The sequence below is a fragment of the Salmonella sp. SAL04202 genome (assembly GCF_046550775.1).
GTDB classification, from domain to species: domain Bacteria; phylum Pseudomonadota; class Gammaproteobacteria; order Enterobacterales; family Enterobacteriaceae; genus Salmonella; species Salmonella enterica.
On record NZ_JBGDXK010000003.1, the window covers coordinates 457507 to 515177 of the forward strand.

Here is a 57671-nt window from a genome sequence, read left to right on the forward strand (position 1 = left end):
CGTAGCTGACCTGTTGGCTATCTGGCGACTGATTGTAACCGGCGTTGAGATTGGCATAAGTGCCTTTGTAGCTGGCGTTTACCCCGCCGGAATCACCGTCTTGTGTGCTGTGGCTCTGCTGTAACGACCAGTTCAGGTTTCTGTCACGCAGCGCGGTGCCGCTAAGGGTGGTGCTGTTCACCGTGGCATCGTGCTTACGCGTGTTCAGCATATAGCTGGCGTATAGCCTGGAATCGAACACCGTAAACGGAACGTGCAGCGACAACGTGAACAGCCGATCGTTCTGGTTATAACGATCGTCGTCGTTATCATCATCGTCATTGTCCGATCGGTACTGGTAGGTGTTTTTGTTATAGCTGTAGCTCAGCGTATAGCTCACCGGACCCCAGCTATTGTTGTAACTGGCGCTCAGAGATTCCATCTGCTGCGCGCTGTGCCAGTAATCTTCTTTGACCCAACTTAGCGTTAAGGAACCGAGCGTATCGCTAATTTGCTGGTTGACCGAAGCTTCGAAACGATTATGGCGCTTGCCGTAGTTATCATAAAAATCGTCGTCCGGGTTGATCACCTCGCTCAGCGAATTGTAGTTTTCGCTGGCGTAACGATAGCCGGCCAGCGAAAACGTGGTGCCCGTACTGACGACGCCCTTGCTGTAGCGGACGCGCCAGGATTGCCCGATTTCTTTGCGGCCATCGTCAAATTTGGCGTGCGACCAGATGCCGTCCAGGGAAATGGCCCCCAGCATCTGCATATTTTGCCCGACGCCGAAGGCGACGGACTGGTATTTATCGCCGGCAATCTGGCTGCCGCCGTACAGGGTGATGCCCCACGGCAGGCCGTACAGCAGGGTCGCCTGGCCGAAGTCGTCCAGCGTGTGGTTGTTATAATCGCGATATTTACCCACGGTCACGCTGTATTTTGCCCGTCCGGTGCGCTGCAGAATCGGCAGCGAAGAGTAGGGCACGATAAAATGCTGTTCGCTGCCGTCGGCTTCTTTTACCGTTACGTCATAGTCGCCGTTGCTGCCGGTGGGAAACATATCGTTGATTTCAAATTCGCCCGGCGAAACGGCGGTCTGATAGGCGATATAGCCGTTTTGCCGCACGATAACCTGCGCGTTTGAGCGGGCGATGCCGCGAATCGTCGGGGCGTAACCACGCTGGCTGTTGGGCTGCATTTGATCGTCAGAGGTAAGCTGGAGGCCGCGAAAAGGTACGCTGTCGAACACGTCGGATGGCGTATTGCTGTCTCCGGCGGTGAACTGGCTTTTCAGCGCGATAATGTCGCGCTGTAAATAGTTATAAACGCTGTTCCAGCTACCGCTCTCGCCGTTATTTGAACTCCAGTTACTGTAGTTGCGAAAACGCCACGGCCCGAGGTTAAAACCCGGCTGGAGAGCGAGATACTTCGATTCCGCATCGTCGGAATCCTCGCTGGAACCGTACTCTTTATAGCCGCTGAAGCTGTAGTTCAGCATCAGCGCGGTAATCCCCTCCTGCCACTTTTCCGGCGGCACGTAGCCGCGCGCGTTGTTGGCGATGTAGAGTTGCGGGATGCTTACTGATAATGCCTGTCGCTGAAAATCAAACTGCTGGCTGGCGCCGGGGATAACGTTGAGATCGACGCAGCCTTTTTCACTCTCCAGGGTTGGAAAAAGGTCGGTTTTGACGCCGTTATCTTTTAGTTCCTGGAGCCGTAAACAGCCCTGTAATGCCTGTTGACCGTCACTGAGCGTCGTGAGTTGAAAATCAACGTTTCGCGCGCCGATTTCTGTTTTATTGATATTGATAGTGACGTAATAGGTGCCAGGCAGCTGGCTTTTGTCGTTATCAAATGTCGACAGATCGACGCTTGTGCGACTCGCCTGCCCATGGTTTTCAATAAATGCCGGATTGAAATAGTCGCGCGCCCATGCAACGTGTGCGAACGTGCTGCCCAGCGCGATACACACAGCGCAGCGCGATAAATAAAATACCCGGTGTTGCCTTTTGCGCATCGGCACTCTCATCCCTGTCACTCTTCTCAAGGCGTTTGTTTATGTTCGGGGCCAGTACCGCCAAAATCGTTGATGATAGACCAGACAATCGGGCCGCTGGCGGCGGCAGGCAGCGTGTACTGCGCGTTGCCGAAAGGCGCCACATAGCGCGGGGCTTTCACTTTTTGACTGCCAACGGAAAGGGTGGCGAAGTTCATATAATAGGGCGTGGGGTTCTTCACGGTGAGCGTGCGACCCTGACGCGACCACGTTAACCGATCGGCAACTTCTTCTGGTTTTTGGGTTAACGCTTTTGGCCGGTAAATCAGCTTAAATTCCGCTTTAACGGCCAGCATGAGCGTGTTGTGTTTATTGTCCGGATTGCTGCTGGGAATCGATTTAATATCCAGCCAGTACAGCGACTCGCGATCTTCCGGCAAATTGCCGCCGGTACGGATAATTCGCAGTACGTTCTTTTGCCCGCCATTAAGGCGAAAAAGCGGCGGGGTGACCATAAACGGCGCATCGCCGCTCGCCCCTGTTTCGCTGATCGATTGCGCCCAGGACTGAATTAAATAGGGAACGTTGTCGCTATTGCTTATCGATATGGACGCATCTTTGGCATCGCCGTGAAAAATAACCCGCGTTGTGCCGATGTTTATCCCTGCGGCATGCGCCAGCGAACCGCACAACAGGCAACAAAGCAACCCTGCTTTAGCCAATGAATTCATTGATGACCTCAATAAACAAAGGGGCCAGCCGACGCTGGCCACCAGGATCAGTTATATTGCAGATAGAATGTTGCGGTTGCATCGACCGTTCCCGACTTAACGGGAACCGCGGTGGAGATATAGCGGGCGGTGAAAGGCATTGAGAGTGACGTCACCCCCTCTGCTGTAGGGAGGTTGACTGGGGCAGACCATGCCTGAAGATCGTTAAAGGTCATAGTGGTGCCAGCGTTATCAAGAATCTGCACGCCAATATTCTCAGCATCAGCGTCATTTTTCAGGATGGTCGCATCGGTTCCGTCGAGCGTACCTTCAAAGCGCGCCTGTACACTGCTGTAGATGTTTGCGTCGCAGTTTTCGAGATCGATGGTGAAGCCTTTATCCCCTGCCGTCTGCCCTGCGGCAGTAAAAAGAGAGGCAAATTCGTCCTGTAATGTCACCTCTACTGAATCCGTTGTTACCGTACAGGCGTTTTGCTTAATGAGGCCGGTGATATGTACGGTGCCGTCTTTGGCGGTGTCTGCCAGCGCGGCGGGGGAGAGGGTGATGGCAGCCAGTGCCACAGTGAGTGTTTTTAAGGTGAGTTTCATTATCTTTGATCCTTTAAGATATTATAAATATTGACATAGTAACAATATCTATAGTGTGGGAAGTTATTGTTCTTTTTATTGCCGAATGAGTAAATATAATGTCCGATGATTTTTGCGGCGCGAAGAAAAATTCAGAATACATAAATATGAAATATCTATAATATATATTTAATCAATTATTTTGGTGAGTGTTTGTTTAATTGAATCGCCGTGATTACCCTTTAATAGGCCAGATTCTATGAAGGCTGCTAACAATTTTAAAAATAATGCAAAATTTTTTGAATAAAAAATGATCGTAGTCATAGTGTGTTGTCGGCCAAAAAAACATGCTGACATCATGCAGGATTGGAGCTCAATGGAGGAGAAGTTATGCTGGGATGGGTCATTTCCTGTCATGACGATCGGGCGCAGGAAATGCTCGAAGGTCTTGAAAAGAAGTATGGGCCGTTGGCGCAGTGTCGGGCGGTCAATTTCTGGCGTGGGCTAAGCGTAAATATGCTCAGCCGCATGATGTGTGACGCCCTCCATGCCACCGACTCCGGTGAAGGCGTGATATTTTTAACCGACATTTCCGGCGCGGCGCCTTATCGTGTCGCGTCGCTGATGAGCCATAAACATTCTCAATGTGAAGTTATTTCAGGTGTCAGCTATTCATTGATGGAAGAAATGATTCCATGGCGAGAGTCAATGAGCAGTTCAGCATTTCGCGACCAGATTGTCGCGCTTGGCGCGCCGGATGTCACCAGTCTCTGGCATCAGCAGCAGAAAAATCCGCCTTTTGTATTGCTGCATGATTCGTATGAGTTTTGATCAATACCATTGACGACGCTTTTGCTACAATGACGGCGTTTTTTCGCCTCGGTTATGATATATGGTTATGCGCGTTGTTCTTATCTTGCTGTTCTTTTTCGCCGGTAATGTGTTGGCTGCCTTGCCCGCTCGTTATATGCAAACGACGAAAGATGCCGCCATCTGGTCGCAGATTGGCGACAAAATGGTGACCGTAGGGAATATCCGCGCCGGACAAATTCTTTCCGTAACGCCTGTTGCGGCTGATTATTATGCCTTTAAATTCGGCTTCGGTGTGGGGTTTATCGATAAAGGCCATCTGGAATCCGTGCAGGGAAAACAAAAAGTGGAAGATGGCCTGGGCGATCTTAACAAGCCGCTCAGCAATCAGAATCTGGTGACCTGGAAGGACACGCCGGTGTATAACGCGCCGGACATCAGTAGCGCCCCGTTTGGCGTATTGGTGGATAATTTGCGTTACCCCATTATTAGCAAGCTGCAAGGCCGGCTACATCAAACCTGGTATCAGATCCGTATTGGCGACAGGCTGGCTTATGTCAGCGCCATGGATGCGCAGGAAGACAACGGCATTCCGATTTTGACCTATCATCACATCTTACGTGATGAAGAGAATACCCGTTTTCGCCATACGTCCACCACGACTTCGGTTCGGGCATTCAGCAACCAAATGACCTGGCTTCGCGATCGCGGCTATGCCACGTTGACGATGTACCAACTGGAGGATTACATCCATAACCGCGCGAATTTCCCGGCGCGCGCGGTGGTTATCACCTTTGACGATGGCCTTAAATCGGTGAGTCGCTATGCGTATCCGGTATTAAAGCAGTACGGTATGAAAGCGACGGCATTTATTATCTCATCGCGTATTAAGCGCCATCCGCAAACATGGAATCCCAGATCGCTGCAATTTATGAGCGTGTCCGAATTGTGCAAGATAAGCGACGTTTTTGATTTTCAGTCGCATACCCACTTTTTACACCGGGTAGATGGGCATCGTCGCCCGATTTTATATAGCCGCAGCTACCATAATATTCTGTTTGATTTTGAACGCTCGCGGCGGGCACTCGCACAGTTTACTCCGCACGTATTTTATCTTTCTTATCCCTTTGGCGGTTATAACGCGACCGCGATCAAAGCAGCAAAAGACGCCGGTTTCCATCTGGCGGTCACCACGGTGAGAGGGAAGGTGAAGCCGGGAGATAATCCGATGCTGCTCAAAAGGCTGTATATTCTGCGCACGGATTCGCTGGAAACCATGTCGCGGCTGATCAGCAACCAGCCGCAGGGATAAGGACTATCAGGCAACCTGTACCGGAATAGCTTTCGCGGTGCGCTTCATTTCGTTGTCGCCTTCAAAATAGGCCACTTTCGGACGCCATGTACGCGCTTCTTCATCAGACATGGTGACGAAGCTGGCGATAATCACAATGTCGCCAACTTCAGCGCAGTGCGCCGCCGCACCGTTCACCGAGATGATTCTGGAGCCGCGTTCAGCCGCAATCGCATAGGTTGAGAAACGTTTCCCATTGGTCACGTTCCAGATATCAATCGCTTCGTTTTCCAGAATACCGGAGGCATCAAGGAAATCCTGGTCAATGGCACAGGAACCTTCGTAGTGCAGGTCCGCCTGCGTGACTTTTACGCGGTGGAGCTTGCCTTGCAGCATGGTGCGAATCATAACTTCTTTACCCTGTCGTTTAGCTTGGCTAAGCAGGCGCTTGTGGCCTGCTTTGGAAATTCTCAGGCAGTATTGCCCGATTTTTAACCCCTGTCTACTGGGCTAATGTAACGCTTTGATTATCGATCAGACGCGCCTGACCCAGCCAGGCGGCGGCCAGAATCACTGCGCGTTTGCTGGTTTCCGTCAGCTCCTGCAGCGTGTCGGCATCACGGATTTGAATGTCGTCGGCACGGAAGCCTTTTTCATTCAGTTCCTGTTCGGCAATGGCAATAATCTCTTGCAGCTCACGATTACCCGCGATCAGTTTTTCAGCGATGCTATTCATCACGTTGTGTAGACCCGGCGCAATTTTGCGCTGCTCTGCGGTCAGATAACCGTTACGTGAGCTGAGCGCCAGACCGTCTTTGGCGCGAATAATCGGCACGCCGACGATCTCAATGTCATAACTCATATCCGCCACCATTTTGCGGATCAGCGCCAGTTGCTGGAAATCCTTCTCGCCAAAGCAGGCGATATCCGGCTGGATCAGGTTGAACAGCTTGCTGACGATAGTCGAGACGCCGCGGAAGTGGCCCGGACGGCTGGCGCCTTCCAGCATGGTAGAGAGGCCGGGAACATCAACGTACGTCTGGCCTTCCAGCCCCTGCGGGTAGATTTCCTCAACGGCTGGCGCAAAGACATAATCGACTTTGCGTTTGTTCAGCTTTTCACAATCTTCCTGCAGCGTGCGCGGATAACGCACCAGATCGTCCGGCCGGTCAAACTGCATCGGGTTGACGAAAATGCTGACGATCACCACATCAGCCCGGGCTTTTGCCTCATCGACCAGCTTCATATGGCCGTCGTGCAGGTTGCCCATGGTGGGAACCAGTGCGACGCGTTTACCTTCCTGACGCAGACGACGAATATGCTGGCGCAGCAGCGGCAGGGTTTCAATGATTAGCACAACAAAACTCCTTGAGTTGCTTGATGATCCTGCCCGATGGCGCTGCGCTTATCAGGCCTACATCCGTTGAGGATCTGTAGGCCGGATAAGACGCGTCGCGTCGCCATCCGGCACGGTCAGAAAAATTAGTGAAAGCTGTGTTCTTCGCCCGGATAAACGCCGGACTCCACTTCAGCCATATACTGCCGTACGGCGGCGCGCATGTCGCCCGCCTCGGCAAGGAAATTTTTCGCGAATTTGGGAATATGGCCGCCGGTGATGCCAAACGCATCGTGCATCACCAGGATCTGACCGTCGGTGACGTTGCCCGCGCCGATGCCGATCACCGGAATCGACAGCGCTTCCGTGACGCGCTTCGCCAGCTCAACCGGCACGCACTCCAGCACCAGCAGTTGAGCGCCAGCCGCTTCTAAAGCCAGCGCGTCATCCAGCAGCACTTGTCCGGCATCGCCGCGGCCCTGAATTTTATAGCCGCCGAAGATATTCACCGACTGTGGCGTTAGCCCCAGATGACCACAAACCGGCACGGCGCGTTCGGTGAGCATTTTCACCGTATCAACCAGCCAGGCGCCGCCTTCAATTTTGACCATATTGGCCCCCGCACGCATCACGATAGCCGCGTTTTCACATGCCTGTTCCGGGGTGGCGTAAGCCATAAACGGCAGGTCGGAGAGCAATAGACAGTTGGGCGCGCCACGTCGCACGGCACGAGTGTGGTAAGCGATATCTTCCACGGTGACAGGCAGAGTGGAGTCATGCCCCTGAATCGTCATGCCCAGCGAGTCGCCAACCAGCATCACATTGATACCTTCGTCGGCAAATAACTTAGCGAAGCTGTAGTCGTAGGCGGTAATTGTCGCGAAGCGTTTTTTCTCTTGCTTGCATTTCTGCAGCAGTGAAATGGTGGTGGGTTTCATAACGTTTCCTGATGGTAAAAGTTATATTTCCCGGCATTCTAACAGTCATATTCAGGGGGGCAATTGATTTAAGCAATCGTTTGGCGCTAAAGCAGTAAACGCTAAAGGGGAGGCGATGTTTTACCAGTGGGCGGGTTTTGCAGCACCAAGATGGGTGAGATGCTGATGCAGGCTGATACCATCCGGAAAGATCAGATCAGGAGCGATTTCGAATAACGGCCACAGCATAAAACCGCGGTTTTTCATGTCGTAGTGCGGCACGGTCAGACGGTCGGTGTTAATGACTTCATCGCCAAACAGCATAATGTCGAGATCCAGCGTGCGCGGCCCCCAGCGTTCGGCCTTGCGCACCCGGCCCTGTTGCAGCTCAATGCGCTGGGTATGGTTAAGCAATTCTTCGGGGGCGAGAGCGGTATCCAGCGCCACCGCAGCGTTCAGGTAATCGGGCTGATCCTGTGGGCCAAGCGGCGGCGTGCGGTAAAACGAAGACACCGTGACGATACGGCTATCGGGAATGTCGGCGATAGCCTTCAGGGCGGCATTGACCTGCTCCAGCGGAGAGGCCAGATTACTGCCAAGCGCGATATACGCGATCGTCATACGGTGCCCTCGCGGCGCGGCGCGCGTTTGCGCGGACGTGAACGGCGGCGGCGTGGAGCAGGATCGTCGTCCAGCTCGTTGAGCATCCCTTTTTGTTCCGGCGGCGCGGAAGCCTGAAACTCGGCCCACCACTGCGCCAGACGTTGCAGTTCAGTATTATTTTCCACCTGAGCGCGCAGCTCCAGTAAATCAAACGCGGCGCGGAATTTGGGATGTTCCATCAGTTTCCAGGCGCGTTTGCCCTGACGTCGCGACATCCGTAACTGAAGCTGCCAAATATCACGGGTAAGTGTGGTAAGGCGTTTCGGGATCGCCAGTGAACGGCAGGCTTCATCCAGCACGTCATTCATGGCCAGCGCGAAAGCGTCGTAATAGGCCAGACCGCTCTCCTGAGCGATTTTTTGCGCCATCTCCAGCAGCGGATACCAGAACATGGCGGCAAACAAAAATGCCGGATTAACGCGCATCTCGTTACGGATGCGGTTATCCGTATTCTTCAACACCTGCGCAATGATGCGTTCCATTGCGCTGTCGCCGTTTTCGGTGAAATAACGCGTAATGGTAGGAAACAACGGCTGGAAGAGGTTGTATTCCCGCAGTTGTTGATAGGTTTCAAAACCGTTCCCCGCCTGCAGCAGCTTCAGCGACTCTTCGAACAGGCGCGCGGGAGGAATGTCGTTTAGCAAGGTAGCCAGACGCGGGATTGGCTCAGCCGTTTCAGGGCTGATACGCATATTGAGCTTCGCAGCGAAACGCACGGCGCGCAGCATTCGAACCGGATCTTCGCGGTAGCGCGTTTCCGGATTGCCGATCAGGCGAATCACGCCTTCTTGCAGATCCTGCATTCCGCCGACGTAATCGCGCACGGTAAAATCCGCTACGCTGTAGTAAAGGCTGTTGATGGTGAAATCGCGGCGCTGGGCATCTTCTTCGATAGAGCCGAAGATATTATCGCGCAGCAGCATACCGTTTTGCCCACGCTGGGAGGTCGTACGGTCGCTTTCACTGCCTTCATGATGACCACGAAACGTTGCCACTTCGATAATTTCCGGGCCAAACATCACGTGAGCCAGGCGGAAACGACGCCCCACCAGACGGCAATTGCGGAATAATTTCCGTACCTGATCCGGTGTTGCGTTGGTGGTCACGTCGAAATCCTTCGGCTTTTTGCCGAGCAGGAGATCGCGGACGCCGCCGCCGACCAGGTAGGCTTCATAGCCCGCTTTGTTCAGCCTGTACAGTACCTTGAGGGCATTTTCACTGATATCTTTGCGGGAGATAGCGTGCTGTTCACGCGGGATAATCGTCATATGTGGACGGGCGACGGCTTGTTCTGCCTCGCTCTCCTCGCGGCTTAACACCTTACGGCAAAAATTAGCGACTCGGGTAAAAATAGCGCACCTCGGTAGTGTCATACATTAATAAGATCAACTTACTCTATGTCTTTCGCATTACGGCAGCCGGGCGTAAGAGAGCAACGCGACCTGGGCTGTAAGCATCATTAACGCCGCAGCAATGCGAAAGACGATGAGCAAAAATAGCGGCTAATCATAGCTCAGCGAGACGCATTTGAGAATGCCGGATTTACATTAGCCGATGTGGGTACGGCTGTAAGCCTCCAGTGCGTCACCGCAAAGCGCAGCAACTCCTCAACAGACATCTCCTGCCACGCTACGACGTCGCGTTGGCCTAAAAAGCGCAATGCCTGGACCAGTACCGGGCGCGGATCGCCTGTCGCAAGCGCAGGGGCATGATTTTGCTTGGAAAGTTTAGCGCCTTGTTCGTTGAGCGCCAGCGGAAGGTGCACGTAACCAGGCGCACGCCAGCCAAACTGTTTATACAGAGAAAGTTGTCGGACAGTGGGTTCGATTAAATCTGCGCCGCGGACGATCTCCGTCACCCCCTGAAAATGATCGTCGACCACCACGGCCAGATTATAAGCAAACAGTCCGTCGCGGCGGTGGATAATAAAATCTTCGCTCGCCAGCTGTGGGTCAGCCTGGATGTCGCCGCGCAAGGCATCATGGAAACGCATCACCGGATGCTGCTGTTTAATTCTGACGGCGGCATTCTCCGGCCCGTGGCATAACGTCCGGCAATGGCCGTCGTAAATACCGCCCAGACGTTGAATGCGCGAGCGGGGGCAAGTGCAGTAGTAGCTCAGTCCCTGCTCGTGAAGCCAGGCCAGCGCCTCGCGATAAGCCTCATGACGCTGTGATTGCCATAAGACCTCGCCATCCCAGTGCAGGCCGTAATGTTCCAGCTGGCGCAGAATGGTCGCTGCGGCACCGGGAACTTCACGTGGGGGGTCGATATCCTCGATGCGAACGCGCCAAATTCCGCGTTGCGCACGGGCTTGTAGATAGCTGCCGAGGGCGGCGATTAACGAGCCGAAATGCAGTTCGCCGGATGGCGACGGCGCGAAACGGCCAATATAGTGTGAGTCAGTCATGCTGCGGGCAATAAAGAATAAGGCGGGAAAACTCCCGCCTGTCATAAATAGGGTAGAAACGAACGGGATTAACCCGCCATCTGTTTTTCGCGAATTTCAGCCAGCGTTTTGCAGTCGATGCACAGATCGGCTGTTGGACGCGCTTCCAGGCGGCGGATACCAATCTCCACCCCGCAGGACTCGCAATAACCGAAGTCTTCATCTTCCACTTTCTTCAGCGTCTTCTCGATCTTTTTGATCAGTTTGCGCTCACGGTCACGATTACGTAACTCCAGGCTAAACTCCTCTTCCTGCGCGGCGCGATCGACCGGATCGGGGAAGTTGGCGGCTTCGTCCTGCATGTGCGTCACAGTGCGATCGACTTCATCCCGGAGTTGATTACGCCATGCTTCAAGAATACGCTTGAAGTGCGATAGCTGGGCTTCGTTCATATACTCTTCGCCCGGTTTCTCCTGGTACGGCTCCACCCCAGCGATGGCGAGAATACTCAGGGACGATGTTTTACGGTTTTGCCCTTCTTGCATGTTGCTTCTCCTTAACACGCACTATCGATCCCCATGTTCGGGGGAAAATCAGGTCGCTATAAATAGCAGATGCTTTTCCGGATAGCAATTATCTAAACGTAACACTTGACAACCCTGTGAGGAAAAGCGTATTTACGCACGCGGCCAGAATACTTAATAATCAGGCTGTTATTCCACTACAACGTTATGGGTACTGGTTCGTTCAGTTCCATTTTTTGGGCTGAAAGTTCTGCTTTATAAGCTAAAACTTCCACTCCTTTATTCTGAGCCTCGCTCAATAGCTGCGCGTATTTTATATCGATATGACGTGCGGGGGAAAAACGTGTAATGGCGGAGTGCAGCACCGCGAACACCACCACCGCGCGATGACCTGCCGCCGCAACGCCCATCAACTCCCGAAGATGTTTTTGCCCTCGTTCGGTGATGGCGTCGGGAAAATAACCGTTTTCTTTTTCCGCTAACGTGACCGATTTCACTTCAATATAGCAGTCCGGGCGGAAATCTGCCTGTAACATAAAATCTATACGGCTGCGCTCGGCGCCATATTTGACTTCACTTTTCAGAATATTGTACCCCGCCAGCGCCGGCAGGCGATTCTCCTGAATCGCTTCTTTCGTTAGCTGGTTCGCCCGCAGCGTATTCACGCAAATGAATGCGCCGAATTGCGTTTCAGTCAATTCCCAGGTATGCGGATATTTGCGTTTAGTATTTTCTGATGTCGAATACCAGACGGTATCGCCTGGCGTGGCGCAGCCGGTCATCGCGCCGGTATTAGGACAGTGCAGCGTAAGCGTCGTACCGTCAGGGGTGATCACATCGGCTAAAAAACGTTTATAGCGCTGAATCAGCGTAGCGCGTTGTAAAGGGGGGGAGAATATCATCGACATTCCTTCATTATTATTCGCCCAGCGTCCAGCGCTGCAGCTCGGCATAGCGGGTACGGCCTTGCCCATACGAAGAGGCGTAAAGCGCAAACGACGTGACCGGAAATGACCAGCAAAAGCCCGGCGGCGGGATAGCCACCGCATGGCTGGCGTCGCGCAGCAGCGTAATATGCGGGTGAAAAGGCTGCGGGCTTTGATAACAACCGCTGCGGGCGGCCTGCGCGCGCAGCATATTAGCCAACTGCAACAACCCGCGCGGCGGCTGGCGCATCCCCAGCCACACCACGCGCGAACGCAGCCACTGACCGGCGTCATCCAGATGTAGCGTAAAGCCCGGCTGGCGAATTCGTCCGGCCAGTTGCGCAAGCGCGCGCTGCTTATCGTTACTGACGTCGCCTAAAAAGGCCAGCGTCAGGTGCAGGTTCGCCGCTGCCACGGGGCGTCCGTCTTCAGACGCAAAATGGGCGGCGCGCCAGGCGATAATTTGCGCGCGCGCGTCGTCGGGTAAGTCAATCGCAAAAAACAGCCGTTTTGGCTCAGACATAGGGATACTCGGTTATGGATTAACACGATGCTACAATGCGGCGCAAAGAAAGTTAACCCCGTGGAGCCGTTTGTGACGTCATTGCCCGTTGCCGCCGTATTGCCTGAATTGTTGACAGCCCTAAAAACCGCGCCGCAGGTTTTGTTGTCCGCGCCTACCGGGGCGGGGAAATCCACCTGGCTGCCGTTGCAACTCCTGCAACAAGGTCCGGTTGCTGGAAAAATCCTCCTGCTTGAACCGCGTCGTCTGGCGGCGCGTAATGTCGCCCAGCGTCTGGCGGAAGCGTTGAATGAAAAGCCTGGCGAAACGGTAGGTTACCGGATGCGCGCGCAAAGCTGCGTGGGGCCGCGTACCCGGCTGGAAGTGGTGACCGAAGGCGTATTGACCAGAATGATTCAGCGTGATCCCGAATTACGCGGCGTGGGGCTGGTGATACTGGATGAATTTCATGAGCGCAGTTTACAGGCGGATTTAGCGTTGGCGCTGTTGCTGGATATCCAGCAAGGGCTCCGTGACGATCTCAGGCTGTTAATCATGTCAGCGACGCTGGATAACGACAGGCTTTGTCAGCGACTGCCTGATGCGCCGACGATCGTCTCGGAGGGGCGCGCGTTTCCCGTGGAGCGACGTTATCAGCCGCTCGCGGCGCATTTGCGTTTTGATGAAGCCGTCGCGATGGCGACAGCGGAACTGTTGCGCAATGAAAACGGTTCGCTGCTGCTATTTTTACCCGGCGTAGGCGAAATACAGCGCGTTCATGAACATCTGGCGTCGCGGGTAGGCAGCGATGTCCTGCTTTGTCCGCTGTATGGCGCATTGTCTCTGGAGGCGCAACGCAAAGCGATTGTTCCGGCACCCGCCGGGATGCGTAAAGTGGTGTTGGCGACTAACATTGCCGAAACCAGTTTGACGATTGAAGGGATTCGTCTGGTTGTCGATAGCGCTCAGGAGCGCGTGGCGCGATTCGACGCGCGAACGGGACTGACGCGGCTGGTTACGCAGCGTATCAGTCAGGCGTCAATGACGCAGCGCGCGGGGCGCGCCGGACGACTGGCGCCGGGAATCTGTTTACATCTGCTGGCAAAAGAACAGGCGGAGCGGGCGGCGGCGCAAAGCGATCCGGAAATCTTACACAGCGACCTCTCCGGTTTGTTGATGGAGGTGTTGCAGTGGGGATGTCACGATCCGGCATCGCTTTTCTGGCTGGACAGGCCGCCGGAGGTGAATCTTCAGGCCGCCCGCCGTTTATTATTGATGTTAGGCGCGCTGGAGGGCGAGCGGTTAAGCGCGCGGGGCCGGAAAATGGCGGCAATGGGTAACGATCCGCGCCTGGCGGCGATGTTAGTCAACGCCGACGAGGGCGACAGCGCCGCCACCGCCGCCATGCTCGCGGCCATCCTTGAGGACCCGCCGCGCGGCGGCGGTACGGATTTAAGCGTGCTATTTTCGCGGCGACAGCCGGGCTGGCAGCAGCGTAGCCAGCAGCTTTTAAAACGGCTGCAGGTGCGTAATGGCGAGCCGGATAGCGCGCTTATTATGCCGCTGTTGGCCAGAGCGTTTAGCGACCGCATCGCGCGGCGTCGTGGTCAGGAAGGGCGCTATCAGTTAGCCAATGGTATGGGCGCGATGTTAGATGCGGATGACGCGTTGGGACGTCATGAATGGCTGATCGCGCCGCTGTTGCTGCAAGGTAGCGCCTCGCCGGACGCCCGAATATTGTTGGCGCAGCCGCTGGATATTGCCTCGCTGATTCAGGCGTGTCCTGATTTACTGCGCCAGTCTGACACGGTTGAATGGGACGAAGCGCAGGGAACGTTGAAAGCGTGGCGCAGAATGCGTATTGGACAGTTGACGGTTAGTGTTCAGCCACTGGCGAAACCGTCTGAAGAGGAGCTTCATCAGGCGATGCTGAACGGCATCCGCGATAGAGGTCTGGCCGTCCTTAACTGGACGCCGGAAGCGGAGCAGTTCCGTCTGCGTCTACACTGTGCGGCGAAATGGCTGCCGGAATATGACTGGCCTGCCGTGGATGAGGCGTCGCTGCTGGCGACTCTGGAAAACTGGTTGCTGCCGCACATGACAGGCGTACAGTCGTTACGGAGTCTGAAATCTCTGAATGTGACTCAGGCGTTACGGGGACTGCTTGACTATGCCATGCTGCAACGTCTGGATAGTGAACTGCCTGGGCATTACACTGTGCCGACGGGAAGCCGAATAACGATTCGTTATCATGAAGATAACCCGCCCGCACTGGCGGTCAGAATGCAGGAAATGTTTGGCGAAGCGAAGACCCCAACCATCGCTCAGGGCCGCGTGCCGCTGGTGCTGGAACTGCTTTCGCCTGCGCAGCGACCGCTACAGATTACGCGCGATTTAAGCGCTTTCTGGCAGGGGGCGTATCGCGAAGTGCAAAAAGAGATGAAGGGCCGTTACCCCAAACATGTCTGGCCGGACGATCCGGCGAATACGGCCCCAACGCGGCGCACGAAGAAGTATTCGTGACGTGTTATACGTTGCCTCCAGGCCGGATAAGGCGTTAATCGCCATCCGGCAAAAGAGTAAATTGAGAGATTTCTTCTTCTGTCGTCTGGCGGAAGAATAGAGAATCGGGCCTTTGCGCCTGTATGTTGCGGAGAAAAAGCATGGCGGGGAATGACCGCGAGCCGATTGGACGTAAGGGGAAACCGTCACGTCCTGTGAAACAAAAGGTGAGCCGTCGTCGGCAGCATGACGACGATTATGATGATGACTATGAGGATGAAGAACCGATGCCGCGTAAAGGTAAGGGCAAAGGGCGTAAGCCTCGTGGCAAGCGCGGCTGGCTGTGGCTATTGCTAAAACTGTTTATCGTTTTTGTGGTGCTGTTCGCCATTTATGGCGTCTATCTGGATCAAAAAATCCGCAGCCGTATTGATGGCAAGGTCTGGCAGCTTCCGGCGGCGGTATATGGCCGGATGGTGAACCTTGAGCCAGACATGCCTGTCAGCAAAAACGAGATGGTGAAATTGCTGGAAGCGACGCAGTATCGTCTGGTGACGAAGATGACCCGTCCCGGCGAATTTACCGTGCAGGCCAATAGCATTGAGATGATCCGTCGTCCGTTTGACTTCCCGGACAGCAAAGAAGGGCAGGTGCGCGCGCGGCTGACGTTCAGTGACGGGCGTCTGGAAACCATCGTCAATCTGGATAACAACCGCCAGTTTGGCTTCTTCCGCCTCGATCCGCGGCTTATCACCATGCTTTCTTCGCCAAATGGCGAGCAGCGTTTATTCGTCCCGCGCAGCGGTTTCCCGGATCTGCTGGTCGATACGCTGTTGGCGACGGAAGACCGTCATTTCTATGAGCATGATGGCATTAGTCTTTACTCTATCGGGCGTGCGGTACTGGCCAACCTGACGGCGGGACGTACGGTGCAGGGGGCCAGTACGCTAACCCAGCAGCTGGTGAAGAACCTGTTCCTCTCCAGCGAAAGATCATACTGGCGTAAAGCGAATGAAGCCTACATGGCGCTGATCATGGATGCCCGTTACAGTAAAGATCGTATTCTTGAGCTGTACATGAACGAGGTCTACCTCGGTCAAAGCGGGGACAATGAAATTCGCGGTTTTCCTCTGGCGAGCCTGTATTACTTTGGTCGTCCGGTAGAGGAGCTGAGCCTCGATCAGCAGGCGTTACTGGTTGGGATGGTAAAAGGGGCGTCGATTTATAACCCGTGGCGCAACCCGAAACTGGCGCTGGAGCGTCGTAACCTGGTGCTACGCCTGTTACAGCAGCAGAAAATCATCGATCAGGAACTCTATGACATGCTGAGCGCGCGTCCGCTTGGCGTACAGCCGCGCGGCGGCGTTATTTCACCGCAGCCAGCGTTTATGCAGATGGTTCGTCAGGAACTGCAGGCGAAGCTGGGGGATAAAATTAAAGATCTCTCCGGCGTGAAGATCTTCACCACCTTTGACTCCGTGGCGCAGGATGCCGCAGAAAAAGCCGTTGTCGAAGGCATTCCGGCGTTGAAGAAGCAGCGTAAATTGAGCGATCTGGAAACCGCGATGGTGGTGGTGGATCGCTTTAGCGGCGAGGTGCGCGCGATGGTTGGCGGGGCGGAGCCGCAGTATGCCGGCTATAACCGTGCCATGCAGGCGCGCCGTTCCATCGGGTCGCTGGCGAAACCGGCGACCTATCTGACCGCGTTAAGTCAGCCGAACTTATACCGTCTGAACACCTGGATTGCCGATGCGCCGATTTCTCTGCGCCAGCCGAATGGTCAGGTCTGGTCGCCGCAGAACGACGATCGTCGCTACAGCGAAAGCGGGAAAGTGATGCTGGTGGATGCGTTAACTCGCTCAATGAACGTACCGACGGTCAATCTGGGGATGGCGTTAGGTTTACCGGCGGTAACCGATACCTGGACGAAGCTCGGCGTGCCGAAAGATCAGCTCAATCCGGTTCCGGCGATGCTGTTAGGGGCGCTGAACCTGACGCCGATCGAAGTGGCGCAAGCGTTCCAGACTATCGCCAGCGGCGGAAATCGCGCGCCGTTATCAGCGCTGCGTTCGGTTATTGCGGAAGATGGTAAGGTGCTGTACCAAAGTTATCCGCAAGCTGAACGCGCCGTACCGGCACAGGCGGCTTACCTGACGCTCTGGACAATGCAGCAGGTCGTCCAGCGTGGTACGGGGCGTCAGCTTGGCGCGAAATATCCGGGTCTGCATCTGGCGGGTAAAACCGGGACGACAAACAACAATGTCGATACCTGGTTTGCCGGTATCGACGGCAGCCAGGTGACTATCACCTGGGTAGGCCGTGATAACAACCAGCCGACGAAATTGTACGGCGCCAGCGGCGCGATGGCGATTTACCAGCGCTATCTGGCGAACCAGACGCCGACGCCTTTAGTTCTGACGCCGCCGGAAGATGTGGTGGATATGGGCGTTGATTACGACGGTAATTTTGTCTGTAGCGGCGGTATGCGCACTCTGCCGGTCTGGACGGACGATCCAAATACGCTGTGCCAGCAGGGCGAGATGATGCAGCAGCAACAGCAGCCGTCAGGCAATCCGTTCGATCAGTCGTCTCAGCCGCAGCAGCCTGCGCAGCAACAGCCGCCGAAAGAAGAGAAGAGCGACGGCGTTGCCGGCTGGATTAAGGAGATGTTCGGCGGCAATTAATCACGGTAATAGTGCCGGGTGGCGCTGTGCTTACCCGGTCTACACCGTTACGACTCCATTATGTGCGACGTAGGCCGAATAAGACGCTTACGTCGCCATCCGGCAAATCCTCCATAAATAACATTTCAGTCTAATTTATTAACCCTTCCTTTTCATCTGGTTATTTCTTAACCCCTTAGTTTTCGTAGGGCCGCGTATCGCTTGCCATTGCGACGATATTTCGCCTATCATGCTGCGGTTATAATAATAATTATCGTTTACGTTATCATTCACTTTCATCAGAGATATACCAATGGCGCGTCTTAAAACTGCTCAGCCAAACTCCTCACTGCGTAAAATCGCAGTTGTAGTAGCCACAGCGGTTAGCGGCATGTCTGTCTATGCACAGGCGGCGGTTCAACCGAAAGAAGAAACCATTACCGTAACCGCAGCGCCTGCCGCGCAGGAAAGTGCCTGGGGACCGGCGGCAACCATCGCCGCGAAGCGTTCCGCCACTACCACCAAAACTGATACACCTATCGAAAAAACGCCACAGTCGGTTTCGGTGGTCACTAACGAAGAGATGCAGATGCATCAATTCCAGTCAGTAAAAGAAGCGTTGGGTTACACGCCGGGCGTAACGGTAAGCAGTCGCGGCGCTTCCAATACCTATGACTTCGTGATTATCCGTGGCTTCTCTTCCGTCGGCCTGAGCCAGAATAACTATCTGGATGGCCTGAAATTGCAGGGTAACTTCTACAACGATGCGGTTATTGATCCCTACATGCTTGAGCGTGTTGAGTTGATGCGTGGCCCAACGTCCGTTCTCTACGGTAAGAGCAACCCGGGCGGTATCATTTCGATGGTTAGCAAGCGGCCGACTACTGAGCCGCTGAAAGAAATTCAATTCAAAATGGGGACGGACAATTTGTTCCAGACCGGTTTTGATTTTAGTGATTCCCTGGATGACAACGGTGAGTTCTCATATCGTCTGACAGGGCTGGCGCGTTCGACAAATGAGCAGCAAAAGAGTTCTGAGTCGCAGCGCTATGCGATTGCGCCCTCTTTTACCTGGCGTCCTGATGAGAAAACGAATTTTACGTTCCTTTCTTATTTCCAGAACGAACCAGAGACCGGCTACTACGGCTGGCTGCCGAAAGAGGGAACGGTTGAACCGTTACCGAATGGTAAACGTCTGCCAACGGATTTCAACGAAGGGGCGTCAAACAACACCTATTCTCGTAACGAGAAAATGGTGGGATACAGTTTCGAGCATGGCTTCAACGACACTTTTACCGTGCGCCAGAATTTACGTTTTGTCGAAATGAAAACCGCGCAAAAAAGCGTCTATGGCACGGGGATTGCGGCGGACGGCCATACGCTTAACCGCGGTACTATCGTTGACAACGAGCGTTTACAGAATTTCAGCGTAGATACACAACTGGAAAGTAAATTCGCAACCGGCGATATTGATCATACGTTGCTGACGGGTGTCGATTTCATGCGTATGCGTAATGATATTAACGCGACGTTTGGTAGCGCGCCGTCAATCGATCTCTATAACAATTACCATCCTGAATACTTTGCTTTCGGCGGCGCTGAGCCGTACCAGATGAACGAAAGTAAACAAACAGGCCTTTATGTTCAGGATCAGGCGGAATGGAATAAGTGGGTATTTACTCTCGGCGGCCGTTATGACTGGTCTAAACAAGCGACAACGGTGCGTCAGAATTCCACTACGCCGACAGAAGGATATATTGAACGTAATGACCACCAGTTCACCTGGCGCGGTGGCGTAAACTACGTATTCGATAATGGAATTTCACCTTACTTCAGCTATAGCCAATCTTTCGAGCCAAGCGCCTTCGATTTGTGGAGCACCCCACGCGTTTCTTACAAGCCGTCAAAAGGCGAGCAATATGAAGCAGGGGTGAAATATGTACCGAAAGACATGCCGGTTGTTGTTACGGGTGCCGTTTATCAGCTGACCAAAACCAATAACCTGACCGCCGATCCAACCAACCCATTAGCGCAGGTGCCGGCAGGCGAAATTCGTGCGCGAGGTGTAGAGCTGGAAGCCAAAGCAGCATTGACGGCTAATATCAATATGACGGCGTCTTACACTTATACTGATGCTGAATACACGAAAGACACTAACCTGAAAGGGAATACGCCAGAGCAGGTGCCTGAACACATGGCGTCGTTGTGGGGCGATTACACCTTCAACGATGGTCCGTTGTCAGGTTTAACGCTGGGAACAGGCGGTCGTTTTATTGGTTCCAGTTACGGCGATCCGGCCAATAGCTTCAAGGTAGGCAGCGCAGCGGTGATGGATGCGGTCGTCAAGTACGATTTGGCGCGTTTTGGTATGGCGGGCTCCAGCATTGCGGTTAACGTTAATAATCTGCTCGACCGCGAATACGTCGCCAGCTGCTTCCAGACCTACGGCTGTTTCTGGGGCGCAGAACGTCAGGTCGTTGCAACGGCAACCTTCCGTTTCTAATTTCTCTTTGGGCACGGCTTGCCGTGCCCGTTTTACAAGTTGGCTGCGATGCAGGAAAACCACATTCATTCCGATACCACCTTTGCGCTGCGAAGCGTCGCCTTTCGTGTGCCGGGCCGCACGCTTTTACACCCCCTCTCGTTAACGTTTCCCGCAGGTCGAGTCACCGGACTTATTGGCCATAATGGTTCCGGTAAATCCACGCTGTTAAAAATGCTGGGCCGCCATCAGCTGCCTTCCGAAGGGGATATTCTGCTCGACAATCAGCCGCTGGCGAGCTGGAGCAGCAAGGCGTTTGCCCGAAAAGTTGCCTATCTGCCTCAACAATTGCCGCAGGCGGAAGGAATGACGGTGCGCGAACTGGTGGCGATTGGCCGCTATCCGTGGCACGGCGCGTTGGGACGCTTTGGCGTCGCGGACCGGGAAAAAGTAGACGAGGCGATTACGCTGGTCGGCTTAAAACCGCTGGCGCATCGTCTGGTAGACAGCCTTTCCGGCGGCGAGCGCCAGCGCGCGTGGATTGCCATGCTGGTCGCGCAGGACAGCCGTTGTCTGCTGCTGGATGAGCCGACGTCAGCGCTGGATATCGCCCATCAGGTTGACGTGCTGGCGCTGGTGCATCGCTTAAGCCAGCAGCGTGGGCTGACGGTGGTTGCGGTGCTGCACGATATCAACATGGCGGCCCGCTACTGTGATTATTTAGTCGCGCTACGCGGCGGTGAAATGATTGCGCAAGGAACGCCTGCGGAACTGATGCGCAGTGAAACGCTGGAACAGATTTACGGCATCCCGATGGGTATCCTTCCGCATCCGGCGGGAGCGGCACCTGTGAGTTTTGTGTATTAATGCGTGATTTATATCCTCTGACTCGCCGCCGTTTATTAACGGCGATGGCGCTCTCGCCGCTGCTGTGGCAAATGAATACGGCGCAGGCTGCCGCTATCGATCCCCGCCGGATTGTGGCGCTGGAGTGGCTGCCGGTTGAGCTGCTGCTGGCGCTCGGTATTACGCCTTATGGCGTGGCGGACGTGCCAAATTATAAGCTGTGGGTTAGCGAACCGCCGTTGCCGGATTCGGTGATTGATGTGGGTCTTCGCACTGAACCCAATCTCGAACTACTGACGGAGATGAAGCCGTCGTTTATGGTCTGGTCGGCAGGTTACGGTCCCTCGCCGGAAAAACTGGCGCGGATCGCGCCGGGGCGCGGGTTCGATTTTAGCGACGGCAAAAAGCCGCTGGCGGTAGCCCGACGCTCGCTGGTTGAACTGGCGCAGACGCTGAATCTGGAAGCTGCGGCAGAAAAACATCTGGCGCAATACGATCGCTTCATCGCCAGCCAGAAGCCGCATTTTATCCGCCGCGGGGGGCGTCCGTTACTGATGACGACGCTTATCGATCCGCGGCATATGCTGGTGCTCGGCCCGAATTGCCTGTTCCAGGAGGTGCTGGACGAGTATGGCATCGTCAATGCCTGGCAGGGTGAAACCAACTTTTGGGGCAGTACGGCGGTCAGCATCGATCGGCTGGCGATGTATAAAGAAGCGGATGTGATCTGCTTCGATCACGGGAATAGCACCGATATGAACGCGCTGATGGCAACGCCGCTGTGGCAGGCCATGCCGTTTGTCCGCGCCGGGCGTTTTCATCGGGTGCCCGCCGTTTGGTTCTATGGCGCGACCCTCTCCACGATGCATTTTGTCCGCATCCTGAATAACGTGTTGGGAGGCAAAGCGTGAGCAGAAAACGTGAAATGCCGGATGGCGGCGCGAAAAACGCCTTATCCGACCTACGGTTCGGGCGCTTTGTAGGCCGGATAAGGCGAAGCCGCCATCCGGCGTTGCTGTTATTGGCGCTGTTTGTTGCCGCCTGCTGGCTGACATGGGTTAACTTCTCTGTTGCGCTACCGCGCAGCCAGTGGCAACAGGCTATCTGGTCACCGGATATCGACATCATTGAGCAGATGATTTTTCATTACAGCCTGCTGCCAAGACTGGCGATTTCGCTACTGGTGGGCGCGGGACTTGGGCTGGTAGGCGTCCTGTTCCAGCAAGTATTACGTAACCCGCTGGCGGAACCGACCACGCTGGGTGTGGCGACCGGCGCGCAATTGGGGATCACGGTGACTACGCTTTGGGCGATTCCCGGCGCGCTGGCCACGCAGTTTGCCGCCCTGACGGGAGCCTGCATTGTCGGCGCGCTGGTGTTCGGCGTGGCGTGGGGCAAACGCCTGTCGCCGGTAACCCTAATCCTCGCCGGGCTGGTGGTTAGCCTCTATTGTGGCGCAATCAACCAGTTACTGGTGATTTTCCACCACGATCAGTTGCAAAGCATGTTTTTATGGAGCACCGGAACGCTGACGCAAACCGACTGGAGCGGCGTGCAGCGTCTGTGGCCGCAGTTGCTGGGCGGTGTGATGCTCACATTATTGTTGTTACGCCCGATGACGCTGATGGGGCTGGATGACGGCGTTGCGCGTAATCTGGGTCTGGCGCTGTCGTTAGCGCGTCTGGCGGCGCTGTCGCTGGCGATTGTGTTGAGCGCGCTGCTGGTCAACGCGGTGGGCATTATCGGTTTTATCGGCCTGTTTGCGCCGCTGCTGGCGAAAATGCTTGGCGCAAGACGTCTGCTGGCGCGCCTGATGCTGGCGCCGCTCATTGGGGCGCTTATTTTGTGGCTATCCGATCAGATTATCCTTTGGCTCACCCGCGTATGGATGGAGGTCTCCACCGGTTCAGTGACGGCGTTAATCGGCGCGCCGCTGCTCCTGTGGCTGCTGCCGCGGCTTAAAAGCATGAGCGCGCCGGATATGAACGCCAGCGATCGTGTGGCGGCGGAGCGTCGGCATGTCCTCGCTTTTGCCGTTGCCGGTGGCGCGCTCTTGCTGCTGGCAACATGGGTCGCGCTCTCTTTTGGTCGCGACGCGCACGGCTGGACGTGGGCGAGCGGAACGCTGCTTGAGGAACTGATGCCGTGGCGCTGGCCGCGGATACTGGCGGCGTTAATGGCGGGCGTCATGCTAGCGGTGGCGGGCTGCATTATTCAGCGTCTGACCGGTAATCCAATGGCCAGTCCGGAAGTGCTGGGGATCAGTTCCGGAGCCGCGTTTGGCGTGGTGTTGATGCTGTTTTTGGTGCCGGGGAATGCTTTCGGTTGGCTACTACCTGCCGGAAGCCTGGGCGCGGCGGCGACACTGCTGATTATTATGATAGCCGCCGGGCGCGGCGGTTTCTCGCCGCAACGGATGTTGCTGGCGGGGATGGCGCTTAGCACCGCGTTTACCATGCTGCTAATGATGCTCCAGGCGAGCGGCGACCCGCGGATGGCGGAAGTGTTGACCTGGATCGCAGGATCTACCTATAACGCCACTGGCGGGCAGGTTACGCGAACCGCGATCGTGATGGTAATTTTGCTGGCCATTGTGCCGTTGTGTCGCCGCTGGTTAACGATTTTGCCTCTGGGCGGCGATGCTGCGCGCGCGGTGGGCATGGCGCTTACGCCGTCGCGTATCGCGCTGCTGGCGCTGGCGGCTTGTTTGACGGCAACCGCGACGATGACCATTGGGCCGCTGAGTTTCGTTGGACTGATGGCGCCGCATATTGCGCGGATGCTCGGTTTTCGCCGGACGATGCCGCATATGGTCATCTCGGCGCTGGCAGGGGGCGTTTTACTGGTCTTTGCCGACTGGTGCGGCAGGATGGCGCTATTTCCGTATCAGATCCCGGCGGGACTGCTTTCAAGCTTTATTGGCGCGCCGTACTTTATCTATTTGCTACGTAAACAGAGCCGGTAAAAAAGCTGTGCCACATTTATGTCGGGTGGCAGCCATGCTCAACCCGACCTACAAATTACACAATATCAATATGTTGTGGCAATATTTTGTAGACCTAAAAATAGCTGAACGCTATCAGCGTGCGAAAGCTGTCCTGTCACGTTTTATCGAGGGAACTCTGCTTGTATGTTCAGCAAGAAGCAGGTGTTATTTCTGTATCGATAAGTCATGTGCTATTTCAGTGGCGCGCCACTGTCTCCTGAACAGGGTGACTAATTTCAACATATCCAGGCCCGAAACGTTGATGATAAATTGCGGCATGATCTATCCAATAATAAGAATTACCGGTTTCGGTATTAAGCCTTTTTAAATATTAAGATGTGGATGCCGCATCTTTAATGCATCTCGTAAATCAATTTTAATTTAATAATAAGTTTTCATTATAAAACTTCGATAATAAAATATTGTTTTTTTATCGAAGTAATAAAAAACAACTCTATTAAAATAAATTAATTGCCACGAGTAAACAAAAAAAATGTAACTTAGCATTTTTTGATTTTTTTAATGGAATTTATACCAAAAATGAATCTTATGCATCATTGCTATACACTCAGTACTGTAATTCTGATCTTTTTTTATTCATTTTGACATGTTTATTGTTTTTTTGGCTCTCCCGTCTTGCTTGTTTTGTTTGTTTTTTGAACGGTAAAAAATATTTATTATTTAATGCTGATGATCCTTTAAATAAAAAACACTTGTCTTTGGGTTTTTAATGGAAAATACTTTGCCGCGCCTAAGGGATGTTATTTATTAACGTGTTGTTTGCTTCTTTTGAATGTTGCATCGGGAATTTCATAACTCGTCATATAATATATATCTACCCATATAAACATGGGGTATTGAGTATAGCTCCGTGTGAATAGCGTAAAAATACTCACCAACTTTTAATAAGGATGAAAAATGAATACAGCAGTAAAAGCTGCGGTTGCTGCCGCACTGGTTATGGGTGTTTCCAGCTTTGCCAATGCTGCGGGCAGTAATACTGGTACGGTGACTTTTACCGGTACTATTGAAGATTCACCGTGTTCAATCGTGGTTGGCGACGAACACCAGACCGTTAACCTGGGCCATATCGGTACCGGTTCTCTGATGGGCGGTAAAGAATCTTCAAAAGTCGATTTCCATATCGGTCTGGAAAACTGCGCATTCACCACTGAGAAAGAAGCGTCTACCGTTTTCTCTGCCATCGGTAACGAATCCAGCGCTAATCCGGGCAGCGTTGCGCTGATGCGCATCGGCGGCGGCGAAATGGCGGGTTCCAGCATTGTTATCGGCAACCACCTGGGTTCCGCGATCAAATTGGGCGACGCTTACAGCGAAAACCTGACGATGAACGGCAGCGTTGCGGCGGCGAAACAGACTCTTAACTTCAAAGCCTGGGTGAAAGGCGATTCCGCTGCCACCACTATCGATACCGGCGAATTCAGCAGCACCGTAAACTTCACGATCAGCTATCTGTAAGTGAAATATCATCCTGCGGCAGTCTGCCGCAGGATAATGCTCAAAGTAAAAAAATAGATTATATATTTCAGGGATAGATTGTCTGATGGCTCACTATAAAAAATTTCGTCTGAGCACGCTTGCGGCCGTGGTGGGTATTGTTCTGGCTGTCGGTCCGGAAAATAGCTACGCGGAAGCGCCCATTCAATTTAATACCCGATTTCTTGATGTTAAAGATGATGCCAGCCTGGATCTCTCCCGTTTTTCCCGTAAAGGCTACATTATGCCGGGGAGCTATCATCTCCAGGTGCTGGTCAATCAGAGTCAAATTGCCCAGGATAATATTATTACGTATTCCGTTGATAATAACGATCCTGATAACACATATCCCTGTTTATCGCCTGAACTGGTATCGCTGCTGGGGTTAAAACCTGAAATAGCAGATAAAATGATCTGGATAAATGCCGGTCAGTGTCTGCAACCAGATCAACTGGAAGGGATGGAAACCCAAACGGATTTAAGCCAGTCAACGCTGACGGTGATTATTCCTCAGGCCTATCTGGAATACAGCGATGAAGAGTGGGATCCACCTTCCCGCTGGGATGAAGGGATTCCCGGCGTGTTATTTGACTACAACGTTAACAGCCAGTGGCGACATGCTGAACATGATGACGGCGATGAATATGACATCAGCGGCAACGGCACGGTGGGCGCCAACCTCGGCGCGTGGCGTTTGCGCGCGGACTGGCAGGCTAACTATCGTCACGAAAATGACAGCGAAGATAAAGACAACTTTGGCTCCAGTTCCGAACAGAACTGGGACTGGAACCGCTATTACGCCTGGCGGGCGATCCCGCAGCTCCGGGCGCAGCTAACGCTGGGCGAAGGATCGCTGGAATCCGATATTTTCGACGGCTTTAACTATGTTGGCGGCAGCCTTATTACCGACGATCAGATGTTACCGCCTAATCTGCGCGGCTACGCCCCGGATATATCAGGCGTGGCGCGCACCAACGCCAAAGTCACCGTGACCCAGCGCGGGCGGGTGATTTATGAGTCGCAGGTCCCGGCAGGGCCGTTTCGCATTCAGGATATTAATGAAACGGTATCCGGCGATCTACACGTCAAAATTGAAGAACAAAGCGGTCAGGTGCAGGAATATGACGTCAGCACCGCCTCCATTCCGTTTCTGACCCGTCCCGGCCAGGTGCGCTACAAGTTAGCAGCCGGGCGACCGCAGGACTGGGATCACAATATGGAAGGCGGCTTTTTCACTTCAGCCGAAGCCTCCTGGGGGATCGCTAACGGCTGGTCGCTGTACGGCGGCGCCATCGGCGAGCAGGATTATCAGGCGCTGGCGTTAGGGCTGGGGCGCGATCTGGCGCTGCTGGGCGCGTTTTCCCTCGATGTCACCCATTCCCGTGCGACGCTGCCAGAGGGTAGCGCCTACGGCGACGGCACCATTCAGGGTAACTCGTTCCGTGCCAGCTACGCTAAAGATTTTGATGATATAGACAGCCGTCTGACGTTTGCTGGTTATCGCTTTTCCGAAGAAAACTACATGACGATGGACGAGTTTATCGATACGCATAATGACGATAACGATCGTCAGCGTACCGGCCACGATAAAGAGATGTATACCCTGACGTACAGCCAGAACTTTTCGGCAATAAACGTCAACGCCTATATCAACTACACCCATCGCACCTACTGGAATCAACCCAACCAGGACAGCTATAACCTGACGCTGTCGCACTATTTCGATGTCGGCGAGGTGCGCGGGATCAGTCTGTCGGTGAACGGTTTTCGCAACGAATATGACAATGAGCGTGATGACGGCGTGTACGTCTCGCTCAGTATTCCGTGGGGCAACAACCGCACGCTGAGCTACAACGGCTCCTTTAGCGATGACAACAACAGCAATCAGGTCGGCTATTACGAGCGCATTGACGATCGCAATAACTACCAGATCAACGCTGGCCGCGCGGATAACGGCGCGACTCTCGACGGCTACTACCGTCATCAAGCGAGCTATGCCGACATTGACGTCAGTGCGAACTATCAGGAAGGTGACTATACCTCCGGTGGGCTGAACATCCAGGGCGGCGCGACGCTGACTGCTAAAGGCGGGGCGCTGCACCGCACCAGCGTCAACGGCGGCTCGCGGCTGCTGGTGGATGTCGGTGATGAAGCGAACGTACCCATCTCCGGCTACAGCACGCCGGTATATACCAACGCGTTTGGTAAAGCCGTCATTGTCGACGTCAACGACTACTACCGCAACCAGGTGAAAATCGACATTACCCAGTTGCCGGAAGACGCGGAAGCAATCCTTTCCATCGCTCAGGCGACCCTGACGGAAGGGGCGATCGGTTATCGCCGCATGGAGGTGCTCAGCGGTAAAAAAGCCATGGCCAGTATCCGCTTGCGCGATGGCGGCACGCCGCCCTTCGGCGCAGAGGTTTACAACAGTCGCCAGCAACAGTTAGGGATCGTAGGTGAAGACGGCAGCGTTTATCTGATCGGCATTAACCCCGGCGAGCGGTTGCAGGTGACATGGGAAGGTAAAACGCAGTGTGAAGCGGCGTTGCCCGATCCGCTGCCGGGCGATCTGTTTAGCGGCCTGTTGCTGCCGTGCATCGGCGACGCTTCATCACCTGAGGCAACGCAGCCCGAAGAGAAACCATTACTCCAGCTTCATACGCAGCGGCGGACGTCTTCAACGCAACCCGAAGCGCTCTCTTCTCGTTATCCAACACATTGATTCAGGAAATCGCATTCATGATGCCATTAAAACGTTATAACCTGGCCGCTGTTTTGCTGCTTTTGCTGGGCGGCTACGGTAGCGCCCAGGCCGCCATCGCGCCCGATCGCACCCGCCTGGTATTTCGCGGCGAAGATAAATCGATAAGCGTCGATCTGAAAAACGCCAACAGCAAACTGCCCTATCTGGCGCAGTCCTGGGTGGAAGATGAGAAGGGCGTCAAAATCACCTCGCCTTTAATCGTCGTCCCACCGGTCCAGCGCATTGAGCCGTCGGCAATCGGACAGGTCAAAATTCAGGGGATGCCGGCGCTGGCGTCGCTCCCCCAGGATCGGGAAACCCTTTTTTATTACAACGTGCGCGAAATTCCGCCGCAAAGCGACAAGCCCAACACGCTGCAAATCGCCCTGCAAACGCGCATCAAAGTTTTTTACCGCCCGCAGGCGCTATCGAAAATCGATATGCAGCATCCCTGGCAATACAAGATCACCCTTCAGCGTCAGGGCAATGGCTATCAGGTGAGCAATCCGACCGGTTACTACGTGGTGTTAAGCAATGCCAGCAACCGCATAGATGGCACACCGGCCAGAGGCTTTAGCCCATTAGTGATTGCACCAAAAAGCAACGTGACGCTGGGAGGGGACGCCAGTGAATTAGGTCGCTCGCCTGTGCTGACTTACGTCAACGATTATGGCGCGCGGTTACCGCTGATTTTTAACTGTACTGACAACAGTTGTGCGGTAGATGAAGCAAAAAGCAGAAAGTCGTAACCGACAAGGAGACGCAAGATGAGGCAATGGCGGTTACGGCTGGGCACGGTAACGTGTGCGGCCATGCTGAGTGCGGTCAGTATGCCGCTGGCAGCGGAAAGTAAGACGGTCAACATGACGCTGACGATAGTCGTTAATGCCGCGCCGCCCTGTACTGTGACCGGCGGTGAGGTGGAATTTGGCAATGTGTTGACGACGAAAGTGGATGGGGTGAATTACCGGCAGGCGGTGGGCTATCGCCTGAGCTGCAACGGCAGAGTGAGCGATTACCTGAAGTTACAGATTCAGGGGAATGCGGTGACTATCAATGGCGAGTCGGTATTGCAAACCGATGTCGATGGATTGGGTATCCGGCTGCAAACCGCCACGGATGGCGCGCTGATTTCCCCCGGCAATACGCAATGGTTGTCATTTCAATACAGCGGTGGCAGCGGTCCGGCCATTGAGGCAATTCCCGTCAAAAATAATGGCGTAACGTTAACAGGCGGCGCGTTTAACGCAGGCGCCACGCTGGTGGTGGATTACCAATGAAAAAAATGGCTTTGATAGTGTTAATAAGCAGCAGTTTTGCCGCGCAGTCGGCTGAGAACCTTAAGTTTCACGGCACATTAATTTCTCCGCCGAATTGTACGATTAACAATGATCAGACGATCGACGTTGAGTTCGGTAACCTGCTGATTAATAAAATAGATGGTACGCGTTACGCGCAGAATGTTCCGTATGAGATCACCTGTGATTCAACGGTGCGCGATGAGGCGATGGCGATGACCCTGACGCTAAGCGGTTCCGTGAGTGATTTTAATCCGGCGGCGGTGAACACCAGCGTGGCGGGACTGGGGATTGAACTCAGGCAGAACGACCAACCCTTTACGTTGGGGTCCACCATTACGGTGAATGAACAATCGATACCTGTTCTGAAAGCCATACCGGTTAAAAAGAGCGGCATCGCGTTGAAAGAAGGCGGCTTCGATGCGACGGCAACATTACAGGTGGATTATCAGTAATGGCTAAAAGACAGGCGTTATTACACGGCGTGGCCTGCATCCTCTGTGGGGCGCTGATATTGCCGGTCTCAGCGGCAGATAACCTGCATTTTTCCGGTAGCCTGGTGGCCAGTCCTTGCACGCTCACGATGCAGGGGACGGGGATTGCCGAAGTCGATTTTTCGTCGCTTGACAGTTCTGATTTCACTCCCGACGGCCAGTCTGCTCGTAAGCCTTTGGTGTTTGAACTAACGGATTGCGATTCGGCGCTGAGTAACGGGGTGCAGGTGACGTTCACTGGAACCGAAGCGACCGGAATGCGCGGTATCCTGGCCATCGATAGCCATTCAGGTGCTTTTGGGATCGGGATTGGTATTGAAACGCTATCCGGCGTTCCCGTGGGCATTAATAACGAAAGCGGTGCGGTATTTACGCTGGTGACGGGGAATAACGCGCTAAACCTGAATGCCTGGGTACAACGCCTTCCTGGCGAGGACCTGGTTCCGGGAACGTTCTTCGCAAGCGCACTAGTTACCTTTGAGTATTTATGATGAGAAGCATACGGATTTTATTTTTGTTGTTGGTTGCCGTTTATTGTAGTTCGGTAGTGGCTAAACCCATGCTGAAAGCGACGTTTCCAAGTACCACGATGTATTATGGTATTGGCCCTAATAGCGACAAATCTATTGTGGTGGAGGTGACGATAGCGACTCCGGAGGGAGTGTACTATGGCTCCTGGAACCTGGGGGGACATCGTAAAGGTGATACGCTACCCGCCAACTCCTGGTCTGGGCCAGAACCTGCGCCGAAGGTTGTATTGAAGGATTTTGATAACACTGTTTCGCGATCTGCGTGCAAGAATCTTCCCTCGAACTGGAGGGGGTGTGGTTCTTTTACCCTGGAGATTACGGTACAAAGCGATGATTATGGTTGCCCCTGGCTGGCGTCGAGCCATATCGTTGCTACCGCTTTTATCACTAACGAAACGTATTCTCCGCCGGATACGCGTAGCTCGGTTTGCCCGAAAGTTCCCGTTGATACCTTTGATATCTCCTGGGATGCGAACGTTTCGAAACAGAAAACAACCCTCATGCTTGATGCCACCGGTGGCACGGTGAATCGCACGTTACATACCTATTTGATGGAGGGGGGGAAACTTTGCGATGGCAGCAAATTTGACGACCGTGGCGCTTATTGCCGTTTTGTCTCATCGGGTATTACGCTCAATGTGCTGGGCTGCGACCAGTCGAGCGTCACGACCAGCGCCGTTGATCATCCGATAACCGATGTTGAACTTCATGACATTAATGTGGCGGTGAACACCAGCAACATTGGCTCCGGGCAGTTCACGTCGACCTGTAGCTTTCAGTATATTATTGATGAGCTTTAGGTTGTCTGGTGCGGTTCAGGCTAACCTGCGATGAACCAAAAAAAAGCCGGGTGGCGGCTTCGCCTTACCCGGCCTACGTTGTTTCTGGACGTTCTCTTTTACAGTTTCGCAAACACCCGACGCGCGGCGTCGATGGTGTTATTGATATCTTCTTCACTGTGCGCCACGGACATAAAGCCTGCTTCGAACGCGGACGGCGCCAGATATACGCCTTCCTCCAGCATCAGGTGGAAGAAACGCTTAAAGCGTTCCACGTCGCACGCCATCACGTCCTGATAGCAGGTTACGCTCTCAGCGTCGGTGAAGAAAATCCCGAACATGCCGCCGACATGGTTAACCACCAGCGGAATATTCGCTTCTTCGGCAGCTTCCAGCAAACCTTCCGCCAGACGGGTGGTGAGCTCATCCAGCGTTTCATGAATGCCGGGCTGGGCGACTTCATTCAGGCAGGCGAAACCGGCCGCCATCGCAATCGGGTTGCCGGAAAGGGTGCCCGCCTGGTAAACCGGGCCCGTCGGCGCCAGCGCATCCATTACATCGCGACGACCGCCAAACGCGCCTACCGGCATCCCGCCGCCGATGATTTTACCCAGACAGGTCAGGTCAGGCACGACGCCGTAGTAATCCTGGGCTCCGGCCAGCGCTACGCGAAAACCGGTCATCACTTCGTCGATAATCAGCAGCGCGCCGAACTCATCGCACAAGGCGCGCAGGCCGGGCAGGAATTCCGGCAGCGGCGGGACGCAGTTCATATTGCCCGCTACGGGTTCGACGATGATACAGGCGATTTCCTGCGGATATTGTTCAAACGCCGCGCGCACTGACGCCAGATTGTTATAAGTGCAGGTCAGCGTATGTTTCGCGAAATCTGCCGGCACGCCCGGCGAGTTCGGCTGACCAAGCGTCAGCGCGCCAGAACCGGCTTTGACCAGCAGGCAGTCTGCGTGGCCGTGGTAGCAGCCTTCGAATTTGATAATCTTATCGCGGCCAGTAAAACCACGCGCCAGGCGAATCGCGCTCATGGTCGCTTCGGTGCCGGAGTTCACCATGCGCACCATGTCCATGGTCGGCACCAGGTTGGTGACCAGTTCCGCCATTTTTACTTCCATTTCGGTTGGCGCGCCGAAGCTTAAACCGCGCTCCGCAGCTTCGATCACCGCATTGCGGATAGCCGGATGGTTATGCCCCAGTACCATTGGTCCCCAGGAACCGACATAGTCGATATATGCTTTGCCATCGACATCGTACAGATACGCGCCGTCCGCTTTTTCGATAAACAGCGGGGTGCCGCCCACGCCAGTGAAGGCGCGAACAGGGGAGTTCACGCCGCCGGGGATCAGCTCGCGGGCCGCGCTATAGAGATTTTCAGACTTACTCATGGAAAGATTCCTGGTTCGTAGAAAAAGTGAATACCCGCTATTCTAAGTTATTCAGAGAAGGTTATGAAAGTTTTACGCATTTGAAACAATACGATTTGCAGGGGATTTTCGCGGCGTTGGCGAGTAGAATGCCGACTTTAGATTTGTATTACCAATTAATGATCTTCTGATGAAAACAGACACTTCCACCTTTTTAGCTCAGCAAATTGTGCGTTTACGGCGCAGAGATCAGATTCGCCGGTTAATGCAGCGGGATAAAACGCCGCTGGCCATCCTGTTAATGGCGGCCGTTGTCGGCACGCTTACCGGACTGGTTGGCGTCGCCTTTGAAAAGGCGGTTTCCTGGGTACAAAACATGCGCATTGGCGCGCTGGTTCAGGTCGCGGACCATGCGTTTTTGCTTTGGCCGCTGGCCTTTATCCTTTCGGCGTTACTGGCGATGGTCGGCTACTTTTTGGTGCGAAAATTTGCGCCGGAAGCCGGCGGCTCGGGTATCCCGGAAATTGAAGGCGCGCTGGAGGAGTTACGTCCGGTGCGCTGGTGGCGCGTGTTGCCGGTGAAGTTTATCGGCGGGATGGGAACGTTGGGCGCAGGAATGGTATTAGGGCGCGAAGGGCCAACGGTGCAAATCGGGGGCAACCTGGGGCGCATGGTGCTGGATGTTTTTCGTATGCGCAGCGCCGAAGCGCGGCATACGTTGCTGGCGACCGGCGCGGCGGCGGGGCTCTCTGCGGCGTTTAACGCGCCGCTGGCGGGTATCCTGTTCATTATTGAAGAGATGCGCCCGCAGTTTCGCTACAACCTGATTTCGATTAAAGCGGTGTTTACCGGCGTCATCATGTCGAGCATTGTGTTCCGCATATTTAACGGCGAAGCGCCGATTATTGAAGTCGGCAAACTGTCTGATGCGCCGGTTAACACACTGTGGTTATACCTTATCCTCGGCATTATTTTTGGCTGCGTCGGGCCGGTATTTAATTCGTTGGTGCTGCGTACCCAGGATATGTTTCAGCGCTTTCATGGCGGCGAAATTAAAAAATGGGTGCTTATGGGCGGCGCGATCGGCGGCCTGTGCGGTATTCTGGGGTTGATTGAGCCGGAAGCGGCAGGCGGCGGATTTAACCTTATTCCTATCGCCGCGGCAGGTAATTTTAGCGTCGGGCTACTGCTGTTCATCTTTATTGCCCGGGTGGTCACGACGCTGCTTTGCTTTTCTTCCGGCGCGCCGGGGGGCATTTTCGCCCCGATGCTGGCGCTGGGAACGCTGCTTGGTACGGCCTTCGGTATGGCGGCGGCAGTGCTTTTCCCGCAGTATCACCTGGAGGCCGGTACCTTTGCGATTGCCGGGATGGGGGCGCTGATGGCGGCGTCGGTGCGCGCCCCGCTGACGGGGATTGTGCTGGTGCTGGAGATGACCGATAACTACCAGCTCATTTTGCCAATGATTATCACCTGTCTTGGCGCGACACTATTAGCCCAGTTTTTGGGCGGGAAACCGTTATACTCAACCATCCTGGCGCGCACTCTGGCGAAGCAGGATGCGGAACAGGCGGCGAAAAACCAGAATGCGCCTGCGGGCGAGAATACTTGAACGAATTACCAGGGTATTAGATAATGACTGCCAATATTGGGTGAAAATTTATCCAATTACCGATGTCGTTTGGAGCAAAATATGAGTGATGACGTAGCGCTGCCGCTGCAGTTTACCGACGCAGCAGCGAATAAAGTAAAAAGTCTTATCGCTGACGAAGATAACCCGAATCTGAAATTGCGCGTGTATATCACCGGCGGTGGTTGCAGCGGCTTCCAGTATGGTTTTACCTTTGACGATCAGGTTAACGAAGGGGATATGACCATCGAAAAACAGGGCGTTGGCCTGGTGGTTGACCCGATGAGTTTGCAGTATCTGGTGGGTGGTTCGGTCGATTATACCGAAGGCCTGGAAGGTTCCCGCTTCATTGTAACCAACCCGAATGCGAAAAGTACCTGCGGGTGTGGCTCTTCCTTCAGCATTTGATTGCTGTTCGTTGTGCCGGATGGCGACGTGAGCGTCTTATCCGGCCGACAGGAAAGATGTTCCAGGCCCGATAAGCGTAGCGCTATCGGGCAAAACAATATCAACGTCCGTTTTCATCCAGTGCAAACGTCGGCAATTTCAAATGCCAGCGAATGGCCGCCAGCCGAATGAACAGCGTGACCACCATACCCATCATGCTGGCGCTTTCCAGCGGTACTGAAAACGTATAAAACGCGGTGGCGTGAACAATCCCGCCGATAATACAGGCCGTGGCATAGATTTCGGTGCGTAGGATCATGGGGATCTCGCGTGCCAGAACATCGCGAATAATCCCGCCGCCGACGCCGGTAATCACGCCCATACAGACAGCCACTAATGGCCCCGTTTCAGCGAGGAAGGCTTTATTCACCCCAATGCCGACAAACACCGCCAGCCCGACCGCATCCAGTACCGGCAACATCCATTTCGGCAGACGTCTTGGCTGGCGAACCAGCAGGATGGTCAGCATACTGGTGACCATGGCGACGACCAGATCGGTAGGATCTTTAACCCAGAATACCGGGCCGTTATCCAGCGCCATATCGCGGATTGTCCCGCCGCCGACGGCAGTAACGACGCCGAGCACCAGGACGCCGAACGGGTCCATACGTAATTTCCCGGCCAGCAACACGCCAGAGATAGCAAATACAGCCGTGCCTACAATATCCAGCCAATAGACGAGCATTGTCGAATCCCCACTGGGAGCCTGGTAAGACAGGCTCTAATTCACCTGTGAAAGCGCATTACAGAGTTGTTTTGCGGCGAGGATAATACGCGGGCTTGCGCGTTCAAACCAGTCGCTGTTAAGCGGAATAACCGGAATTTTTAACAGGTTTCCCCAGTATTGTTCAATTTTGAGAATTTCGCCCGCTTTTCCGGCCACGATAATGGCCTGGGGATGCCTTGCCAGCACCTGTTCACGGCTGACTTGCGGCCACGGCACGCGGCTGTCAGCAAAGACGTTTTCTCCGCCGCAGGTCGTCAAAACCTGATGTTGAATAGACCCTTTACCACTGGTAAACAGAGGATTCATGCCAAACTGAAGAAAGACGCGCTTTTTAGCTTTACCGGCATACTCGGCGTTGAGTGCGGCGTACTCGTTTAGCAATGTCTGCGCTGCCTGCTGAGCCTTTTCCGGCTGCGGGCTCCAGGCGGCCAGTTGACGGAGCGTGTCGGCGATCTGTTCGATGCTTACCGCGTCCACCCACATGACCTTAATACCTAATGACGTCAGTTGGTTTACCTGGCGTTCCGCATTACCGCCGCGCCAGGCGACGACCAGATCCGGCTTCAGCGCCACAATGCGTTCCAGATTCATTCCCTGCCAGGTAGAGACCTGTTCTATTTTTTGCGCTTCGGGCGGGTAGTCGGAATAGCTGCTGACGCCAACGGGCGTAATCCCGGCGGCAAAAGCGAGCTCCGTATTGGCGGGAGAGAGGGTAATGACGCGCGGCGCAGCGTAAAGCCACACCGGGAGCGTAAGCAGCAGGGCGACCAGCGCCCTGAACATTTGCTTAGCCATGCGCCAGTTTCTGTACCAGCGTTTCGACCATCAGAGTCGACTGTTTCGCCGCAACCGCGAGGAATTCGTCAAAGCTGAGGTGCGATTGCTGATCGGCCACGTCAGAAATAGCGCGTACCACCACGAACGGCACGTTGAAGTTATAGCAGACGTGGGCGATAGCGGTGGCTTCCATCTCTACGGCGACCGCGTCGGGGAAGTTATGCCGAATTTTCGCCAGCCCGACGGAGCCGTTAATAAACGCGTCGCCGCTAACAATAAGGCCGCGTACCGCGTTCAGATTCAACTCCCTGATGCAGGATTCCGCGGCGGCGATCAGTTTGTCATCGGCCTTAAATCCGGCCGGACAACCCGGTAATTGCCCGTATTCATAGCCGAAAGCGGTCACATCAGCGTCGTGGTAACGCGCTTCGTCAGAGACGACGATATCGCCGACCTTCAGCGTGGACGCCAGACCGCCTGCGGAACCGGTATTGATGATCACGTCCGGCTTGCAGTGCTCCAGAAGCAATGTTGCGCCCAGCGCCGCCGCGACTTTACCGATACCGGATTTCAGCAACGCCACTTCGGTGCCGTTCAACTGGCCAGTGTAAATTTCGCAGCCGCCCAGCGTAATCGTCTGACGGTTGTCAATTTTGTCACGCAGCAGCGTAACTTCTTCTTCCATTGCGCCAATGATGCCGATTTTCATAGATTTACTCGCGATAAGTCAGTTTTGGGGGCATAGTTTATCATGCGCTTATGGGGAAGCGCATTTCTCAGGCGGGGAGAGGATATGGCATCGATCGATTTCCGAAATAAAATTAACTGGCATCGTCGTTATCGTTCACCGCAGGGCGTAAAGACGGAACATGAGATCCTGCGGATTTTTGAAAGCGATCGCGGGCGGATTATCAACTCTCCGGCTATACGCCGTTTGCAGCAAAAAACGCAGGTTTTCCCGCTGGAGCGCAATGCCGCAGTGCGTACTCGCCTGACGCATTCGATGGAGGTGCAGCAGGTAGGGCGTTATATCGCGAAAGAGATTTTAAGCCGTCTGAAAGAGCAAAACCGGCTGGAGGAGTACGGTCTGGATGCGCTGACCGGTCCCTTTGAAAGTATTGTAGAAATGGCCTGCCTGATGCACGACATCGGTAATCCGCCGTTTGGTCATTTTGGCGAGGCGGCGATCAATGACTGGTTTCGTCAGCGGCTGCATCCGGAAGATGCGGAAAGTCAGCCGCTCACGCATGATCGCTGTGTGGTTTCCTCGCTACGGTTACAGGAAGGCGAAGAAAATCTGAACGATATTCGCCGCAAGGTACGTCAGGATATCTGCCATTTTGAAGGCAATGCACAGGGAATTCGTCTGGTGCATACGCTCATGCGGATGAATCTTACCTGGGCGCAGGTTGGCGGAATTTTAAAATATACCCGTCCGGCATGGTGGCGAGGGCCGGTGCCGGATTCCCATCGCTATTTAATGAAGAAACCGGGCTATTATCTTTCTGAAGAGAAGTATATTGCGAGGTTACGTAAAGAACTTCAGTTAGCGCCTTACAGTCGCTTTCCATTAACGTGGATTATGGAAGCCGCAGATGATATTTCTTATTGTGTCGCCGATCTTGAAGACGCGGTAGAGAAAAGAATCTTTAGCGTTGAGCAGCTTTATCATCATTTATATCACGCGTGGGGCCACCATGAGAAGGATTCGCTGTTTGAGCTGGTGGTAGGAAATGCGTGGGAAAAATCACTCGCCAATACATTAAGCCGCAGTACCGAAGATCAGTTTTTTATGTATTTACGGGTAAATACATTAAATAAACTGGTGCCCTATGCCGCTCAGCGTTTTATTGATAATTTGCCGCAGATTTTTGCTGGTACCTTCAATCAGGCGTTGCTGGAAGATGCCAGCGGTTTTAGCCGCCTGCTTGAACTCTATAAGAATGTGGCGGTTGAACATGTGTTTAGCCATCCGGATGTAGAACAGCTTGAACTACAGGGATACCGGGTGATCAGCGGATTATTAGATATCTATCAGCCGCTATTAAGCCTGTCGCTTAACGACTTTCGCGAGCTGGTGGAAAAAGAACGGTTGAAACGCTTCCCCATAGAATCGCGCTTATTTCAGAAACTTTCTACGCGGCATCGTTTGGCCTACGTGGAAGTCGTCAGTAAATTACCCACGGATTCGGCGGAGTACCCGGTACTGGAATATTATTATCGCTGTCGGTTGATTCAGGATTATATCAGCGGGATGACTGACCTTTACGCATGGGATGAATATCGGCGTTTGATGGCGGTCGAACAGTAAATGGACTTTTGTAAAGATGGACAATAAATTTTTACTTTTTCCAGAAACTTTATTCCGGAACTTCGCGTTATAAAATGAATCTGACGTACACAGCAATTTTGCGTTACCTGTTAATCGAGATTGAAACACATGAAAAAAACCACATTAGCAATGAGTGCACTGGCTCTGAGTTTAGGTTTGGCATTGTCGCCTCTGTCTGCCACGGCGGCTGAAACGTCCTCTTCAGCAATGACTGCCCAGCAGATGCCAAGCCTGGCACCGATGCTCGAAAAAGTGATGCCATCGGTGGTCAGTATTAATGTAGAAGGTAGCACCACGGTGAATACGCCGCGTATGCCGCGTAATTTCCAGCAGTTCTTTGGCGATGACTCCCCGTTCTGCCAGGACGGTTCTCCGTTCCAGAATTCTCCGTTCTGCCAGGGCGGCGGTAGCGGCGGCAACGGCGGTCAACAACAGAAATTCATGGCGCTGGGCTCTGGCGTAATTATTGACGCCGCGAAGGGCTACGTCGTCACCAACAACCACGTGGTTGATAACGCCAGCGTGATTAAAGTACAGCTTAGCGATGGGCGTAAATTCGATGCTAAAGTGGTGGGCAAAGATCCGCGTTCTGATATCGCGCTGATTCAAATTCAGAATCCGAAGAACCTGACGGCGATTAAGCTGGCGGACTCCGACGCGCTGCGCGTGGGGGATTATACCGTCGCTATTGGTAACCCGTTTGGTCTGGGCGAAACGGTGACGTCAGGTATCGTTTCGGCGCTGGGGCGTAGCGGCCTGAACGTAGAAAATTACGAGAACTTTATTCAGACCGACGCCGCGATTAACCGCGGTAACTCCGGCGGCGCGCTGGTGAACCTGAACGGTGAGCTGATCGGTATTAACACCGCGATTCTGGCGCCGGACGGCGGCAACATCGGTATTGGCTTCGCTATCCCCAGTAACATGGTGAAAAACCTGACGTCGCAGATGGTGGAATACGGCCAGGTGAAACGCGGCGAACTGGGGATCATGGGGACTGAGCTGAATTCCGAATTGGCGAAAGCGATGAAAGTCGATGCCCAGCGTGGCGCGTTCGTCAGCCAGGTGATGCCGAATTCGTCCGCGGCGAAAGCGGGTATCAAAGCCGGGGATGTCATTACCTCGCTGAACGGTAAACCGATCAGCAGTTTTGCGGCGCTGCGCGCTCAGGTCGGCACTATGCCGGTCGGCAGCAAAATCAGCCTCGGTCTGCTGCGTGAAGGTAAAGCGATTACGGTTAATCTGGAATTGCAGCAGAGCAGCCAGAGTCAGGTTGATTCCAGCACCATCTTCAGCGGGATTGAAGGCGCTGAAATGAGCAATAAAGGCCAGGATAAAGGCGTTGTGGTGAGCAGCGTGAAAGCGAATTCACCCGCCGCGCAAATTGGCCTCAAAAAAGGCGATGTGATTATCGGCGCTAACCAGCAGCCGGTGAAAAATATCGCCGAGCTGCGTAAGATTCTCGACAGCAAGCCGTCGGTTCTGGCGCTGAATATTCAGCGTGGTGATAGTTCTATTTATTTGCTGATGCAGTAATCACCTTTGTCCCCCTTCCGCCATGGAAGGGGGCAACCCTTTTCTGTGAAACCCCCCACAACTCCATACTTATTTGCACCGTTTTGTGCATTTGCACAATGTCGAGACCTGTCATCTTCCTTATGCTTGTGCTCTGCTCACAGGAGGGATTTATGGCTGGCTGGCATCTTGATACCAAAATGGCGCAGGATATCGTGGCGCGCACTATGCGCATCATCGATACCAATATCAACGTAATGGATGCCCGCGGGCGCATTATCGGCAGCGGCGATCGGGAACGTATTGGTGAATTGCACGAAGGCGCGCTGTTAGTGCTGTCGCAGGGCCGGGTTGTGGATATCGACGACGCCGTGGCGCGACACCTGCACGGGGTGCGTCAGGGGATTAATCTTCCCTTACGCCTTGAGGGCGAAATTGTCGGCGTGATCGGCCTCACCGGCGAACCAGAGCACCTGCGTAAATATGGTGAACTGGTGTGTATGACTGCCGAAATGATGCTGGAGCAGTCGCGGTTAATGCACCTTTTGGCGCAGGATAGCCGTTTGCGCGAAGAGCTGGTGATGAACCTGATTCAGGCCGAAGAAAATACGCCGGCGCTGGTGGAATGGGCGCAGCGTTTGGGGATCGATTTGAACCAGCCGCGTGTGGCGGCGGTGGTGGAAGTCGACAGCGGCCAGCTTGGCGTCGATAGCGCAATGGCGGAACTTCAGCAGTTGCAGAATGCGCTTACCACGCCGGAGCGTAACAACCTGATAGCCATTGTTTCTCTCACCGAGATGGTGGTGCTCAAACCCGCCTTAAACTCGTTTGGTCGCTGGGATGCTGAAGATCATCGTAAGCGCGTAGAGCAGCTTATCTCGCGAATGAAAGAGAATGGTCAGCTACGTTTTCGCGTGGCGCTGGGCAATTACTTTACCGGGCCGGGCAGTATTGCACGCTCATACCGCACGGCGCGCACCACGATGATGGTCGGCAAACAGCGGATGCCAGAGAGCCGCAGCTATTTTTATCAGGATTTGATGCTGCCGGTTCTGTTAGATAGCCTGCGTGGCGGCTGGCAGGCCAATGAGCTGGCGCGCCCGCTGGTAAAACTCAAAGCGATGGATAACAACGGGTTATTACGTCGGACGCTGACGGCGTGGTTTCGCCATAATGTCCAGCCGCTGGCGACCTCTAAGGCGCTGTTTATTCATCGTAACACGCTGGAATATCGGCTAAATCGTATTTCGGAACTGACCGGGCTGGATTTGGGAAATTTTGACGATCGGCTGTTGCTGTATGTGGCGCTACAACTGGATGAACAGCGTTAAGCCCGGCGGCGCTACGCTTATCAGGCCTACGGGGATATATCTGTAGGCCGGATAAGGCGTAACACGTCGCCATCCGGCAACACACAACTTACTTACGGGTAAGCTTGTCCAGATCGGCTTCGATTTCACTGATCTTATTCGCGACGACGCTTTCCAGATGGCGCAAGTCGTCGAGGATCTTACGTTTGAGATCGAGTTCTGAGCGGTCGCGCTGGCAGATTTGGTCCAGCTCGTCAATCACATAGCGTAGATTAGGGCTAATCTCCTGTACTTCTTTATAACCCTGACCGATGCCATCGGCCACCACCGTTTTACGCTGGCGTGGATACTTAAACTTCACGCTTTTAGCAAAGAATTCACCTCTATCCTTTTGAAAATAGATTTTCAGGATATCGTTATTGGCTTCTTGCCGCAGGCTGTAACGATCGATTTCCTCAGGATTGGTAATGCCCAGACTTTTTAGATTGTCATACATAGCGGTATCCTTCATCACACTATAACTTTTGAATAATTAACGAAAAATTGGTTTTTCGCCACCAGTGTATACAAAAAAAGCGCGGTTGATCGCAGAAGACGTCTCGGCAACGTCATGAGCAAAAGGGCGGCGGTTATTGATAGCTTAAGTAATTCAACGCGATATTCCGTTTATAGAGAAAGCGTTTGAGGTCAGTGTGGGAAATTGACCGGAGGTAGTGGTCGATAACCTTGAGAGGCGGAGTCTATGTCCGGAACGTATAATGCTACTATTCGCCGGGTGGTGGTTTCCGCCTGGATAGGAAACTCCATTGAATATTATGATTTTCTATTATACGGCCTGGCAAGCGCGCTGGTATTTGGCCCGCTTTTTTTCCCTGGCGCCAGCCCATTGACTGCAACGTTATCTTCTTTTGCCAGTTTCGGCGTGGGATTTATCTCCCGGCCGCTGGGCGCGCTATTTTTTGGCAACAGGGGAGATACGCTTGGGCGTAAAAACACGTTATTAATCACGTTAGGGGGGATGGGCGCGGTCACGTTTCTCATCGGTTGCCTGCCTTCTTACGCCAGTATTGGCGCGCTGGCGCCGGCTTTACTGGTTATTCTGCGTTTTCTACAGGGATTTATGGTTGGAGGCGAATGGGGGGGCGCCATGTTGATGGTCGTGGAATATGCTGCTGGAAAGCACCGGGGGCGGTTAAGCGCGCTATCGCAAACAGGAGGACTCACGGGACAATTATTGGCGACAGGCGTATTTATAGTCGTGACCCAATTACCGAAGGAGGCGTTGTTATCGTGGGGATGGCGTATTCCTTTTCTGCTCAGTGCGCTTTTGGTGTTGCCTGGATTATATATGCGTCATCGTCTGGATGAGACGCCTGTCTTCCGTGCGTTTAAAAAGCAGCAGGCCATTAATCATAGGCAGCAAAGAGAAGAAAGGCCGGTGGTCAAAGTAGTACGAGAACAATGGCGCAGCATTTTGCTGATTATAATTCTGCGTTTTGCGGAAAGCGTTCCCTTTTTTCTTGCTACCGTCTTCGCGGTTTCCTGGGCGACGACGCAGCTTGGGATTGCCAGCCTGACTATTCTGTACATTGTAATGTTCACCTGTCTGCTGGCGTATCCCATGCACGTGCTATTTGGCATTATGTCGGATCGGCGTGGCTGCCGTCAGGTGTATATTTTCGGCGCGCTTTTTGTCGCGGCAATGGCTTTTCCCTTTTTCTGGCTGCTGGAAAGCCGTTCGCTCATACTGATGACAATGGGCTACGTTCTGCTTATTAACATTGGTCATAATTCACTGAATGCCGTGCAACCTTCTTTTTTCGCCGGACTGTTTCATCCGCCTGTACGCTACAGCGGTTCATCAATTGGCGCTCAGTTGGGGGCGGTTGTGGCAGGGGGATTCACGCCGTTTATCGCTAAAGCGTTAAGCGCAGTCTATGATAACAGTTGGACGTTGGTTGCCGGTTATGTCGTTTTGACTGCGCTGGCTTCGGCGTTTGCGGCAAAGATTGCGCCGGAAACCGTGTTACCGCATTCGCCGTAATGCAAAGGGGGGCTGTCGCCCCCACTTTTCACTCGCTTAATCAATAGTGCGCAATAATTCGTTAATGCCCACTTTACCACGCGTTTTGGCGTCGACTTTTTTCACGATCACCGCGCAGTACAAACTGTACTTGCCGTCTTTTGACGGCAGGTTGCCGGAAACGACCACGGAGCCCGCCGGTACGCGGCCATAGTGAACTTCACCGGTTTCGCGATCGTAGATTTTGGTGCTCTGGCCGAGGTATACCCCCATGGAAATGACGGAACCTTCTTCGACAATGACGCCTTCCACGACTTCAGAACGCGCGCCAATAAAGCAGTTGTCTTCAATGATGGTCGGGTTAGCCTGCAACGGCTCCAGTACGCCGCCGATACCTACGCCGCCGGAAAGGTGAACATTTTTACCAATCTGCGCGCAGGAACCCACCGTCGCCCAGGTGTCAACCATGGTGCCTTCGTCAACGTAGGCGCCGATGTTAACGTAAGACGGCATCAACACGGTGTTGCGGGCGATAAATGCGCCCTGACGAACGGCCGCAGGCGGAACGACGCGGAAGCCTTCTTTCTGAAAACGCGCTTCGTCGTAATCAGCGAATTTCATCGGGACTTTATCGAAGTAGCGGCTTTCCGCACCGTCGATAACCTGGTTATCGTTAATACGGAAAGAGAGCAGAACCGCTTTCTTCAACCACTGGTGAGTGACCCACTGACCGTCGATTTTTTCTGCGACACGCAGCGCGCCGGAATCAAGTAGAGAAATGACCTGGTTTACCGCCTCTCGGGTCACGGTATCTACATTAGCCGGCGTAATATCGGCGCGGCGCTCAAAAGCGGTCTCAATAACGTTCTGTAGCTGCTGCATTGTTAAACTCTTTCATATAAATAAACACACTACCCTTTATCGTTTGGATTGAGGGCCGCTGTCAACCGTTGTTGCACCTCAAGTTGCAGCACATTATTAAGTGCGCGCCGATCCGCTGTGGCGATTATGAATAAATCTTCTACTCGTTCACCAATGGTTGTAATTCGGGCGCCATGAAGCGAAATTCCCAGATCGGCAAAAATTTGTCCGACCCTGGCCAGCAGACCAGGTTGATCGAGCGCGATCAATTCCATGAATGATTTTCTGTCGGTATGGGTGGGCAGAAAATTGACTTCCGTTTCGACCGTAAAGTGCCGTAACTTTGCCGGTTGCCGACGCGGCTGCGGCGGCTGCCAGCTACGCTGCGTAATGGTTTGTTCAAGACCGGTGCGAATAACGTCATGGCGATCCGCCGCCAGCGGGCTGCCGTCTGGTTCCAGAACGATAAACGTATCCATTGCCATGCCGTCGCGAGTGGTAAAGATCTGCGCGTCATGGACGCTTAAATTACGCCTGTCCAGCTCGGCGCAGACGGCGGCAAACAGATAGGGTCTGTCCGGACTCCAGATAAAAATTTCGGTTCCACCGCGCGTGGCCTGCGGACTGAGCAACACTAACGGTTGGCGCAGATCGTGCTGCAATAAATGGCGTGCGTGCCAGGCGAGCTGATTTGGACTATGACGAACAAAATAGTTAGCGCGACAGCGGGTCCAGATTTTGTGCAGCGCGGCTTCATCAATATTGTCCATTCGCAGCAGCGCCAGCGCCTGAAGCTGATGGTGACGCACGCGCTCACGCATATCCGGCGTATTTTGCATTCCACGCCTGAGCTGTTTTTCAGTGGCGAAGTACAGCTCGCGCAGCAGGCTCTGTTTCCAGCTATTCCACAAGGTTTCGTTGGTCGCGCAGATGTCCGCGACGGTCAGGCAGACCAGAAAACGCAGCCGTGTTTCGGTTTGCACCTCTTCGGCAAACTGCTTGATGACTTCCGGATCCTGGATGTCGCGGCGCTGGGCGGTGACTGACATTAGCAGGTGTTGGCGCACCAGCCACGCGACCAGTTGCGTTTCGCGTGAGTTCAAACCGTGCAGTTCGGCGAAGGTGAGTACATCCTGCGCGCCCAGTACGGAATGGTCGCCGCCGCGTCCTTTCGCAATATCGTGGAACAGCGCGGCGATCAGGATCAGTTCCGGATGGGGAAGCCGCGGCCAGAGATCGACGCATAGCGGATGGCGCTGGCGCGTCTCTTCTTTCGCAAAGCTCTCCAGTTTGAGCATTACGCGGATGGTGTGTTCATCCACCGTGTATGCGTGGAACAGGTCAAACTGCATTTGTCCGACGATGTGCGACCACTGCGGCATATAAGCCCACAGTACGCTGTGGCGATGCATGGGCAGCAGGCCGCGGCTGACCGCGCCGGGATGGCGCAGCATACTAAGAAACAGAGTGCGTGCCTCCGGGATGTAACATAGCGGTTGGCTCAGGTGGCGGCGGGCGTGGCGCAAGTGGCGTAATGTCGTAGAGTAAATGCCGGTGATCGCGCTATTGCGCACCATCATATAAAACATGCGCAGGATCGCTTGCGGTTCGCGGATAAACAGCGTGTCGTCACGCAGATCAATAAGCGTGCCGCGCAGTTGAAACTCATCGTCAACAGGACGTGGTTTTTCATCCGCAGGCAGCGCCAGAATCGCCTCGTCAAATAGCTGAAGCAGCATCTGATTGAGTTCGCTCACCCGGCGCGTAACCCGGAAGTAGTCTTTCATCATCCGCTCAACCGGATCATTGCCCTCGCCGCTGTAGTTAAGGCGTTGAGCAACGCTTAACTGGCGGTCGAACAGCAGGCGGTTATCGTAGCGGCTGACCACCAGATGTAGCGCAAAGCGAATGCGCCACAGGATATGCAGGCACTCGTTGAGCTCCGCGCGCTCAGCCGGGGTTAAAAAGCCGAATCCCACCATCTCATCGAGCGAGGTAGCGCCGAAGTGACGTCGGGCGACCCACTGTAACGTATGGATATCGCGCAGGCCGCCGGGGCTGCTTTTAATATCCGGCTCCAGATTATAGCTGGTACCGTGATAGCGCTGGTGGCGCTGGTTCTGCTCTTCTACTTTGGCGGCGTAAAATTTGTCGGACGGCCAAAAACCTTCGCTGAAAATATGTTTTTGTAGTGCCAGAAACAGAGCGACATCACCGATCAGCAGGCGCGTTTCGATGAGGTTTGTCGCAACGGTTAAATCAGACAGACCTTCCAGCAGACACTCTTCCAGCGTACGTACGCTATGCCCGACATCCAGCTTGACGTCCCAAAGTAAAGTCAGCAGCTCGCCGACCTTTTGCGCCTGTTCATCAGGCAGCTTTTTGCGGCTTAAAATGAGCAGATCAATATCGGAAAGCGGATGCAGTTCGCCGCGTCCATAGCCGCCGACGGCGACCAGCGCCAGATCGGCAATCTGACCGAAACCGGCCTCAATCCACAGGCGTTGCAATAACTGGTCGATAAATTCGGTTCGGGCTTCAATAAGCTGTTCAGCACAAATGCCGCTGTCAAATGCCTCTCCCAGCCAGTGTTGAAAGATGTCGATGCGGGCTTTGATACCGGCGACGGTCAGTTCAGCGCGCGGCCAGACGCCAGGGTTTTGCGGCTGGTCAGGGAGGGTGGGGAGTGCGGTATTCGCGTGCTGTTCAGGAAGAGTATTCATATGCGCCACCCATTAAAAAGCCGGATGGTGGCGTGAACGCCTTATCCGGCCTACGTATTTACTCTTCATCCTTCAAGTTGCTTCTACGTTGGCTGCGCTCGTTCACTCCAGTCACGTACTTATGTACGCTCCTGAAGATTCACTCTCTTGCCGCCTTGAGGCAACTCGAATGATTTTGAGTAAAGGTGTAATTTGTAGGCCTGATAAGATGCGAAGGCATCGCCATCAGGCAAAACATTATTCGTCGTGTGTGATGATCGCCGGGATGGTGTCATCTTTACGCAGCGTCAGAATTTCACAGCCGTTTTCCGTTACCACAATAGTATGCTCGTACTGAGCAGACAAGCTGCGGTCTTTGGTTTTTACCGTCCAGCCGTCTTTCATGGTGCGGATACGGTAATCCCCGGCGTTCAGCATCGGTTCAATGGTAAAGGTCATGCCAGGCTGCAACACGACGCCGCCATCGTCTGCATCATAATGCAGCACCTGCGGTTCTTCATGGAAGCCGCGACCAATACCGTGTCCGCAGTATTCACGTACCACGGAGAAACCTTCGCCTTCGGCATATTTCTGGATGGCGGCGCCAATGGTGCGCAGGCGGATGCCCGGTTTCACCATTTTGATGCCCAGATACAGGCTCTCTTGCGTGACGCGGCACAGACGCTCGCCCAGAATGGTCGGTTTGCCGACGATAAACATCTTCGAGGTATCGCCGTGGAATTCATCTTTAATCACGGTCACGTCGATGTTGACGATATCACCATCTTTCAGATGTTTAGCGTCATCCGGAATGCCGTGGCACACCACTTCATTAATAGAGATACAGACGGATTTCGGATAGCCGTGGTAGCCGAGGCAGGCGGAGATCGCGTGTTGTTCGTTAACGATGTAATCGTTACAGATACGGTCCAGTTCGCCGGTGGTGACGCCCGGTTTGATATACGGTTCGATCATTTCCAGCACTTCGGCTGCCAGACGGCCCGCGACGCGCATTTTTTCGATGTCTTCAGATGTCTTGATAGAGATAGCCATGGATAGTGTCCAGCAGTGTCGATTATTTCGGCAATAATTGTGTAAGTGCTGACAATGGTATCAGTCAGGGGTGTCCCCTGCCAAATTGAGAATCATTCTGAACTTCGCCTTTCGTGCCACAGGTGCGTTGGCGACATTTTTTCACCCCAGTCACTTACTGGCCGTAAGCTCTCGGGGATGCAAAAATTTGCCGCCTGCTTGTAACACGAAATTCATCGTTCAATTCAGCACTGAGTGCCAACAATTATTGGTGTCGGTGGCGTATTTGTGGTATAAAGCGCGCCGGACTTCCGATCCATTCGAAGACTACACACGATGGACGGGAGCGACAAATCTCACTTTGTGTAACAACACACACGTATCGGCACATATTCCGGGGTGCCCTTTGGGGTCGGTAATATGGGATACGTGGAGGCATAACCCCAACTTAATCTATAGAGGTTTTAAATCATGGCAACTGTTTCCATGCGCGACATGCTCAAGGCTGGTGTTCACTTTGGTCACCAGACCCGTTACTGGAACCCGAAAATGAAGCCTTTCATCTTCGGCGCGCGTAACAAAGTTCACATCATCAACCTTGAGAAAACTGTACCGATGTTCAACGAAGCTCTGGCTGAACTGAACAAGATCTCTGCTCGTAAAGGTAAAATCCTTTTCGTTGGTACTAAACGCGCTGCAAGCGAAGCGGTGAAAGAAGCTGCTAACAGCTGCGACCAGTTCTTCGTGAACCATCGCTGGCTGGGCGGTATGCTGACTAACTGGAAAACAGTTCGTCAGTCCATCAAACGTCTGAAAGACCTGGAAACTCAGTCTCAGGACGGTACTTTCGAAAAGCTGACCAAGAAAGAAGCGCTGATGCGTACTCGTGAGCTTGAGAAACTGGAAAACAGCCTGGGCGGTATCAAAGACATGGGCGGTCTGCCGGACGCTCTGTTCGTTATCGATGCTGACCACGAGCACATTGCTATCAAAGAAGCGAACAACCTGGGTATCCCGGTATTTGCTATCGTTGATACCAACTCTGATCCGGACGGCGTTGACTTCGTTATCCCGGGTAACGATGACGCAATCCGTGCTGTTAGCCTGTACCTGGGCGCTGTCGCTGCAACCGTTCGTGAAGGCCGTTCTCAGGATCTGGCTTCCCAGGCGGAAGAAAGCTTCGTAGAAGCCGAGTAATAAGGCTTGATAACTCCCTAAAATAGTTCGAGTTGCAGGAAGGCGGCAAGCTCGAGAATTCCCGGGAGCTTACATCAGTAAGTGACCGGGATGAGCGAGTGAAGGCAACGCGCCTGCGGCTCGAAATATGAAGGGGAGAGCCCTTATAGACCAGGTAGTATCACGTTTGGTTAGGGGGCCTGTATATGGCCCCCTTTTTCACTTTTATATCTGTGCGGTTTGATGCCGGGCAGATCAAATCTTTCGAGGATTTTAGAATGGCTGAAATTACCGCATCCCTGGTAAAAGAGCTGCGTGAGCGTACCGGCGCAGGCATGATGGATTGCAAAAAAGCGCTGACTGAAGCGAATGGCGACATTGAGCTGGCAATCGAAAACATGCGTAAGTCCGGCGCTATCAAAGCGGCGAAAAAAGCAGGCAACGTGGCTGCTGACGGCGTAATCAAAACCAAAATCGACGGCAACGTCGCTTTCATTCTGGAAGTTAACTGCCAGACTGACTTCGTGGCTAAAGATGCTGGCTTCCAGGCATTTGCTGACAAAGTGCTGGACGCCGCTGTTGCTGGCAAAATCACTGACGTAGAAGTCCTGAAAGCGCAGTTCGAAGAAGAGCGTGTTGCTCTGGTAGCGAAAATCGGCGAGAACATCAACATTCGTCGCGTCGCTTCCCTGGAAGGCGACGTTCTGGGTTCTTACCAGCACGGTGCGCGCATCGGCGTTCTGGTTGCCGCTAAAGGCGCTGACGAAGAGCTGGTTAAGCAGCTGGCGATGCACGTTGCGGCAAGCAAGCCGGAATTCGTTAAGCCGGAAGACGTGTCTGCTGACGTGGTAGAGAAAGAGTACCAGGTACAGCTGGACATCGCGATGCAGTCCGGTAAGCCGAAAGAAATCGCAGAGAAAATGGTTGAAGGCCGCATGAAGAAATTCACCGGCGAAGTTTCTCTGACTGGTCAGCCTTTCGTCATGGAACCGAGCAAATCTGTTGGCCAACTGCTGAAAGAGCACAACGCTGACGTGACTGGCTTCATCCGCTTTGAAGTGGGCGAAGGCATTGAGAAAGTCGAGACTGACTTTGCAGCAGAAGTTGCTGCGATGTCTAAGCAGTCCTGATTTTCCTGAGGAGCCGCCTGAGGGCGGCTTCTTTTTGCGCCTCTCTTGTAAAATCAGCCGACGCCTGGCGTCTGCGCTGAAATGCGACGTACAATGTCGCCGGAATTAACTCATATCAATCGTTGACAGTCTCAGGAAAGAAACATGGCTACCAATGCAAAACCCGTCTATAAACGCATTCTGCTTAAATTAAGCGGCGAAGCTCTGCAGGGTACGGAAGGCTTCGGTATTGATGCAAGCATACTGGATCGTATGGCTCAGGAGATCAAAGAACTGGTTGAACTGGGTATTCAGGTTGGTGTGGTGATTGGCGGTGGTAACCTGTTCCGTGGCGCGGGTCTGGCAAAAGCGGGGATGAACCGCGTTGTGGGCGACCACATGGGCATGTTGGCCACCGTCATGAACGGCCTGGCAATGCGTGATGCGCTTCACCGCGCCTATGTGAACGCCCGCCTGATGTCGGCAATTCCTTTAAACGGCGTGTGCGACAACTACAGTTGGGCCGAGGCGATTAGCCTGCTGCGTAATAACCGTGTTGTGATTCTGTCTGCAGGTACGGGTAACCCGTTCTTCACTACCGACTCTGCGGCCTGTCTGCGCGGGATCGAAATTGAAGCGGATGTCGTACTGAAAGCGACCAAAGTGGATGGCGTATTCACTGCCGATCCGGCAAAAGATCCTTCCGCGACCATGTACGATCAGCTGACCTACAGCGAAGTGCTGGATAAAGAGCTGAAAGTGATGGATCTGGCGGCGTTCACGCTGGCTCGTGACCACAAACTGCCGATTCGTGTTTTCAACATGAACAAACCAGGCGCGCTGCGTCGTGTGGTGATGGGCGAAAAAGAAGGGACGTTAATCACGGAATAATTCCCGTGAGCGCCAAATACGGGTAAGATTCTGTTCTATTGACGGGTCTTATTACCTGGCAGAAATTAAACGAGACTATACTTAGCACATCTTTGTATTGTGTGACCGTCTGGTCTGACTGAGACTAGTTTTCAAGGATTCGTAACGTGATTAGCGATATCAGAAAAGATGCTGAAGTACGCATGGAAAAATGCGTTGAAGCGTTCAAAACCCAAATCAGCAAAGTGCGCACGGGTCGTGCTTCTCCCAGCCTGCTGGATGGTATTGTCGTAGAATACTATGGCACTCCGACCCCGCTGCGCCAGTTGGCAAGCGTAACGGTAGAAGACTCCCGTACCTTAAAAATTAACGTGTTTGACCGTTCTATGGGGCCAGCCGTTGAAAAAGCGATCATGGCGTCAGACCTCGGTTTGAATCCAAGCTCTGCGGGCACCGACATTCGCGTTCCGCTGCCGCCGCTGACCGAAGAACGTCGTAAAGATCTGACGAAAATTGTCCGTGGCGAAGCGGAGCAGGCGCGTGTCGCCGTTCGTAACGTCCGCCGTGATGCGAACGATAAAGTAAAAGCTCTGCTGAAAGATAAAGCGATCAGTGAAGATGACGATCGTCGCTCTCAGGAAGAAGTACAGAAAATGACCGACGCGGCAATTAAGAAAGTTGATGCGGCGTTGGCAGATAAAGAAGCAGAACTGATGCAGTTCTGATTGATCTGTACGCAGATATAAACTCATTCCACCGCTAAACCTGGCGGATGAGTGGTGTACAAAGCGCCGCGCAGAAGACATTATCAGGTCTCCTGTGCGGCGTTTTGCTTTTTATTCCGTTTCAACACTTCTGGACGTTTCATGAAGCAATTAACCATTCTGGGCTCGACCGGCTCTATTGGTTGCAGCACACTGGACGTGGTGCGCCATAATCCTGATAGCTTCCGCGTTATCGCGCTGGTGGCGGGTAAAAATGTCGCCCGCATGGCGGAGCAGTGCCTGGAGTTCTCGCCGCGTTATGCCGTGATGGACGATACGTCGAGCGCAGAACAGCTCAAAATAATGCTTCAGCAGCATGGCAGCCGCACCGAGGTTCTGAGCGGTCAGCAGGCTGCCTGTGAGATGGCGGCGCTTGATGAGGTCGGGCATGTGATGGCGGCCATTGTGGGCGCGGCTGGTTTACTGCCGACCCTGGCGGCGATTCGCGCAGGGAAGACGATTCTGCTGGCGAATAAAGAATCGCTGGTGACCTGCGGGCGGCTGTTTATGGACGAAGTAAAACGCAGCAACGCCCGGCTTTTACCCGTCGATAGCGAACATAACGCGATTTTTCAGAGTTTGCCGCAATCTATTCAGCATAATCTGGGATACGCTGACCTTGAGCAAAATGGCGTAACGTCGATTTTGCTTACCGGGTCTGGTGGCCCGTTTCGTGAAACGCCAATGTGCGATCTGGCAGCGATGACGCCGGATCAGGCATGTCGTCATCCGAACTGGTCGATGGGGCGAAAAATCTCCGTCGACTCCGCCACCATGATGAATAAAGGTCTGGAATACATTGAAGCGCGTTGGTTATTTAATGCCAGCGCACGTCAGATGGAAGTGTTGATCCATCCGCAATCGGTCATTCATTCGATGGTGCGTTATCAGGACGGCAGCGTCCTGGCGCAGCTTGGAGAACCTGACATGCGTACGCCTATTGCGCATACGATGGCATGGCCGAATCGCGTCACGTCCGGCGCGCAGCCGCTTGATTTTTGCAAACTCAGCGCGCTGACGTTTAGCGCGCCAGATTATCAGCGTTATCCGTGCCTGAAGCTGGCGATGGAGGCGTTTGAGCAAGGTCAGGCGGCAACGACGGCGCTCAATGCGGCAAACGAAATCACCGTTGCCGCGTTTCTGGCGCAACAGATTCGTTTTACCGATATCGCCGGGCTCAATTTAGCGGTGCTGGAGAGGATGGATTTACAGGAACCGGCAAGCGTTGAGGACGTATTGCAGGTTGACGCCATCGCGCGTGAAGTAGCCAGAAAACAAGTGATACGGCTCTCACGCTGACGATTATCCCGCGACAGAAGATCGTGCTATTTGTTAGCGTTGGGCTTCGGTGATATAGTCTGCGCCACCTGATCGCAGGTTTTTGGCTTTTTTCGGTCAGGTTAGCCGTGGTTTTACACGGCTTTTTTGTGGATACACAAAATCATTCAGGACGCATCGGGACGGCAGGCGAGTACGTTCCCGGCGTGCGCAGACAGCGCACGACAGGGGCGATGACGCGCGGTCATCCGCGAAGCGAACCGAAGAGAATGTGTATAAAGGCTTCAGTATTCCTGAGTACCGCTAAATCCTTTCAGGGACAAAAAACGCGTTATGTTGTCTGCAACTCAACCAGTAAGCGAAAATTTGCCAGCGCATGGCTGCCGTCATGTTGCAATAATTATGGATGGCAATGGTCGCTGGGCGAAAAAGCAAGGGAAGATCCGGGCCTTTGGGCATAAAGCCGGGGCGAAGTCCGTCCGGCGAGCGGTCTCTTTTGCTGCCAATAACGGTATTGATGCGTTAACGCTGTATGCCTTTAGTAGTGAAAACTGGAACCGACCGGCGCAGGAAGTGAGCGCGTTAATGGAGCTGTTTGTGTGGGCGCTGGATAGCGAAGTCAAAAGCCTGCACCGCCATAACGTTCGCCTGCGTATTATCGGCGATATCAGCCGATTCAACTCACGTTTACAAGAACGTATTCGCAAATCAGAAGCGCTTACCGCCCATAATACGGGGCTAACGCTGAATATCGCTGCGAATTACGGCGGACGTTGGGATATTGTCCAGGGAGTCCGACAACTGGCGGAACAGGTGCAGGCTGGAGTGCTGCGCCCCGATCAGATTGATGAAGAGAGACTAGGCCAGCAAATCTGTATGCATGAGCTGGCGCCTGTGGATTTAGTAATTAGGACTGGGGGAGAGCATCGCATTAGTAACTTTTTGCTTTGGCAAATTGCCTATGCCGAACTTTACTTTACGGATGTTCTTTGGCCCGATTTCGATGAACAAGACTTTGAAGGTGCGCTGCATGCCTTTGCTAATCGAGAGCGTCGTTTCGGCGGTACCGAGCCTGGTGATGACAAAGCCTGATGGGGGTTGCTTTTGCTGAAGTATCGCCTGATTTCTGCTTTTGTGTTAATACCCGCGGTCATCGCTGCGCTTTTTTTATTGCCGCCGGTGGGGTTCGCTATTATTACGCTGGTTGTCTGTATGCTGGCCGCGTGGGAATGGGGACAGTTAAGCGGTTTCGCCGCGCGTTCACAGCGGGTTTGGCTGGCGGTGCTGTGTGGTCTGTTATTGGCGCTGATGCTATTTTTGTTGCCTGAGTATCATCACAACATTCGTCAACCGCTGGTTGAGATGTCGCTTTGGGCATCGTTAGGATGGTGGGTTGTCGCGCTACTGCTGGTGCTATTTTATCCCGGTTCGGCGGCAATCTGGCGCAACTCAAAAACATTGCGTCTCATTTTCGGTTTGTTAACTATTGTGCCATTTTTCTGGGGAATGCTGGCGCTGCGCGCCTGGCACTATGACGAGAATCATTACAGTGGCGCAATATGGCTACTCTATGTCATGATCCTGGTCTGGGGAGCGGACTCTGGCGCGTATATGTTTGGTAAATTGTTTGGCAAACATAAGCTGGCGCCGAAGGTTTCCCCGGGTAAAACCTGGCAAGGGTTTATCGGCGGGCTTGCTACGGCTGCCGTGATCTCATGGGGTTACGGTATGTGGGCGAATCTGAATGTTGCGCCTGTTATCTTGCTGATTTGCTCTGTGGTGGCGGCTCTGGCTTCTGTACTGGGCGACCTCACTGAGAGTATGTTTAAGCGCGAAGCAGGAATTAAGGATAGCGGCCACTTGATTCCAGGCCATGGCGGCATTCTGGACCGAATTGACAGCCTGACGGCTGCCGTACCGGTCTTTGCTTGCCTGTTGTTACTGGTGTTCAGGACGCTCTAACGGAAGGTTTTATGCTGAGTATTCTCTGGAATCTGGCTGCATTCATCATCGCACTGGGCGTGCTGATCACTGTGCATGAATTTGGTCATTTCTGGGTTGCCCGGCGCTGCGGTGTGCGAGTTGAGCGCTTTTCCATCGGTTTTGGCAAAGCGCTCTGGCGTCGTACCGATCGGTACGGCACCGAGTATGTCATCGCCCTGATCCCGCTGGGCGGCTACGTCAAAATGCTGGATGAACGCGCCGAACCGGTAGCGCCGGAATTGCGTCGTCACGCCTTCAATAACAAAACGGTGGGCCAGCGCGCCGCAATTATTGCCGCAGGTCCGGTTGCGAACTTCATTTTTGCTATCTTTGCTTACTGGCTGGTCTTTATCATCGGCGTCCCTGGCGTTCGTCCGGTCATTGGCGAAATAACGCCCAACTCGATTGCTGCGCAGGCGCAAATTGCGCCTGGTACGGAACTTAAAGCCGTTGATGGTATCGAAACCCCTGATTGGGATGCCGTGCGTTTACAACTGGTGTCCAAAATTGGCGATCAGCAGACGACGGTGAGCGTCGCGCCGTTTGGTAGCGACCAGCGGCAGGACAAAACGCTTGATTTACGTCACTGGGCATTTGAGCCTGATAAGCAAGATCCTGTATCTTCTTTAGGGATTCGGCCCCGCGGGCCACAGATTGAACCGGTACTGTCAGAAGTGCAGGCGAATTCCGCAGCCAGTAAAGCGGGTTTGCAAGCAGGCGACAGGATCGTTAAAGTCGATGGTCAGCCGTTAACGCAGTGGATGAAATTCGTGACGTTTGTACGCGATAATCCCGGTAAGCCGTTAGCGTTAGAGATTGAAAGGCAGGGGAGCGCCTTGTCGTTGACGTTAACGCCGGATACGAAATCGGTTAACGGAAAGGCGGAAGGGTTTGCAGGCGTGGTGCCTAAAATTATTCCTCTGCCGGAAGAGTACAAGACTATACGCCAGTATGGGCCTTTTAGCGCCATCCTCGAAGCCACGGATAAGACGTGGCAGTTGATGAAGCTGACGGTCAGTATGCTGGGTAAATTGATAACCGGTGATGTGAAACTGAACAACCTCAGTGGGCCGATTTCTATCGCTCAGGGGGCTGGGATGTCAGCGGAGTTCGGGGTGATTTATTACCTGATGTTCCTTGCGCTAATCAGCGTGAACTTAGGGATAATTAACCTGTTTCCGCTGCCCGTTCTTGACGGGGGTCATCTGCTGTTCTTGGCGATTGAAAAGCTTAAGGGCGGGCCGGTATCCGAGCGGGTTCAAGACTTTAGTTATCGCATTGGCTCGATTTTGCTGGTGTTGTTAATGGGGCTTGCACTTTTCAATGATTTCTCTCGGTTGTAAGAGAGTTAGTTAGGAAGAACGCATAATAACGATGGCGATGAAAAAGTTGCTCATAGCGTCGCTGCTGTTCAGCAGCGCCACCGTATACGGTGCTGAAGGGTTCGTAGTGAAGGACATTCATTTCGAAGGCCTGCAGCGAGTCGCCGTTGGTGCGGCTCTCCTCAGTATGCCGGTGCGCACAGGCGACACGGTTAATGATGAAGATATCAGTAACACCATTCGCGCTCTGTTCGCCACCGGCAACTTTGAGGACGTCCGCGTCCTGCGCGATGGTAATACCCTTCTGGTTCAGGTAAAAGAACGTCCGACCATTGCCAGCATCACTTTCTCCGGGAACAAGTCGGTGAAAGATGACATGCTCAAGCAAAACCTCGAAGCGTCTGGCGTACGTGTTGGCGAGTCTCTGGATCGCACCACGCTGTCTGATATCGAAAAAGGTCTGGAAGACTTTTACTATAGCGTAGGTAAATACAGCGCCAGCGTTAAGGCGGTCGTCACGCCGCTGCCGCGCAACCGTGTTGATCTTAAACTGGTGTTCCAGGAGGGCGTATCGGCGAAGATCCAACAGATCAACATCGTCGGTAACCATGCCTTTAGCACCGAAGAACTCATTTCTCATTTCCAGTTGCGTGACGAAGTGCCGTGGTGGAACGTCGTCGGCGATCGTAAATACCAGAAACAGAAGCTGGCGGGCGACCTTGAAACCTTGCGCAGCTACTATCTGGATCGCGGCTACGCGCGTTTCAATATTGACTCCACGCAAGTGAGTCTGACGCCGGATAAGAAAGGGATCTACATCACCGTCAATATCACCGAAGGCGATCAGTACAAGCTTTCCGGGGTTCAGGTGAGCGGTAACCTGGCCGGACATTCCGCTGAAATTGAGAAACTGACGAAAATTGAACCGGGCGAGCTCTATAACGGCACCAAAGTGACCAAAATGGAAGATGACATCAAAAA

General features: G+C 53.7%; 50 protein-coding genes (2 of these 50 only partly in view). 30 read left to right on the forward strand and 20 right to left on the reverse strand.

Annotation, left to right across the window (positions count from 1 at the left end):
• The 3 genes in view from ACLJQJ_RS15910 to stiA are tightly spaced (at most 47 nt apart) and all read right to left on the reverse strand, a layout consistent with a single transcriptional unit that may run on beyond the window.
• Positions 1 to 1996, reverse strand: the 5' portion of a protein-coding gene (locus ACLJQJ_RS15910) for a fimbrial outer membrane usher protein (protein WP_063809437.1). 551 nt of this gene lie to the left of the window's left edge; 1996 of the gene's 2547 nt are visible here — the first part of the coding sequence; the start codon lies at positions 1994 to 1996; its stop codon lies off the left edge, out of view.
• A 26-nt stretch (positions 1997 to 2022) separates the two neighbouring features.
• Complete coding sequence (gene stiB / locus ACLJQJ_RS15915) at positions 2023 to 2706, reverse strand: fimbrial biogenesis chaperone StiB (RefSeq protein ID WP_001086408.1); 684 nt, start codon at positions 2704 to 2706, stop codon at positions 2023 to 2025.
• 47 nt (positions 2707 to 2753) lie between these two features.
• Positions 2754 to 3293: a Sti fimbria major subunit StiA gene (gene stiA, locus ACLJQJ_RS15920; protein WP_063809436.1), complete on the reverse strand. Its 540-nt coding sequence runs from the start codon at positions 3291 to 3293 to the stop codon at positions 2754 to 2756.
• Positions 3294 to 3662: 369 nt separating this feature from the next.
• On the opposite strand from stiA, the gene ACLJQJ_RS15925 reads away from it, so the two are divergent.
• Positions 3663 to 4103, forward strand: coding sequence for a PTS sugar transporter subunit IIA (locus tag ACLJQJ_RS15925; RefSeq protein WP_000901958.1), 441 nt, complete (start codon positions 3663 to 3665; stop codon positions 4101 to 4103).
• 61 nt (positions 4104 to 4164) lie between these two features.
• Complete coding sequence (locus tag ACLJQJ_RS15930) at positions 4165 to 5394, forward strand: polysaccharide deacetylase family protein (RefSeq protein WP_063809435.1); 1230 nt, start codon at positions 4165 to 4167, stop codon at positions 5392 to 5394.
• A 6-nt stretch (positions 5395 to 5400) separates the two neighbouring features.
• On the opposite strand, the gene panD is transcribed toward ACLJQJ_RS15930, so the two are convergent.
• From panD to thpR, 9 genes are all read right to left on the reverse strand, one after another.
• The gene (gene panD / locus ACLJQJ_RS15935; protein WP_000621526.1) at positions 5401 to 5781 is read right to left on the reverse strand and encodes an aspartate 1-decarboxylase; all 381 of its coding nucleotides are present in this window, start codon (positions 5779 to 5781) and stop codon (positions 5401 to 5403) included.
• Positions 5782 to 5875: 94 nt separating this feature from the next.
• A complete protein-coding gene (gene panC / locus ACLJQJ_RS15940) occupies positions 5876 to 6730 on the reverse strand; it encodes a pantoate--beta-alanine ligase (RefSeq protein WP_000905349.1) in 855 nt (284 codons plus the stop codon).
• 125 nt (positions 6731 to 6855) lie between these two features.
• A complete protein-coding gene (panB, locus tag ACLJQJ_RS15945) occupies positions 6856 to 7647 on the reverse strand; it encodes a 3-methyl-2-oxobutanoate hydroxymethyltransferase (RefSeq protein ID WP_000805489.1) in 792 nt (263 codons plus the stop codon).
• Between the two features lie 120 nt (positions 7648 to 7767).
• Positions 7768 to 8247 carry a 2-amino-4-hydroxy-6-hydroxymethyldihydropteridine diphosphokinase gene (gene folK, locus ACLJQJ_RS15950; protein WP_000150777.1) on the reverse strand — a complete coding sequence of 160 codons (480 nt, stop codon included), beginning with the start codon at positions 8245 to 8247 and terminating at the stop codon, positions 7768 to 7770.
• Positions 8244 to 9641 carry a polynucleotide adenylyltransferase PcnB gene (pcnB, locus tag ACLJQJ_RS15955; protein ID WP_204355897.1) on the reverse strand — a complete coding sequence of 466 codons (1398 nt, stop codon included), beginning with the start codon at positions 9639 to 9641 and terminating at the stop codon, positions 8244 to 8246. The genes folK and pcnB overlap by 4 nt, the downstream gene beginning before the upstream one ends.
• A 161-nt stretch (positions 9642 to 9802) precedes the next feature.
• Complete coding sequence (gene gluQRS / locus ACLJQJ_RS15960) at positions 9803 to 10699, reverse strand: tRNA glutamyl-Q(34) synthetase GluQRS (protein ID WP_001682576.1); 897 nt, start codon at positions 10697 to 10699, stop codon at positions 9803 to 9805.
• Positions 10700 to 10767: 68 nt separating this feature from the next.
• The gene (gene dksA, locus ACLJQJ_RS15965; protein ID WP_001155232.1) at positions 10768 to 11223 is read right to left on the reverse strand and encodes an RNA polymerase-binding protein DksA; all 456 of its coding nucleotides are present in this window, start codon (positions 11221 to 11223) and stop codon (positions 10768 to 10770) included.
• Positions 11224 to 11399: 176 nt separating this feature from the next.
• Positions 11400 to 12104 (reverse strand): DNA/RNA nuclease SfsA, encoded by a 705-nt coding sequence (gene sfsA, locus ACLJQJ_RS15970; protein WP_063809434.1) that lies wholly within the window; start codon positions 12102 to 12104, stop codon positions 11400 to 11402.
• Between the two features lie 16 nt (positions 12105 to 12120).
• Complete coding sequence (gene thpR / locus ACLJQJ_RS15975; RefSeq protein ID WP_063809433.1) at positions 12121 to 12651, reverse strand: RNA 2',3'-cyclic phosphodiesterase; 531 nt, start codon at positions 12649 to 12651, stop codon at positions 12121 to 12123.
• A 72-nt stretch (positions 12652 to 12723) separates the two neighbouring features.
• Between thpR and hrpB the strand changes: the two genes are divergently transcribed.
• The 13 genes from hrpB (at position 12724) to stfH (ending at position 31474) form a co-directional block, all read left to right on the forward strand.
• Entirely contained in the window at positions 12724 to 15153 is a 2430-nt protein-coding gene (gene hrpB, locus ACLJQJ_RS15980; protein WP_052939491.1) for an ATP-dependent helicase HrpB, read from the forward strand.
• A 140-nt stretch (positions 15154 to 15293) separates the two neighbouring features.
• Positions 15294 to 17816, forward strand: coding sequence for a bifunctional glycosyl transferase/transpeptidase (gene mrcB / locus ACLJQJ_RS15985; RefSeq protein ID WP_000918127.1), 2523 nt, complete (start codon positions 15294 to 15296; stop codon positions 17814 to 17816).
• A 292-nt stretch (positions 17817 to 18108) separates the two neighbouring features.
• Positions 18109 to 20298 carry a ferrichrome porin FhuA gene (gene fhuA, locus ACLJQJ_RS15990; protein WP_063809432.1) on the forward strand — a complete coding sequence of 730 codons (2190 nt, stop codon included), beginning with the start codon at positions 18109 to 18111 and terminating at the stop codon, positions 20296 to 20298.
• 48 nt (positions 20299 to 20346) lie between these two features.
• A complete protein-coding gene (gene fhuC, locus ACLJQJ_RS15995; protein ID WP_063809431.1) occupies positions 20347 to 21144 on the forward strand; it encodes a Fe3+-hydroxamate ABC transporter ATP-binding protein FhuC in 798 nt (265 codons plus the stop codon).
• Positions 21144 to 22034 (forward strand): Fe(3+)-hydroxamate ABC transporter substrate-binding protein FhuD, encoded by an 891-nt coding sequence (fhuD, locus tag ACLJQJ_RS16000; protein WP_001205359.1) that lies wholly within the window; start codon positions 21144 to 21146, stop codon positions 22032 to 22034. The genes fhuC and fhuD overlap by 1 nt, the downstream gene beginning before the upstream one ends.
• 14 nt (positions 22035 to 22048) lie before the next feature.
• Positions 22049 to 24088 carry a Fe(3+)-hydroxamate ABC transporter permease FhuB gene (fhuB, locus tag ACLJQJ_RS16005; protein WP_108679510.1) on the forward strand — a complete coding sequence of 680 codons (2040 nt, stop codon included), beginning with the start codon at positions 22049 to 22051 and terminating at the stop codon, positions 24086 to 24088.
• 939 nt (positions 24089 to 25027) lie between these two features.
• Positions 25028 to 25588, forward strand: coding sequence for a fimbrial major subunit StfA (gene stfA, locus ACLJQJ_RS16010; RefSeq protein WP_001090554.1), 561 nt, complete (start codon positions 25028 to 25030; stop codon positions 25586 to 25588).
• An 85-nt stretch (positions 25589 to 25673) separates the two neighbouring features.
• A complete protein-coding gene (locus ACLJQJ_RS16015; protein ID WP_063809429.1) occupies positions 25674 to 28331 on the forward strand; it encodes a fimbrial biogenesis outer membrane usher protein in 2658 nt (885 codons plus the stop codon).
• Positions 28332 to 28348: 17 nt separating this feature from the next.
• Positions 28349 to 29101, forward strand: a complete 753-nt coding sequence (gene stfD / locus ACLJQJ_RS16020) for a fimbrial chaperone StfD (RefSeq protein WP_031605878.1) — start codon at positions 28349 to 28351, stop codon at positions 29099 to 29101.
• 18 nt (positions 29102 to 29119) lie between these two features.
• A complete protein-coding gene (locus tag ACLJQJ_RS16025; protein ID WP_001647824.1) occupies positions 29120 to 29632 on the forward strand; it encodes a fimbrial protein in 513 nt (170 codons plus the stop codon).
• Positions 29629 to 30105, forward strand: a complete 477-nt coding sequence (stfF, locus tag ACLJQJ_RS16030; RefSeq protein ID WP_063809428.1) for a fimbrial minor subunit StfF — start codon at positions 29629 to 29631, stop codon at positions 30103 to 30105. Before ACLJQJ_RS16025 ends, stfF begins: the two co-directional genes overlap by 4 nt.
• Positions 30105 to 30635 carry a fimbrial protein gene (locus tag ACLJQJ_RS16035; protein ID WP_063809427.1) on the forward strand — a complete coding sequence of 177 codons (531 nt, stop codon included), beginning with the start codon at positions 30105 to 30107 and terminating at the stop codon, positions 30633 to 30635. The genes stfF and ACLJQJ_RS16035 overlap by 1 nt, the downstream gene beginning before the upstream one ends.
• On the forward strand, positions 30635 to 31474 hold the full coding sequence (gene stfH / locus ACLJQJ_RS16040; protein ID WP_063809426.1) for a fimbrial adhesin StfH: 840 nt from the start codon (positions 30635 to 30637) through the stop codon (positions 31472 to 31474). The genes ACLJQJ_RS16035 and stfH overlap by 1 nt, the downstream gene beginning before the upstream one ends.
• Before the next feature lie 98 nt (positions 31475 to 31572).
• On the opposite strand, the gene hemL is transcribed toward stfH, so the two are convergent.
• Positions 31573 to 32853, reverse strand: coding sequence for a glutamate-1-semialdehyde 2,1-aminomutase (hemL, locus tag ACLJQJ_RS16045; RefSeq protein WP_063809425.1), 1281 nt, complete (start codon positions 32851 to 32853; stop codon positions 31573 to 31575).
• 169 nt (positions 32854 to 33022) lie between these two features.
• Between hemL and clcA the strand changes: the two genes are divergently transcribed.
• Together clcA and erpA are read left to right on the forward strand one after the other, a co-directional pair.
• Complete coding sequence (gene clcA, locus ACLJQJ_RS16050; RefSeq protein ID WP_000845436.1) at positions 33023 to 34444, forward strand: H(+)/Cl(-) exchange transporter ClcA; 1422 nt, start codon at positions 33023 to 33025, stop codon at positions 34442 to 34444.
• Between the two features lie 81 nt (positions 34445 to 34525).
• Positions 34526 to 34870, forward strand: coding sequence for an iron-sulfur cluster insertion protein ErpA (erpA, locus tag ACLJQJ_RS16055; protein ID WP_001278668.1), 345 nt, complete (start codon positions 34526 to 34528; stop codon positions 34868 to 34870).
• A gap of 100 nt (positions 34871 to 34970) precedes the next feature.
• Here the strand turns inward: erpA and ACLJQJ_RS16060 are convergent, their stop codons facing one another.
• Genes ACLJQJ_RS16060 through mtnN form a run of 3 tightly spaced genes read right to left on the reverse strand, consistent with a single transcriptional unit; the run spans position 34971 to position 37122 of the window.
• Positions 34971 to 35594: a TRIC cation channel family protein gene (locus tag ACLJQJ_RS16060; RefSeq protein WP_000964234.1), complete on the reverse strand. Its 624-nt coding sequence runs from the start codon at positions 35592 to 35594 to the stop codon at positions 34971 to 34973.
• Between the two features lie 36 nt (positions 35595 to 35630).
• Positions 35631 to 36431, reverse strand: a complete 801-nt coding sequence (gene btuF / locus ACLJQJ_RS16065) for a vitamin B12 ABC transporter substrate-binding protein BtuF (protein ID WP_001118838.1) — start codon at positions 36429 to 36431, stop codon at positions 35631 to 35633.
• A complete protein-coding gene (mtnN, locus tag ACLJQJ_RS16070; protein WP_000689822.1) occupies positions 36424 to 37122 on the reverse strand; it encodes a 5'-methylthioadenosine/S-adenosylhomocysteine nucleosidase in 699 nt (232 codons plus the stop codon). The genes btuF and mtnN overlap by 8 nt, the downstream gene beginning before the upstream one ends.
• Before the next feature lie 84 nt (positions 37123 to 37206).
• Here mtnN and dgt point away from each other — a divergent pair, with 84 nt between their 5' ends.
• From dgt to cdaR, 3 genes are all read left to right on the forward strand, one after another.
• On the forward strand, positions 37207 to 38724 hold the full coding sequence (gene dgt, locus ACLJQJ_RS16075; protein WP_063809424.1) for a dGTPase: 1518 nt from the start codon (positions 37207 to 37209) through the stop codon (positions 38722 to 38724).
• A gap of 129 nt (positions 38725 to 38853) precedes the next feature.
• Positions 38854 to 40281: a serine endoprotease DegP gene (gene degP / locus ACLJQJ_RS16080; RefSeq protein ID WP_000753961.1), complete on the forward strand. Its 1428-nt coding sequence runs from the start codon at positions 38854 to 38856 to the stop codon at positions 40279 to 40281.
• Between the two features lie 152 nt (positions 40282 to 40433).
• Positions 40434 to 41591, forward strand: a complete 1158-nt coding sequence (gene cdaR, locus ACLJQJ_RS16085; RefSeq protein ID WP_000929420.1) for a DNA-binding transcriptional regulator CdaR — start codon at positions 40434 to 40436, stop codon at positions 41589 to 41591.
• 88 nt (positions 41592 to 41679) lie between these two features.
• Here cdaR and ACLJQJ_RS16090 read toward each other — a convergent pair whose 3' ends face one another.
• A complete protein-coding gene (locus tag ACLJQJ_RS16090) occupies positions 41680 to 42066 on the reverse strand; it encodes a DUF3461 family protein (protein ID WP_000272193.1) in 387 nt (128 codons plus the stop codon).
• 246 nt (positions 42067 to 42312) lie between these two features.
• Here ACLJQJ_RS16090 and ACLJQJ_RS16095 point away from each other — a divergent pair, with 246 nt between their 5' ends.
• Positions 42313 to 43614 (forward strand): MFS transporter, encoded by a 1302-nt coding sequence (locus tag ACLJQJ_RS16095; RefSeq protein WP_000017192.1) that lies wholly within the window; start codon positions 42313 to 42315, stop codon positions 43612 to 43614.
• Positions 43615 to 43650: 36 nt separating this feature from the next.
• On the opposite strand, the gene dapD is transcribed toward ACLJQJ_RS16095, so the two are convergent.
• The 3 genes from dapD to map all read right to left on the reverse strand — a co-directional run bounded on the left by dapD (position 43651) and on the right by map (position 48209).
• Positions 43651 to 44475, reverse strand: coding sequence for a 2,3,4,5-tetrahydropyridine-2,6-dicarboxylate N-succinyltransferase (dapD, locus tag ACLJQJ_RS16100; RefSeq protein ID WP_001186673.1), 825 nt, complete (start codon positions 44473 to 44475; stop codon positions 43651 to 43653).
• A 29-nt stretch (positions 44476 to 44504) separates the two neighbouring features.
• Positions 44505 to 47177, reverse strand: a complete 2673-nt coding sequence (glnD, locus tag ACLJQJ_RS16105) for a bifunctional uridylyltransferase/uridylyl-removing protein GlnD (protein WP_001094519.1) — start codon at positions 47175 to 47177, stop codon at positions 44505 to 44507.
• Positions 47178 to 47414: 237 nt separating this feature from the next.
• Entirely contained in the window at positions 47415 to 48209 is a 795-nt protein-coding gene (map, locus tag ACLJQJ_RS16110; protein ID WP_001018214.1) for a type I methionyl aminopeptidase, read from the reverse strand.
• A gap of 450 nt (positions 48210 to 48659) precedes the next feature.
• Between map and rpsB the strand changes: the two genes are divergently transcribed.
• From rpsB to bamA, 9 genes are all read left to right on the forward strand, one after another.
• Positions 48660 to 49385: a 30S ribosomal protein S2 gene (rpsB, locus tag ACLJQJ_RS16115; RefSeq protein WP_000246886.1), complete on the forward strand. Its 726-nt coding sequence runs from the start codon at positions 48660 to 48662 to the stop codon at positions 49383 to 49385.
• Positions 49386 to 49642: 257 nt separating this feature from the next.
• A complete protein-coding gene (gene tsf, locus ACLJQJ_RS16120; protein ID WP_000808106.1) occupies positions 49643 to 50494 on the forward strand; it encodes a translation elongation factor Ts in 852 nt (283 codons plus the stop codon).
• Positions 50495 to 50638: 144 nt separating this feature from the next.
• Positions 50639 to 51364: a UMP kinase gene (gene pyrH, locus ACLJQJ_RS16125; protein WP_000224567.1), complete on the forward strand. Its 726-nt coding sequence runs from the start codon at positions 50639 to 50641 to the stop codon at positions 51362 to 51364.
• A 146-nt stretch (positions 51365 to 51510) separates the two neighbouring features.
• Complete coding sequence (gene frr / locus ACLJQJ_RS16130) at positions 51511 to 52068, forward strand: ribosome recycling factor (RefSeq protein ID WP_000622423.1); 558 nt, start codon at positions 51511 to 51513, stop codon at positions 52066 to 52068.
• A 141-nt stretch (positions 52069 to 52209) separates the two neighbouring features.
• Positions 52210 to 53406 carry a 1-deoxy-D-xylulose-5-phosphate reductoisomerase gene (ispC, locus tag ACLJQJ_RS16135; protein WP_000811905.1) on the forward strand — a complete coding sequence of 399 codons (1197 nt, stop codon included), beginning with the start codon at positions 52210 to 52212 and terminating at the stop codon, positions 53404 to 53406.
• A 312-nt stretch (positions 53407 to 53718) separates the two neighbouring features.
• A complete protein-coding gene (gene ispU / locus ACLJQJ_RS16140; RefSeq protein ID WP_000947413.1) occupies positions 53719 to 54477 on the forward strand; it encodes a (2E,6E)-farnesyl-diphosphate-specific ditrans,polycis-undecaprenyl-diphosphate synthase in 759 nt (252 codons plus the stop codon).
• Between the two features lie 12 nt (positions 54478 to 54489).
• Positions 54490 to 55347, forward strand: coding sequence for a phosphatidate cytidylyltransferase (gene cdsA, locus ACLJQJ_RS16145; RefSeq protein ID WP_000922422.1), 858 nt, complete (start codon positions 54490 to 54492; stop codon positions 55345 to 55347).
• A gap of 11 nt (positions 55348 to 55358) precedes the next feature.
• Complete coding sequence (rseP, locus tag ACLJQJ_RS16150) at positions 55359 to 56711, forward strand: sigma E protease regulator RseP (RefSeq protein ID WP_000949017.1); 1353 nt, start codon at positions 55359 to 55361, stop codon at positions 56709 to 56711.
• Between the two features lie 31 nt (positions 56712 to 56742).
• A protein-coding gene (gene bamA / locus ACLJQJ_RS16155; RefSeq protein WP_001240931.1) for an outer membrane protein assembly factor BamA crosses the window boundary here: on the forward strand, positions 56743 to 57671 show its beginning. The gene runs 1504 nt beyond the window's last position; only the first 929 of its 2433 coding nucleotides appear in the window; its start codon is at positions 56743 to 56745; the stop codon falls past the right edge of the window.

Coding starts and splice junctions, on each gene's coding strand:
- stiB (WP_001086408.1), bottom strand. CDS start 2,706: ATGAATTCATTGGCTAAAGCAGGGTTGCTTTGTTGCCTGTTGTGCGGT.
- stiA (WP_063809436.1), bottom strand. CDS start 3,293: ATGAAACTCACCTTAAAAACACTCACTGTGGCACTGGCTGCCATCACC.
- ACLJQJ_RS15925 (WP_000901958.1), top strand. CDS start 3,663: ATGCTGGGATGGGTCATTTCCTGTCATGACGATCGGGCGCAGGAAATG.
- ACLJQJ_RS15930 (WP_063809435.1), top strand. CDS start 4,165: ATGGTTATGCGCGTTGTTCTTATCTTGCTGTTCTTTTTCGCCGGTAAT.
- panD (WP_000621526.1), bottom strand. CDS start 5,781: ATGATTCGCACCATGCTGCAAGGCAAGCTCCACCGCGTAAAAGTCACG.
- panB (WP_000805489.1), bottom strand. CDS start 7,647: ATGAAACCCACCACCATTTCACTGCTGCAGAAATGCAAGCAAGAGAAA.
- folK (WP_000150777.1), bottom strand. CDS start 8,247: ATGACGATCGCGTATATCGCGCTTGGCAGTAATCTGGCCTCTCCGCTG.
- gluQRS (WP_001682576.1), bottom strand. CDS start 10,699: ATGACTGACTCACACTATATTGGCCGTTTCGCGCCGTCGCCATCCGGC.
- dksA (WP_001155232.1), bottom strand. CDS start 11,223: ATGCAAGAAGGGCAAAACCGTAAAACATCGTCCCTGAGTATTCTCGCC.
- sfsA (WP_063809434.1), bottom strand. CDS start 12,104: ATGATATTCTCCCCCCCTTTACAACGCGCTACGCTGATTCAGCGCTAT.
- thpR (WP_063809433.1), bottom strand. CDS start 12,651: ATGTCTGAGCCAAAACGGCTGTTTTTTGCGATTGACTTACCCGACGAC.
- mrcB (WP_000918127.1), top strand. CDS start 15,294: ATGGCGGGGAATGACCGCGAGCCGATTGGACGTAAGGGGAAACCGTCA.
- fhuA (WP_063809432.1), top strand. CDS start 18,109: ATGGCGCGTCTTAAAACTGCTCAGCCAAACTCCTCACTGCGTAAAATC.
- fhuC (WP_063809431.1), top strand. CDS start 20,347: ATGCAGGAAAACCACATTCATTCCGATACCACCTTTGCGCTGCGAAGC.
- fhuD (WP_001205359.1), top strand. CDS start 21,144: ATGCGTGATTTATATCCTCTGACTCGCCGCCGTTTATTAACGGCGATG.
- fhuB (WP_108679510.1), top strand. CDS start 22,049: ATGCCGGATGGCGGCGCGAAAAACGCCTTATCCGACCTACGGTTCGGG.
- stfA (WP_001090554.1), top strand. CDS start 25,028: ATGAATACAGCAGTAAAAGCTGCGGTTGCTGCCGCACTGGTTATGGGT.
- ACLJQJ_RS16015 (WP_063809429.1), top strand. CDS start 25,674: ATGGCTCACTATAAAAAATTTCGTCTGAGCACGCTTGCGGCCGTGGTG.
- stfD (WP_031605878.1), top strand. CDS start 28,349: ATGATGCCATTAAAACGTTATAACCTGGCCGCTGTTTTGCTGCTTTTG.
- ACLJQJ_RS16025 (WP_001647824.1), top strand. CDS start 29,120: ATGAGGCAATGGCGGTTACGGCTGGGCACGGTAACGTGTGCGGCCATG.
- stfF (WP_063809428.1), top strand. CDS start 29,629: ATGAAAAAAATGGCTTTGATAGTGTTAATAAGCAGCAGTTTTGCCGCG.
- ACLJQJ_RS16035 (WP_063809427.1), top strand. CDS start 30,105: ATGGCTAAAAGACAGGCGTTATTACACGGCGTGGCCTGCATCCTCTGT.
- stfH (WP_063809426.1), top strand. CDS start 30,635: ATGAGAAGCATACGGATTTTATTTTTGTTGTTGGTTGCCGTTTATTGT.
- hemL (WP_063809425.1), bottom strand. CDS start 32,853: ATGAGTAAGTCTGAAAATCTCTATAGCGCGGCCCGCGAGCTGATCCCC.
- clcA (WP_000845436.1), top strand. CDS start 33,023: ATGAAAACAGACACTTCCACCTTTTTAGCTCAGCAAATTGTGCGTTTA.
- erpA (WP_001278668.1), top strand. CDS start 34,526: ATGAGTGATGACGTAGCGCTGCCGCTGCAGTTTACCGACGCAGCAGCG.
- ACLJQJ_RS16060 (WP_000964234.1), bottom strand. CDS start 35,594: ATGCTCGTCTATTGGCTGGATATTGTAGGCACGGCTGTATTTGCTATC.
- btuF (WP_001118838.1), bottom strand. CDS start 36,431: ATGGCTAAGCAAATGTTCAGGGCGCTGGTCGCCCTGCTGCTTACGCTC.
- mtnN (WP_000689822.1), bottom strand. CDS start 37,122: ATGAAAATCGGCATCATTGGCGCAATGGAAGAAGAAGTTACGCTGCTG.
- dgt (WP_063809424.1), top strand. CDS start 37,207: ATGGCATCGATCGATTTCCGAAATAAAATTAACTGGCATCGTCGTTAT.
- degP (WP_000753961.1), top strand. CDS start 38,854: ATGAAAAAAACCACATTAGCAATGAGTGCACTGGCTCTGAGTTTAGGT.
- cdaR (WP_000929420.1), top strand. CDS start 40,434: ATGGCTGGCTGGCATCTTGATACCAAAATGGCGCAGGATATCGTGGCG.
- ACLJQJ_RS16090 (WP_000272193.1), bottom strand. CDS start 42,066: ATGTATGACAATCTAAAAAGTCTGGGCATTACCAATCCTGAGGAAATC.
- ACLJQJ_RS16095 (WP_000017192.1), top strand. CDS start 42,313: ATGTCCGGAACGTATAATGCTACTATTCGCCGGGTGGTGGTTTCCGCC.
- dapD (WP_001186673.1), bottom strand. CDS start 44,475: ATGCAGCAGCTACAGAACGTTATTGAGACCGCTTTTGAGCGCCGCGCC.
- glnD (WP_001094519.1), bottom strand. CDS start 47,177: ATGAATACTCTTCCTGAACAGCACGCGAATACCGCACTCCCCACCCTC.
- map (WP_001018214.1), bottom strand. CDS start 48,209: ATGGCTATCTCTATCAAGACATCTGAAGACATCGAAAAAATGCGCGTC.
- rpsB (WP_000246886.1), top strand. CDS start 48,660: ATGGCAACTGTTTCCATGCGCGACATGCTCAAGGCTGGTGTTCACTTT.
- tsf (WP_000808106.1), top strand. CDS start 49,643: ATGGCTGAAATTACCGCATCCCTGGTAAAAGAGCTGCGTGAGCGTACC.
- pyrH (WP_000224567.1), top strand. CDS start 50,639: ATGGCTACCAATGCAAAACCCGTCTATAAACGCATTCTGCTTAAATTA.
- ispC (WP_000811905.1), top strand. CDS start 52,210: ATGAAGCAATTAACCATTCTGGGCTCGACCGGCTCTATTGGTTGCAGC.
- ispU (WP_000947413.1), top strand. CDS start 53,719: ATGTTGTCTGCAACTCAACCAGTAAGCGAAAATTTGCCAGCGCATGGC.
- rseP (WP_000949017.1), top strand. CDS start 55,359: ATGCTGAGTATTCTCTGGAATCTGGCTGCATTCATCATCGCACTGGGC.